General features: G+C 37.1%; 50 protein-coding genes, 1 tRNA gene and 1 pseudogene (2 of these 52 running past the window's edge). 16 read left to right on the top strand and 36 right to left on the bottom strand.

Translation table 11 applies throughout. From position 1 onward, the window contains the following. From ACFS6I_RS21695 to ACFS6I_RS21670, 6 genes are all read right to left on the bottom strand, one after another. Window positions 1-621, bottom strand: the 5' portion of a protein-coding gene (locus tag ACFS6I_RS21695; protein WP_380923688.1) for a hypothetical protein. Its footprint begins 591 nt before the window's first position; only the first 621 of its 1212 coding nucleotides appear in the window; it begins with the start codon at window positions 619-621; the stop codon falls past the left edge of the window. 23 nt (window positions 622-644) lie between these two features. Next, window positions 645-1709 (bottom strand): aldose 1-epimerase family protein, encoded by a 1065-nt coding sequence (locus ACFS6I_RS21690; RefSeq protein ID WP_380923686.1) that lies wholly within the window; start codon window positions 1707-1709, stop codon window positions 645-647. Between the two features lie 2 nt (window positions 1710-1711). Then, window positions 1712-4393, bottom strand: a complete 2682-nt coding sequence (locus tag ACFS6I_RS21685; RefSeq protein ID WP_380923684.1) for a c-type cytochrome — start codon at window positions 4391-4393, stop codon at window positions 1712-1714. A 44-nt stretch (window positions 4394-4437) separates the two neighbouring features. Continuing rightward, on the bottom strand, window positions 4438-5919 hold the full coding sequence (locus ACFS6I_RS21680) for a RagB/SusD family nutrient uptake outer membrane protein (RefSeq protein ID WP_380923682.1): 1482 nt from the start codon (window positions 5917-5919) through the stop codon (window positions 4438-4440). Between the two features lie 10 nt (window positions 5920-5929). Further along, window positions 5930-9217, bottom strand: coding sequence for a SusC/RagA family TonB-linked outer membrane protein (locus tag ACFS6I_RS21675; RefSeq protein ID WP_380923680.1), 3288 nt, complete (start codon window positions 9215-9217; stop codon window positions 5930-5932). Between the two features lie 562 nt (window positions 9218-9779). Then, on the bottom strand, window positions 9780-10187 hold the full coding sequence (locus tag ACFS6I_RS21670) for an alpha/beta hydrolase (protein ID WP_380923678.1): 408 nt from the start codon (window positions 10185-10187) through the stop codon (window positions 9780-9782). A gap of 541 nt (window positions 10188-10728) precedes the next feature. Here ACFS6I_RS21670 and ACFS6I_RS21665 point away from each other — a divergent pair. Beyond that, window positions 10729-10875 (top strand): hypothetical protein, encoded by a 147-nt coding sequence (locus tag ACFS6I_RS21665; protein ID WP_380923676.1) that lies wholly within the window; start codon window positions 10729-10731, stop codon window positions 10873-10875. Here ACFS6I_RS21665 and ACFS6I_RS24475 read toward each other — a convergent pair. The 3 genes and pseudogenes from ACFS6I_RS24475 to ACFS6I_RS21655 form a co-directional block, all read right to left on the bottom strand. Continuing rightward, window positions 10872-11029, bottom strand: a pseudogene (locus ACFS6I_RS24475) (IS982 family transposase); the annotation flags it as partial. The gene ACFS6I_RS21665 and the pseudogene ACFS6I_RS24475 sit on opposite strands and share 4 nt — an antisense overlap. Window positions 11030-11422: 393 nt before the next feature. After that, complete coding sequence (locus ACFS6I_RS21660) at window positions 11423-13729, bottom strand: tetratricopeptide repeat protein (protein ID WP_380923817.1); 2307 nt, start codon at window positions 13727-13729, stop codon at window positions 11423-11425. Between the two features lie 687 nt (window positions 13730-14416). Beyond that, window positions 14417-14493 (bottom strand) — tRNA-Pro (locus ACFS6I_RS21655). Window positions 14494-14835: 342 nt separating this feature from the next. Between ACFS6I_RS21655 and rplS the strand changes: the two genes are divergently transcribed. The 7 genes from rplS to ACFS6I_RS21620 all read left to right on the top strand — a co-directional run bounded on the left by rplS (window position 14836) and on the right by ACFS6I_RS21620 (window position 23337). Further along, on the top strand, window positions 14836-15183 hold the full coding sequence (gene rplS / locus ACFS6I_RS21650; protein WP_021189535.1) for a 50S ribosomal protein L19: 348 nt from the start codon (window positions 14836-14838) through the stop codon (window positions 15181-15183). Between the two features lie 156 nt (window positions 15184-15339). After that, window positions 15340-16440 carry a carbohydrate-binding family 9-like protein gene (locus ACFS6I_RS21645; protein WP_132770915.1) on the top strand — a complete coding sequence of 367 codons (1101 nt, stop codon included), beginning with the start codon at window positions 15340-15342 and terminating at the stop codon, window positions 16438-16440. 137 nt (window positions 16441-16577) lie between these two features. After that, window positions 16578-17702, top strand: coding sequence for an acyltransferase family protein (locus ACFS6I_RS21640; RefSeq protein WP_380923673.1), 1125 nt, complete (start codon window positions 16578-16580; stop codon window positions 17700-17702). 163 nt (window positions 17703-17865) lie between these two features. After that, window positions 17866-19500, top strand: coding sequence for a CTP synthase (locus ACFS6I_RS21635; RefSeq protein ID WP_380923671.1), 1635 nt, complete (start codon window positions 17866-17868; stop codon window positions 19498-19500). A gap of 15 nt (window positions 19501-19515) precedes the next feature. Then, entirely contained in the window at window positions 19516-21327 is a 1812-nt protein-coding gene (gene yidC / locus ACFS6I_RS21630; protein ID WP_380923669.1) for a membrane protein insertase YidC, read from the top strand. 131 nt (window positions 21328-21458) lie between these two features. Then, complete coding sequence (locus tag ACFS6I_RS21625; protein WP_221197911.1) at window positions 21459-22247, top strand: META domain-containing protein; 789 nt, start codon at window positions 21459-21461, stop codon at window positions 22245-22247. A gap of 202 nt (window positions 22248-22449) precedes the next feature. Further along, window positions 22450-23337 carry a helix-turn-helix domain-containing protein gene (locus ACFS6I_RS21620; protein WP_183917091.1) on the top strand — a complete coding sequence of 296 codons (888 nt, stop codon included), beginning with the start codon at window positions 22450-22452 and terminating at the stop codon, window positions 23335-23337. Here ACFS6I_RS21620 and ACFS6I_RS21615 read toward each other — a convergent pair. From ACFS6I_RS21615 to ACFS6I_RS21515, 21 genes are all read right to left on the bottom strand, one after another. After that, entirely contained in the window at window positions 23334-24137 is an 804-nt protein-coding gene (locus ACFS6I_RS21615) for a DUF2490 domain-containing protein (protein WP_183917093.1), read from the bottom strand. The genes ACFS6I_RS21620 and ACFS6I_RS21615 overlap by 4 nt on opposite strands. 110 nt (window positions 24138-24247) lie before the next feature. Then, entirely contained in the window at window positions 24248-25144 is an 897-nt protein-coding gene (locus tag ACFS6I_RS21610) for an urea transporter (protein WP_380923666.1), read from the bottom strand. Between the two features lie 50 nt (window positions 25145-25194). Next, a complete protein-coding gene (locus ACFS6I_RS21605) occupies window positions 25195-25986 on the bottom strand; it encodes an urease accessory protein UreD (protein ID WP_183917095.1) in 792 nt (263 codons plus the stop codon). Between the two features lies 1 nt (window position 25987). After that, window positions 25988-26626, bottom strand: a complete 639-nt coding sequence (gene ureG, locus ACFS6I_RS21600; RefSeq protein WP_045755017.1) for an urease accessory protein UreG — start codon at window positions 26624-26626, stop codon at window positions 25988-25990. A 14-nt stretch (window positions 26627-26640) separates the two neighbouring features. Beyond that, window positions 26641-27330 carry an urease accessory protein UreF gene (locus tag ACFS6I_RS21595; RefSeq protein WP_183917097.1) on the bottom strand — a complete coding sequence of 230 codons (690 nt, stop codon included), beginning with the start codon at window positions 27328-27330 and terminating at the stop codon, window positions 26641-26643. Between the two features lie 5 nt (window positions 27331-27335). Beyond that, on the bottom strand, window positions 27336-27833 hold the full coding sequence (locus ACFS6I_RS21590; RefSeq protein ID WP_380923664.1) for an urease accessory protein UreE: 498 nt from the start codon (window positions 27831-27833) through the stop codon (window positions 27336-27338). A 2-nt stretch (window positions 27834-27835) separates the two neighbouring features. Beyond that, window positions 27836-28426 carry a hypothetical protein gene (locus ACFS6I_RS21585; RefSeq protein WP_380923662.1) on the bottom strand — a complete coding sequence of 197 codons (591 nt, stop codon included), beginning with the start codon at window positions 28424-28426 and terminating at the stop codon, window positions 27836-27838. 61 nt (window positions 28427-28487) lie between these two features. Beyond that, a complete protein-coding gene (gene ureC / locus ACFS6I_RS21580) occupies window positions 28488-30209 on the bottom strand; it encodes an urease subunit alpha (RefSeq protein ID WP_380923660.1) in 1722 nt (573 codons plus the stop codon). Next, window positions 30206-30580 (bottom strand): urease subunit beta, encoded by a 375-nt coding sequence (locus ACFS6I_RS21575; RefSeq protein WP_021192449.1) that lies wholly within the window; start codon window positions 30578-30580, stop codon window positions 30206-30208. The genes ureC and ACFS6I_RS21575 overlap by 4 nt, the downstream gene beginning before the upstream one ends. 21 nt (window positions 30581-30601) lie before the next feature. After that, the gene (ureA, locus tag ACFS6I_RS21570; protein WP_021192450.1) at window positions 30602-30904 is read right to left on the bottom strand and encodes an urease subunit gamma; all 303 of its coding nucleotides are present in this window, start codon (window positions 30902-30904) and stop codon (window positions 30602-30604) included. 176 nt (window positions 30905-31080) lie between these two features. Then, entirely contained in the window at window positions 31081-31467 is a 387-nt protein-coding gene (locus ACFS6I_RS21565; RefSeq protein WP_183917103.1) for a hypothetical protein, read from the bottom strand. Between the two features lie 123 nt (window positions 31468-31590). Next, window positions 31591-34029 carry a TonB-dependent siderophore receptor gene (locus ACFS6I_RS21560; RefSeq protein WP_380923658.1) on the bottom strand — a complete coding sequence of 813 codons (2439 nt, stop codon included), beginning with the start codon at window positions 34027-34029 and terminating at the stop codon, window positions 31591-31593. Window positions 34030-34108: 79 nt separating this feature from the next. Continuing rightward, window positions 34109-34672 (bottom strand): GNAT family N-acetyltransferase, encoded by a 564-nt coding sequence (locus ACFS6I_RS21555; RefSeq protein ID WP_183917106.1) that lies wholly within the window; start codon window positions 34670-34672, stop codon window positions 34109-34111. Further along, complete coding sequence (locus ACFS6I_RS21550) at window positions 34672-35451, bottom strand: ABC transporter ATP-binding protein (RefSeq protein WP_380923656.1); 780 nt, start codon at window positions 35449-35451, stop codon at window positions 34672-34674. The genes ACFS6I_RS21555 and ACFS6I_RS21550 overlap by 1 nt, the downstream gene beginning before the upstream one ends. Beyond that, window positions 35448-36458 (bottom strand): FecCD family ABC transporter permease, encoded by a 1011-nt coding sequence (locus tag ACFS6I_RS21545; RefSeq protein ID WP_132770929.1) that lies wholly within the window; start codon window positions 36456-36458, stop codon window positions 35448-35450. The genes ACFS6I_RS21550 and ACFS6I_RS21545 overlap by 4 nt, the downstream gene beginning before the upstream one ends. Before the next feature lie 2 nt (window positions 36459-36460). Next, window positions 36461-37456, bottom strand: coding sequence for an ABC transporter substrate-binding protein (locus ACFS6I_RS21540; RefSeq protein ID WP_380923654.1), 996 nt, complete (start codon window positions 37454-37456; stop codon window positions 36461-36463). Beyond that, window positions 37446-37928, bottom strand: coding sequence for a hypothetical protein (locus ACFS6I_RS21535; protein WP_380923652.1), 483 nt, complete (start codon window positions 37926-37928; stop codon window positions 37446-37448). Before ACFS6I_RS21535 ends, ACFS6I_RS21540 begins: the two co-directional genes overlap by 11 nt. Before the next feature lie 5 nt (window positions 37929-37933). Next, window positions 37934-38662 carry a hydrogenase nickel incorporation protein HypB gene (gene hypB, locus ACFS6I_RS21530; RefSeq protein ID WP_380923650.1) on the bottom strand — a complete coding sequence of 243 codons (729 nt, stop codon included), beginning with the start codon at window positions 38660-38662 and terminating at the stop codon, window positions 37934-37936. A gap of 6 nt (window positions 38663-38668) precedes the next feature. Continuing rightward, window positions 38669-39016 carry a hydrogenase maturation nickel metallochaperone HypA/HybF gene (locus ACFS6I_RS21525; RefSeq protein WP_021192458.1) on the bottom strand — a complete coding sequence of 116 codons (348 nt, stop codon included), beginning with the start codon at window positions 39014-39016 and terminating at the stop codon, window positions 38669-38671. Window positions 39017-39116: 100 nt separating this feature from the next. Next, a complete protein-coding gene (locus ACFS6I_RS21520) occupies window positions 39117-39506 on the bottom strand; it encodes a hypothetical protein (RefSeq protein ID WP_380923648.1) in 390 nt (129 codons plus the stop codon). Window positions 39507-39786: 280 nt separating this feature from the next. Then, window positions 39787-40209, bottom strand: a complete 423-nt coding sequence (locus ACFS6I_RS21515; protein WP_380923646.1) for a lipocalin-like domain-containing protein — start codon at window positions 40207-40209, stop codon at window positions 39787-39789. A gap of 309 nt (window positions 40210-40518) precedes the next feature. Between ACFS6I_RS21515 and ACFS6I_RS21510 the strand changes: the two genes are divergently transcribed. The 3 genes from ACFS6I_RS21510 (at window position 40519) to ACFS6I_RS21500 (ending at window position 44389) form a co-directional block, all read left to right on the top strand. Next, window positions 40519-40812: an SDR family NAD(P)-dependent oxidoreductase gene (locus ACFS6I_RS21510; protein WP_380923815.1), complete on the top strand. Its 294-nt coding sequence runs from the start codon at window positions 40519-40521 to the stop codon at window positions 40810-40812. A 180-nt stretch (window positions 40813-40992) separates the two neighbouring features. Beyond that, entirely contained in the window at window positions 40993-41526 is a 534-nt protein-coding gene (locus ACFS6I_RS21505; protein ID WP_380923644.1) for a dihydrofolate reductase family protein, read from the top strand. Between the two features lie 451 nt (window positions 41527-41977). Beyond that, window positions 41978-44389 (top strand): TonB-dependent siderophore receptor, encoded by a 2412-nt coding sequence (locus tag ACFS6I_RS21500; RefSeq protein WP_380923642.1) that lies wholly within the window; start codon window positions 41978-41980, stop codon window positions 44387-44389. A gap of 96 nt (window positions 44390-44485) precedes the next feature. On the opposite strand, the gene ACFS6I_RS21495 is transcribed toward ACFS6I_RS21500, so the two are convergent. The 6 genes from ACFS6I_RS21495 to ACFS6I_RS21470 form a co-directional block, all read right to left on the bottom strand. Next, window positions 44486-45325, bottom strand: coding sequence for a glycine betaine ABC transporter substrate-binding protein (locus ACFS6I_RS21495; protein WP_380923640.1), 840 nt, complete (start codon window positions 45323-45325; stop codon window positions 44486-44488). Window position 45326: 1 nt separating this feature from the next. Then, entirely contained in the window at window positions 45327-46154 is an 828-nt protein-coding gene (locus ACFS6I_RS21490; RefSeq protein ID WP_132770939.1) for an ABC transporter permease, read from the bottom strand. Window positions 46155-46156: 2 nt separating this feature from the next. After that, a complete protein-coding gene (locus ACFS6I_RS21485; RefSeq protein WP_132770940.1) occupies window positions 46157-47398 on the bottom strand; it encodes a quaternary amine ABC transporter ATP-binding protein in 1242 nt (413 codons plus the stop codon). A gap of 614 nt (window positions 47399-48012) precedes the next feature. Beyond that, entirely contained in the window at window positions 48013-48768 is a 756-nt protein-coding gene (locus ACFS6I_RS21480) for a LytR/AlgR family response regulator transcription factor (protein WP_380923637.1), read from the bottom strand. After that, window positions 48743-49891 (bottom strand): sensor histidine kinase, encoded by a 1149-nt coding sequence (locus tag ACFS6I_RS21475; RefSeq protein ID WP_380923635.1) that lies wholly within the window; start codon window positions 49889-49891, stop codon window positions 48743-48745. Before ACFS6I_RS21475 ends, ACFS6I_RS21480 begins: the two co-directional genes overlap by 26 nt. Window positions 49892-50446: 555 nt before the next feature. Next, a complete protein-coding gene (locus tag ACFS6I_RS21470; RefSeq protein WP_380923633.1) occupies window positions 50447-51751 on the bottom strand; it encodes an ammonium transporter in 1305 nt (434 codons plus the stop codon). A gap of 327 nt (window positions 51752-52078) precedes the next feature. On the opposite strand from ACFS6I_RS21470, the gene ACFS6I_RS21465 reads away from it, so the two are divergent. From ACFS6I_RS21465 to ACFS6I_RS21445, 5 genes are all read left to right on the top strand, one after another. Continuing rightward, window positions 52079-53134, top strand: a complete 1056-nt coding sequence (locus ACFS6I_RS21465) for an outer membrane beta-barrel protein (RefSeq protein WP_021192470.1) — start codon at window positions 52079-52081, stop codon at window positions 53132-53134. Window positions 53135-53832: 698 nt separating this feature from the next. Further along, the gene (gene ybaK, locus ACFS6I_RS21460; protein WP_380923631.1) at window positions 53833-54318 is read left to right on the top strand and encodes a Cys-tRNA(Pro) deacylase; all 486 of its coding nucleotides are present in this window, start codon (window positions 53833-53835) and stop codon (window positions 54316-54318) included. A gap of 179 nt (window positions 54319-54497) precedes the next feature. Beyond that, the gene (gene arr, locus ACFS6I_RS21455) at window positions 54498-54908 is read left to right on the top strand and encodes an NAD(+)--rifampin ADP-ribosyltransferase (RefSeq protein WP_346597687.1); all 411 of its coding nucleotides are present in this window, start codon (window positions 54498-54500) and stop codon (window positions 54906-54908) included. Between the two features lie 646 nt (window positions 54909-55554). Next, window positions 55555-56748, top strand: coding sequence for a dicarboxylate/amino acid:cation symporter (locus tag ACFS6I_RS21450; protein WP_132770947.1), 1194 nt, complete (start codon window positions 55555-55557; stop codon window positions 56746-56748). Window positions 56749-57219: 471 nt separating this feature from the next. Continuing rightward, window positions 57220-57671, top strand: the 5' portion of a protein-coding gene (locus tag ACFS6I_RS21445; protein WP_380923628.1) for a ZIP family metal transporter. Its footprint extends 367 nt past the window's final position; 452 of the gene's 819 nt are visible here — the first part of the coding sequence; its start codon is at window positions 57220-57222; the stop codon falls past the right edge of the window.

Raw genomic sequence — 57671 nt, 5'->3', positions numbered from 1 at the left:
ATCCCAGCCGGTTCCCGGTTCTAAACGGTAGGCTTGCGAGTAATTTGTGATCTTATTATCTCCTTTACTGAAATTTTCCAGGCATTCTTTGATCTGTGCTTTTGAGGTTCCGGGCGCTATACCCATAAAAGTATAAGGAAAATCGCCTCCATGGTTATTTAGCTGTGGAGGAAAATAGTACGCTTCAGGTTTGCCCGCTTGCCCAATCAAAGCCGCTTTCTCATCGTTATGGTGAATATGGTGAGGTAGTGGCCCCATGTTATCAAAGAATTTGGAATACATAGGCCAGCTTTGGTAATCAGACCAGATACGATTTCCAATCAATCTTTCTTTGAGATAAGAAACGCAATCCGACAACAAAAGTTGTTTAATCTCACCATCATGTTCATACACCACGAAACTAAGACCTTCAAATTCACCCGTCAAAGGACCATTTTTCGCAGGAGTAGTAGAAGACAGCCACCGCTCATCGATACCGCCACGTTCACCACCCAATACATAATAATCGTCTGGATGAAGTTTTATCCTTCTTCCAGGTACACAAAATGACCTAGGCACCCAGTTTGGCGCCAATCTAAAAATCCCTTTACCTTGTTCAAAAGCTTTTTCTATATTTTCCATTCCATCGTATTTATGTTTATAATCTACATGTTATCTTTAAAGACCTGAATTTCTTCAAGTGTATCTAATATGCTCAAAGAAAGCTGGTATACTTTTTTTTCCTGAGGTTTAAGAAAAATCAGTTCTTTACGTTCACGCATCATCTTTTGCCCCAACGGTGGATTTGTACCCGGTTCTAATCCAGTCACATATTCCCCAGGGCCCCAGTGTTGCCAATTGGTCAACCAAGGAAGCTGTTCTTTCTTAAAAGTTAGCGCAACCGCAAAACCCAGCTTTTCATTAAACAGCCCACAATGGCTATTTCCTTTCTGATCGCTTTTAGGAGATATAAACACCGCTTCTTCTCCTGCTCCCCGATGATCTTCACGTGGTTCTTGACAGGTTTTAAAATCATAGCCTGCTTTAAATATTTTATTGGATTCACCTGATTCCCGTGGCAGCCATTTTCCATTCCAAAGTAATTCAGTACCCGCATCCACAAGAGGCCAACCAAAGTTAAAGTGGTAGAGCAACAGGTGTGGTGCATCCATATTACCAACATTTTGGACCACATCTTCAATATGTATTGTAGGATCCCCGAGGTAACATCGGATTGTCCGAATCAACTCAATATAATGTCCAAGAGGATGTCCCTGTAGTATCCTCCCAGTGATCGATATTTCAAGATCTCCATTTAACAAATCCGGTTGTTTTATATGAATAATTTCTGCGGGAATATTACTAATCTGATCATGTAGTCCTCGACTTCCAAAAACATCCGCTTCAGGACCACCAACATGAGTAAGTCCACAAGTAACCAACAATCCACCACCAAAAGTGCGTAACCAATCTGCTCCCTTATCCGAAAAAGGTTGCGGTGCAGTTACCCCCAACTTACTGATCCAGCTCAAATTAAATTGGTTGAAATAAGCATCCGCAATATCCATAGCTCGATCTATAACAACTTTAAAACGCAATCCCGTACCTGTATTTATCCAGGCAATACGGGTACCACGTCCCCTTCCATTATCCAAAACCGAAGTCTCGATACCACCGACCTGTGCCACGTGCGACACTTTTTCCAACCAATCTTTCTTTGAAAAATCCACTTTTATTTATTTTTCTTTTTATAAACGTCATTATTCTCATTTCCTCCCGACATGAGGTATGCCATTAGATCCCGTAGTTCCTCAGGATTCAAGACATTTAAAGTCCCTGGAGGCATAATGGATACTTCGGAGACTTTGATGTCCTGAACATCTTTTTTTGCAATTTCCTTCGTTAACTGCGGTGCATAAGGATTTTGCGAAATGGTATAACTCTTTTCACTTTCACCCATCAGTCGTCCCATTTGCTTAGTTCCATCTTTCAGATGAAAAACTTTAGATTCATATTGATCAGAAATCACTTTGCTAGGTTCAATCATCGCTTCCAACATATCTTTAGGAGAGAAACGTGTTCCCAGTTGAGTAAGATCAGGTCCAACCGAACCACCCGAACCTTTCATAGTATGGCAAGAAGCACAGCGCAAGGCAACAAAAAGCTCACCCCCTCGTTTGAAATCACGTATCTCAGTATGACCATTAATATATTTGAGCGCTGTATCGATCTTCCAATCTCTTCCTGGCCCTTTGGCATTCTGAACTTTTTCGGCTAGTCTATTACCCGATTGATTAACCAATGAATCACCAGAAATCTTACTGTAATAGGCCAATTTATCCTTATTTACATGACTCAGTGCAATTTTTCGGGCTTTATCAATAAATCCGATGTAGCTATTGCCTCCTTTGTAACCAAAACCTTTATAGAACCACTTGAAATATTCATCATGCAATTCTGGGGTCCAACCCGTATGTGCAGAACTCAACATCGTTGCTAAAAATATCTGTTGCGCAGGAGGAATATTGGCCAACATGTCAGCGATATCCAGACCATACTGTGGATTACGCAAAATAAGATTGGAAGAACTCATAAAACTGGTATTGGTCGAATCATCCTTTGCTGAGTATAGTAATGGTACAGTCTTAGGTACAACACTCGCATCGCCAATAGCTACCAATACTTTTCCCAGTTCACGATTAACAAGGTTTATCTTCGAAGGATATAAACCCGCTAATCGCTCCGAAAGTAGAATACGTTGCGATTCAACAGGTGTCCCCATTCGAGCTATACTGACCTCATAAACACGCAAGAGATTTAAAAGCATCTGTTGCGGAAGCTTCCTAATGTCAATAGTTGCCAGCTTATTAAACATTTCTGCTTGTAAAGATTGATCTCCATTTCTGGCCAGAGCCAACATCGCTTCGGTGAGACGGAGTACATTTTTTTCCTGAAAAACAAGATGCTTCCATGTATCCACGGGTTGATGCTCCACTGCAATGCGTGCTGCATAACGAATAAAACGATCTGGATCACCAAGGTATTTCCACACTTTCTCAGCAGTGCCTGGTGCAGATGGTTTATGAAATTGTTCAATCTCGCGACGCAAGGCAATCCCCTTAGGAATTTCATTTTTCGTTTTCTTAGGCTCAATATCAGCATGTCCCTTATAATACACGCGATAAAGATCAGACTCCAACTTTCTCCCCCCTGTCAAAAAGTATAAAGCACCATCAGGCCCAATCTCTCCAGATGTCAATGCAAGTGGAGATCCCGATATAAATTCTTCCGCTTTTGCCTCATAAGTCGCTCCTTTTGGTGTTAACTGAACAGAATAGATAATACCAAAGCTCCAGTCAAATGCCAGAAGACTATTTCTATACTTATCCGGAAATTTCGCTTTGCTTGCATAGAGAAGATTCGTTGGCGAGCCCTGTCCGATATTCAGCGTACCAGGTAGGTTATCGGGGTAACTCGGATCCCACTTGGCATTACCAGTCCTCCATCCGTACTCAGCACCACTTGTTACATGACAGATCCTTGTTGGGCGATACCAAGGCATCCCAAAATCCCATTCCATATCCGAATCGTAGGTAAACATTTCGCCATCATCATTAAAAGTAATATCAAACGGATTTCGATACCCACCACTAATCATCTCCCAGTGTTTACCTTCAGGATCAGTTTTAGCAATCCAGCCCCCCGGTTCTTTACGATCGGTGGCATGACCCTGTGGATCTACGATATGAGGTAACAAATTATCGTGATGCCAGTTTGAGGGTAAACGATAGGCATCCATCTTGGGCAAATCAGTATGATTACCCGCAATTAAATATATCGCCGAATCAGGTCCAAGCACAACACTATGCGGTCCATGTTCACCCTCACCATTTAAGGCCAATAATTGTGTAATCTTATCCAGCTTATCATCCTGATTTGTATCCTGTAAACGGTACAAACCACTACCTTTCGAAAGCTGCTCATCCGGATTATGGTTCACCACCACATATAGACTGTTATGGGCCCATAACAAACCTTGAGCAAATCCAATTCCTACTTTCGTCGAACTAGTATCAGCCGGATTATCTAATGGAAAATCTAACTTTTCAATCTTAGGTTTCATCGTACTATCTGAACCTATAGGTGGCAATTCGATACGGAACAATGCTCCATACTGATCCGAGGTAATCATCCTCCCTTTATCATCAAAGGTCATCGCGACCCATGATCCCTGTTTATTATCCGACGGGCTATAGATATGATCTACTGCAAAACCCTCAGGTAAAACAATTTTCTTAGTCTTCGGATTCTCATCCTTAGTACCTTCATCTTTAATTTGTTCACGACATGCCCCCGCCAAAATGAGCAGGAAAATGGCAAACAACACGAGCTGCATGTTATTAATTTTTCTCATTGTTATTTGTTAAGCTGATATATTGTTTTGATTTAGATCATGGATTAATACCCCGTGTTTTGTGAAATCCCATTGGTTAGCACTTCACGCTGTGGAATAGGAAACAATAACTTAAAGGGCTGCACATTATAGGAAGCCGAACTTAAGCGCGAAAGACGTTTTTTCTCTTCCACTCCGTGAGCATTTAAGACTTCTTCCGCTTTTCCCATACGTAACAACTGGTACCATCTATGGCTCTCAAAAGCAACCTCGACACGCTGTTCCTTTGCAATAGCATCCCGTAAACCTTCCTTGGTCAAACCTGATAAAGGTTCCAATCCTGCTCGTTTACGTACCAAGTTTAAGTTTAGATAAGGATTTCCAACCCCAGACTCATTTTGCGCCTCTGCCAACATCAATAAGACATACCCATATCGGTATACTGGCCAATTCTCATTGGACCGTCCATCTTCAATATAAGGTGCATGATAAAATTTCTTGATGAAGGGCATTTTTCCACCAAAAGCGATTGCCTCTTGATAGGACGCATTTGAAGGATCATCGAACAAGGCTATTGATTTATCCTTCCGCAAATCCCCCGCTTCATATAGGTTATATATACTTGGCGTTGGAATATTAGATCCACCAAGATTTCCAGAATACCCCACTAACTTCAACTTGCCATTTCGGGGTCCGAACATATAAATAAAATTACTATTCTCACCTTCAACAGATTGATCATATTGCACTTCAAAGACAGACTCCTCATTATTTTTATTATTCGGGTTGAAACAGTTGGCATAATCAGGCAATAAAGCATAGCCCAATTGCGTAACCTCCTGAAAAGTAGAAGCTGCTTCAGCAAATTGCTTTCTTGTTAAGTATACCTCACCCAACAGCGTCAAAGCAGCCCCTTTAGTAATCCGTCCGGCATTATTCTTATCATAGCTATTTGGTAGATTTGCAACTGCATCCTTAGCATGTTGTATAATTACACCGTATACTTCTTCGACCGATGCCTTACCTTTGGTAAAAGCATCCGTTGGATTCGCAACTTCCTTCGTGTGTAATGGAATTTCTCCGAATAAGCGTACCAAATGAAAGTAGGTGAAAGCCTGTAAAAACTTCACTTCACCTATATATCGCTTTTTCAAACCTTCGTCGGCAAAAGAAACCTGATCAATTCGGCTAAGGATAACATTAGACTCTTGTATAACACTGTATAATGTTGCCCATACAGTATTGATATAATTATTTGAAGAGGTTATCAAAAATTCATCGATCTCTTCCCTTTGTTGCGCCCCTCTATCGGTTTCATCATATTGATAGTTGGTATTATCAGCAACCATTTCAGTCATCGCCCAAAAATCACTGGTATACAAACCTTGTAAGCGGCCATAGACCCCGTTCACAGCGCGAAGGACTTGTCCTTCATTTTCATAATAATTATCACCGCTGGAAAATGTATATGGTTTAACATCTAATAGGTGATTACATGAGGAAAGGATAAGTAGTCCCAAACTCAATAAAATATATTTTATGTTCATAACAGTAGACTTAAAAATTGAAATTTAATCCGAGTGTATAGATTCTTGGAACTGGATAAGCAGAGTAGTCAAGTCCTTGCACCAATGGACTAATATCACCTCTATTAATGTTGGTCCCTTCTGGATTACCATCATACCCCGTAATCAAGAAAGGATTTTGAATATTTCCATAGACTCGAATGTCCTTGATCACTCCCTTTATACTTTTAGGAAATGTATAACCGAAATTGATATTACGGATCCATACATAATCCGTTTTCTCTATAAACAAGGAATGCGTATCGCGATACATAACACGTCCTCTACCTGTACCATTTGTCGTCGGAACTAATCCACTACCAGGATTTGCTTCAGACCTCCAACGATCTGCGACCTCTTTACGTACATTAAAAACCCCATCAATATTATCCGTGTAAAAACGCGTGGCATGCAACATCTCTTGTCCCATTGATCCGACCATCAGCACACGCAGGTCGAAATTTTTATAAGAAAATGTATTGGTCATACCCCACGTAAAATCAGGATACGGATTGCCTATGACGTCAAAATCATCGTTCGGTGTAATCTCTCCATCGCCATTCACATCCCGCATCCGTAGATTTCCTGGAATAGCCCCTGGAAATGAAGCATATTTCTCTAGGTCAGCTTGATTTTGATAAATTCCATCAACCACATAGCCGATGATCATACCAACAGGCTGTCCGATTCGGGTAACATTAGTAAAGTTTCCTTCCGAACTTGCCCCAGAGAAAATCGGATCAGTGCTTCTTCCTAAAGCAATCACTTTATTCCTATTGAAGGAAATGTTGAAATCAGTATTCCATTTAAAGTTATCATTGGTAATATTGATGGAACTAACAGAAAATTCAAAGCCGGTATTTTCAACATCCCCTCGGTTTTCTGTTACAGAAGAAAAACCAGAGGACTGGGGAATCGGCGTATTTAACAATAAGTCTAAGGTATTACGCTTGTAATAGTTTGCTGCAATTGTCAGACGGTTATTTAAAGTCGCAAAATCTAAACCTATATTTAACTCTTTCATCTTTTCCCAACCTAAGAAACTATTACCTAAGCTGTTCATAATACGACCTGGTGCCAAACTACCACCAAAGACATAATTACCCGTTCCAATACTACTTAATGGCGCATAATTAGAAATATTGAAATTACCACTTCTACCGTATGATGCTCTAAGTTTCAATTCATCAACCCAAGTCGCATCTTTTAAGAATTTTTCTTCTGACAGCCGCCAGCCTAGTGCAACAGACGGAAACGACCCCCATCGATTATCTTTACCAAATCTCGAAGAACCATCCGAACGGAAAGATGCGGTCAGGATGTATCTATCTTTAAAAGTGTAATTTACACGGGCCAAGTAAGAGATTAATGCCCAATCTTCAATGCCCGTACCACCTGTGATCCTAGCCGCTGCATTTAAGGTCTGAATATCATCATCCGGGAATTGCGACCCATTGAACCCTGCCGACTTATCTTTTTGGGACTGAATGGAGTAACCCGCCAGCGCACTTATTGCATGACCATTATCCGAACTGTAATCATAGGTTAATGTATTCTCATTTGCCCAATTGATATATTGACCACGTGTATAATTTCCACTGGGAATCGACGGTCCTGGAGCATTTTGGTTTGCTAGAGTTGAAGGTCGAAAGTATTCACCACTTTCATCCTGATAATCAACGTTAAAAGTTGTCTTAAATTTTAGTTTAGGAAGAATGCTATACTCCGCATAGGCACTCATCAACACCTTCATTTTACTACTTTTATCGACACGTTCATTCAAGAACATAACCGGATTTGGGTTTCCAAAAGTACCCGGCGAAACGATATATGGATTATAAGTACCATCTGCATTATAGATCGTAGAAACGGGGGTGGAAATTTCGAAAAACTCATCCCTACCCTGCCCACTAACACCTCCTTTGAGATAAGATAGTGTAGGTGCAATATTCATCCCCAATTTTAATTTATTAGAGATATTGGCATCCACATTGCCTCGGACAGAAAACCTTTCAAAACCAGTATTCAACATCACCCCAGATTGATTCAGATAACCTGCGGAAACAAAAGAGCGCACCTGTTCATTTCCACCACTAAAACTCACATTAATATCAGACATTGGCGCAATTCGGGTCACTGCATCATACCAATCTACACCAGCCCCTAAAGCTTCAGGATTACGATATTCCTCTGGAATATCATTTAATGTAGGCTCTCTACCTTCCTCATATCGGATTTTATCTTCGATTGCCTCTTTACGAAACTGAGCAAATTCCATAGCATTCATCATATTGGGACGACCTTTTTTTGGTACTTCCTGAATACCTGAACTCGCCGCAACATTGATCTTCAATTTTCCAACTGTACCCTTTTTCGTATTGATCAAGATAACACCATTAGAACCTCTCGATCCATAAATCGCTGTTGCAGATGCATCTTTTAATACAGTCATAGATTCGATATCACTGGGGTTTATTGCCGTCAAAGGATTTGAGCGTTCGCTTGAAGAAGACGGAACCGGAAATCCATCAATAACATATAATGGCGATCCTCCTGCTCCGATAGCACCAATTCCACGTATACGAATCCTGGGACCACCTCCTGGTGTTCCATTGGAGGTACTTACCTGAACACCTGAAATCTGGCCCGTTAAGGCTTGATCAGGACTAGCAATAGCTTGCCCCCGAACATTATTCATCGATACCGATGCGATAGATCCAGTAACATCCTTTTTCTGTTGACTACCATATCCCACCACCACAACTTCATCGATGTCTTGTGACATACTGATTAGTGTAACGTGCTGCTCACCTGCTTTTGTAATCACAATTTCTTGGCTAGAATAACCTATATTCCGAAAAGACAAACTTTGGCCTTTCTTTAAAGTTATGACATAGCGCCCGTCCTCAGCAGTAGATGTGGCAACATCTGTACCTTTGACCTGTATAGTAACACCCGAGATAGGAAGTCCCTTTGCATCACGTACGATACCGCTAACAGTAATTTGCTCTTGGATATTGCTACGGGTAATTCTAGCTGAATTACTATTAAAAAGCATTCCATGATTTTCCTCCAAATCAAAGACAGGAGCCGAAGAACTCACCACTGAAGCTTGAATCTGAGACAGTTGAATATAAAATATTCCAGACAATAATAATGATGCTTTCAAAAGACTAGAACGTCCTAGTAGCGGATTTGAAAATTTTTCAGTCTGTGTTCTACATAAATTTTGGACTGTAAAATTCTCAGTTATTTTTTTGTTAAATTGATCATATTGCATAACTTTGCAAGGTTTGATGGTTTTAAGATTAAGAGTTTAGACGCTCTCTATTAATTTAAAATAAGGCCTTAAATGCATACCGATGGTGCTAGAACACTATCGGTTTTTTATTCAAGCTCGTTCTTAGTACGATTCTTCTCCCATACCTAAACCTCCTTTTTTATTAAAGTTTTTCATTCTATATTCTATTAAAGATATTAGGAACCAGGACAAAAGGCACCTATAAGTTGTTTATAATCAAAAGTATAAGGGTTGCTTTTTTTAGCTACCTCAAATATAAAAATCCGATATAGCTTAAGCATCCTGCACTATCCTGACTGACAATAAAAAATTAAAAGCAATTTGTTAAAAAGGGCTAATCAACGAAAGTAGAAGCATGTTTTTATAGAGAATCACCCATTTTCATTTCACAACAGGTAGATTGATGACATACTAAATATGGTTCTTTTAATGTCACAAATAGCCACATAAGATTTCTGTAGGGCTACATTAATCTTTTTGATGGATTCCATATTGTTACTTTAAGCTTATGGGGAGAAAAGATGGATAATCTATCGAATAGTTACTTGAGCAGTCTCTTTATCCACGTCAAATATGTTTCATTTTTGGTAAAATCATTATGTCCTTCGCCAGGAAGGGTGATAAACCGATCTGTTGGTTTTATAAATCTTGATAATTTCTTTGAAAAACCATAATATACAGCATCATCAGCATCTCCGTGTATCAGAACTAACTGGTAGGTTATTTTCTTCAAATAGCTATAAATTTCCAACTTAAATGAGTTATTTACAATTTTAAGAACTGGTACCAACTGATGTATCCAATCCGCTATTGAATAATAAGGAGCTTGTAAAATTACCATTTTCGGCTGGTTGTGAGCACTAAGGAATGATGCCGCTCCAGACCCAATGGATTGCCCTATTACCACTATTCTGTTTTCACTATATTTGGCTTTTAAAGTGTCATACATCAATTATACATCGTCGTATAATTGTTCCTGATTGGTCACTGTTCCCCCACTCTTACCATAACCCCGATAGTCCAGCAAGCAGAAATCATAACCTATTTTGGTATTTACACAAACGTAGGTCCTCTCTTTAATTTTTAGGTGCAGCAAACGAAGATCAGATGATTAACAAATTATACTTTTTAACATTATTTGTTCAGTGTTTGTTCAGTGCTTGCTCAGTGATTACTCAGTGTAGACTGTATCAATATTGACTGATTACTGTCTAAAAATTGATTAAAAATTGCTATTAGCTAAAATTTGGTATTAGGATGTTCCCCTTTTAATGTTTATCTTGATTATCTGTAAACTAATCAGGTAATTATGGCAATCATCAAAAATGGCGTTAAGAAGACTGTTTCCGGGAAAGCAGGTTCTGTTGTGTTTGTCTTAACGAAAACAGGAAATTATTTGCGTTCTCTTCGTCGCGTTAAAAAATGAGCACCTACACCTGAGTAACTGCTGAGTAGAACACGCTTCAAAATTGTTAGGTCGCATACTTAGTATGTTAAATCCCATTATCAATATTGGTTATAAGGCATACAGCTATCCTAAGCGGGCATATGATGTGGCGATGTCTTATGACTTGAACGAAACACTTCATACTTTTACTTGGTATAGAAATTTAGTAATAACCCGTTGTGCATTTTAAATAATACTGATTTTTAAATTATTGATATTTCTGATGAATATATTTTTGCCTATGTATTAAATGATGTTATAGCTATAATCTTGGTCAAGATTCTGGTTTTGAATCCATCGAAAGATTTAACATAATTAAGCCTTATCATGAACTGATCACACATTTAATGAAGGTAAGCGTAATTGGATAGCAATGTTATAAAAATAGGCTAACTTAGCTATATGAAAAAGATAACTTTAATACCTTGTTTATTTTTGTTTCTATTTTTGTTTTCTTGCCAAAATGAAGCTAAAAAAACAGTGATGTTGCTATACAGTGGCATTTGTAAACCTACTGTTCACTTGCTATTCACTTTATAAGTCCTCATCGCACTTTCAATTTGACTCTCTTCTGTTATGTCAGGATATAAAAATAACTCGGCACCTGAATGCTATTCACACCGGACACTATTTTCAGTCCTACTGCTATTGGTCCTTTGGGAAACATAACTATACTTGTTACGTCTACCTTTAAAAATGAAATGAAATGAATTTTTCTTTAGTTTCACAAGTGATGGTTACTTATTGTTCAATTTCTGTAAACGTTCTTTTGCTGACGGGATGATATCATCTTTTTCTTCATAATTTTCAATTACACTTTCCAACGTACTCTTCGCCTGCAAAGTATTGCCTTTACGCGCATAGCTATCAGCAAGCAATAGGAAACTCTTGGCTTCCCAGTATGCATTTTCTTCCTCACTATTAATCACCTCAAAGGCAGTTTCAATGGCTTTGTCGTATTCCTTGTTATCATACTGCAGTTGCCCAACACGGTATCGCGCTTCTGCTCCAACCGACTTTTGGCTCTTCAGAGCAGCCAGATTGAGTTCCTTCATGGCAGACACGATGTTCTTCTGTTGTAGCAATACCCTTCCACTGTATAAATGAGCTTTAGCAATTTCCTCCTGCGATGCGCCATCGTAATCTTTTATCAACTTCGCATACTTGGCCACCTGCTCCATGTCGCCGAGTTCGAAATAACACATCATCAGGTTACTTATTGCGTAACCATAGTTCTTTTTATACTCTGAATTGAGTTCTAATTTTTTGAGGTGCACAATCGCCTCGTTGTATTCTTTTAGATCAAGATATAGGGCAGCCACTGTCAGCAAGGTGTTTTCCGTATACTTGCTTGTCCAGTCGTTAAGGATGATATTCAGATCGTGCAGTGCTTCCTTTGGATGCCCAGTGCGGTACGAACTCACCCCGCGGATGTAACGGGCATATTTTTCTTGTTTGGGTTTAGGAAATTTATCAAAATACGCATTGATGGCTTCCACCGAAGCTGCGTATTGCTGCTTGGCAAACAGAGATTGGGCTGCTTGAAAAGCCATATTATCTTGCTCCGCAGGGCTCAGGTTACTGACATTGGTGCCGATTGCGTAATGAATATAGCTCGTAGCATCCCCTTGGTCTAGGTAGATGTTTTCAATAAAACGCATCGCTTGCTGTGCCTCATTGGTTTTGGAATATTTCTCCACAACACTTTTGAAAGTGGCTTTCGCCGCTTCTGAATCATCTTTATTATACTGCACGAGCCCTATGGTCATCAATGCGCGGGGCACATAGCTGCTGCGCGGGTACTTTTCGATCATCCGTTGCAGACCATCGATAGCGCGATCATAATCTCCCGTAGTGAAATAGGTATAGGGGATCTCAAAGGCGGCGTCATCTGCATAATTCGAAGCCGGAAATTGTTTCAAAACAGACTGCAGGATCTTTAGCTTGGTTTCATGGTCTCCCTGCAATCCAAAGATAACACCTCGTTGGAACAACGCATAGTCCTGATTGGAAGTTTTACTGTTGATAAGCTGATCATAATATTGGTTGGCACGGTCGTAATTGCGCATAGACAAATACGAATCGCCCAAACGTGCGATTACGTCATGACGTATATTTTCATCTAACGAACTTCCCTCGACAGCCAAAAAGCGCTCAAAATAATCGGCCGACATACTAAAACTGTTATTTCTGAACGCCGCATAAGCCAGCCCATAATTTGCATAATTATATACGTCGGTATTTTTTGCAACAGGCAACCGTAAGAACCGGGAGAAGTTTTCTACCGCCTCCCCATATTTGCGCACTTCATACATCGCTTCCGCTTTCCAATAAGTAGCCAGCGCGGCCATTTTTGCATCGATCGGAAATTTTTCAGATCTCATGAATGTCGATATGCTATTTTCGAAAGCGCGCTCGTTATAAAACTCCAATCCGCGATAGTAAGTTGCTTTTTGATAAGTAGCATCGACTTCCCGCCCTCTATCTTTCAACGACTCCAACAGACTTACTCCAGTATGGAAGTTACTCGTCCCCAACAGGATTTGAGCCGATAATATTTCCGCACTTTCCTGTGCTTGAGCGCCTAGTTCACGCCCCCCATATTCTTGAGCAATATATTTTTCCAGAACTTGCTGAGCGGCTTGGGTGGAGTCCATTGCATACAAGATTTTGGCATAGTTAAATTGCGCATCTGCTTTCAATTGGGGGTCGAAATCTAGTCTCATCGCTTTGACAAATGCATTTCGTGCGCGTTGCTTATCGCCGGTTTCCAGTGCAATATGACCCAAAGTTATGATCGAACCCTGATAAAAGGCATCCGAAGCTTCCAGCGACTCCAAAATAGAGGCCGCTCTTGGATATTCACGTGCCTGGTAAGCCAGATAGCTGATACGGTAACTATCAATATTGCTGCGTGAAGCGTTTGGATGCTGTTTAAGCAATATAGTGTAATAAGCTTGTTTGAACGTCTTATTTGCAAAATAGGTAGCTGTGGCTATTTGACGTAGCTCCGTCTCAATGGCCTCCCGATTGATATGACTCATATCTGGGCTCCTGCGAACCTTTACGGCATCGGCCAGAACAGGTCGGTAGTCGCGTACGACATCAATGGAATCCATCGTTTGCACTTGCTCTGCATTTAGTTGCTTCTCTACTTCCTGCCCATAACCCGTAACCACCAGAGCGGAAATCATCCCGGTAAACAGGTATTTGAAGCCAATTATTTTTTTCAATATCATTATTCGTCCGTATTTCTGAGTTTTTCCAAACGTTCCTTTGCCGAGGAGGCAATAGTGTAATCTTCCTTAGCTAACAAGCCAAAACTAAATAATTCCAACCATATTGAGTAAATCGTCATGGAAAAAATTGAATCCTAAAAGTCAATTTATAGATCATCACCATCTCGTTTCCGCGATTTCCAATTTCTTTGATTGCTATCGGCAACTGAATTGACACAATAATGGAGCCAAGAAGACAGATCGAGGGAAAGAGATCACTTTGTGACAAACAGCACAAAAACGAATGTTAATTGTTGAGCATATTTCAAAAATCAAAGATTAGTATAGAAAATGAGTAACCGAAGTGGTCATTTTCTTAAGGTTTGAAGTATATTGATCGGGAGGCTAGAATACTTTAAGCCTGTTGGTCATAAGCTTATTCCAAAAGATCCTGCGATTTGAATGTGCATGTAAACAAAAAAGCCCTAACTTTCGTTAGAGCTTTTATTTTCTTGGTCGGGGTGGCAGGATTCGAACCTACGACCTCCACATCCCAAATGTGGCGCGATACCGGGCTACGCTACACCCCGAAAAGGTATCCCCTTTTGTTTACTGTGATGCAAATATACAGCGTTTTTTCAATCTGTCAAATATAATTTTAACATTATTAAATAAAAGCCTGATTTATTGAGAAATAAAATATCAGCATTCAATTCGATAGCATTTAAATTCACATCCTAACCTCGATGTGTAAAACTTTTTAAAATATATCGTGACCAAGGGTCTAAATATTAAAAGTGTTTTTCTATCTTTGCAACAAACTAAGGCAGCTCAATATTTTTTGAAAAAAGTATTTCTTAAAGTAAAAAAAAAGCTGTAATATTGCATTCCGATTTTTACAGGCTAATAATCGTATTTAATTACTCATAATCATGGATTTAGTAAAATTTGTAGAAGAACAAGCGGTAATCAGAAATGAAGTTCCCGCATTTAAAGCAGGAGACACCATAAGCGTTCATTATAAAATTCGCGAGGGAAATAAAGAGCGTATCCAAATTTACCAAGGTGTGGTTATCCAATTGAACAGCGAAGGTGTTAATTCAACTTTCACTGTACGCAAAATTTCAAATGGCATTGGTGTGGAACGTATCTTCCCTATAAATTCGCCAAACATTGAAAAAATTGTAGTAAACAGCTACGGTAAAGTACGTCGCGCTAAATTATTTTATTTACGTGGTCTTACTGGTAAAGCTGCTCGTATTAAGTCTAAAAGAATCTAATTACGACTACACAAGTATAAAAAAAGGCATTGAATTCAGTTTCGATGCCTTTTTTTATTGCCATAAATCCCCAATATAGCAACATTTTCTTTACAAGTCAAAAACTTCTTCCATGCTAAATCTTTTTAGTTTATCTTATGACCTGAAAAGTATTATATGAACAAGTCTATTTTTACCCTCGTATTCCTGTGCTGTTTCCTGAACAGCTATGCCCAAAATTCAATTCAAGATTTTTTAGCACTACAGTCCATTCCAAAAACATATCCGGTACTTAAAATCAGTGAACCGTTAATAATTGACGGTAAGGACGATGAAATTAGCTGGACAAAAGCAAAAACAATTAATAATTTTGAAGATATTCAAGGTGGCGAGCACAAAAAACCTTTGTATAAAACCGAAGTAAAAATGCTTTGGGATTCCACCTACCTATATGTGTACGCAAAACTGTATGAACCTCATATTTGGGCAGATATCTACAAGCACGATGAAATTGTTTATCTAAACAATGACTTTGAAATATTTTTAAAACCCAATTTATATCAAGCAGAATATTACGAAATAGAGGTCAATCCATTACATACCATTTTCGATCTTATGTTACCAAAACCATATCGATTCGGGGGTCAGGCCATTACACATTGGGATGTTAAAAATCTAAAATCTGCAGTACATATCAATGGCACCCTTAATAATCCCCAGGATATAGATACATACTGGTCTGTTGAATTTGCAATTCCACATCAATCATTATATGCTTTCGGTAAATCATCAATGCCTAAAGCAAATGATTACTGGTTATGTAATTTTTCACGTGTACAATGGCAACATGATATCACAAATAATCATTACAGTAGAAAAAAAGAAAATAATAAGCCCTTAGCTGAAGACAATTGGGTATGGTCACCGATCGGTTTAATTAATATGCATTATCCAGAAAGATGGGGATATATACAATTTGTAGAACAAGCACAAAAGCAGGAAGCAACACTTCCAAATAGTTATGCCGTCACTAAATTAGCTTGGAATATTCATTATTTACAACAATTGTTTAAAAAGGAAAATCGTCGATATAGCGATCAATTAACGAAACTTTCATTATATAATCAATACCTACTACCCGCTTTGAAAGATTATGAGGTCACTTTGGATCTAAATAAAGACAAACAAAGTTATAGTATGAAGATCAAGGAAAAACAGTCAAAAAAAATTCAAGTATCCTTAGATAATAGAGGTAATTTTGATCTTTATAACCAGTAACTCTACCATAGCTTATCTGAACGTCTGCATCAATTCAAAAAATGCTATTCACACAACTGGTATAACGCTATAACAATAATTTGTAGAAACAAAATAACGCAGAAACATAAACTAATATTGCTATTTTTACAGCAACAATGTATAAGAACATATCTTTTTTTCCAAATCTAAATGCGTTCCGTTTTTTTGCCGCACTCCTCGTTCTATTTCACCATGGAGAAGTCATTCGGACAAAAAATGATTTCATCACCTATGAACATTTTAGTTTTTTTCAAAATGGAACTACTTCTGTCAAATTTTTCTTTGTCTTAAGTGGTTTCCTCATCAGTTATTTGTTACTGAAAGAACAAGATCAGAAAAAGACAATATCCATTAAAAATTTCTATCTGAAAAGAGTCATTCGCATCTGGCCTTTATATTTCTTATTAGTCGCCATAGGCATAGTTATCTTCCCTTTTCTATTTCAGGTCTTACATATTAACTATTCATTCCCCTATACCATGGGACAGGTCTGGTTGTTATTTGTTTTATTTTTACCCAGTATCGTCACCTTTACCTATGGCTCACATCTACTCGAACCCCTATGGTCTATCGGCGTTGAAGAATGGTTTTACATCATTTGGGCACCCCTATTTAAATGGATAGACAACAAGTTTGCTCTTATTATAGGTATACTTCTACTCAAAATTCTTTTACTGATACTATGTTTTAACAACATCATTACAGACGTACTTGTTGTGCATCTTATCAAAACTTTTGCTTTCGAATCAATGGCAATTGGTGCACTTGGAGCTTATTTCCTATACCACACCAATATAAACTTACAGGCTTGGTACAAAAAATATGCAGTGGTCAATTGCTTTTTATTAGCCTTATTATTTTCATTCTTATTCTTCCGAAATACATGTATAGCATTTATTGGATCAAATATTTTTGATCATTGGATCTTTTCATACATCATCCTAAATGCACTCTTTCTCAATCTCATTCTGTTTATCGGTATCAGATTAAATTCTAAATCATTTTTCAACAATACTTTTTTAGACTACGGAGGCAAAATCTCCTATGGAATTTACATGTATCATATGATCGTGATCTTTGCCGTTATTCATTTAGGGAAAAAACATTTACTAACACTTGATCCCTACCTAAGTTTTCTGATTTTCTACAGTTTAGTTATAGCAGGTACATTTATAACAGCACATTTATCAAAAAAATACTTTGAAGATTTTTTCATGAAGTTTAGATCTAAATTGAATTAGCAAAGATTAAACCTCATGCAACCGTCATGTCAAAAAATTAGCGTTTTAAAATTAAAGACAAAAAAAAACGTCGTCTTCCACAAATATTCTTATCTTTGTATCCCGTACATAAAGCAGATATTTAGGCCATTTTAGGCCTTATATTTTGAAATCCATTATTGATATGACTAAATATATTTTTGTTACGGGCGGCGTTACTTCGTCGTTAGGGAAGGGTATTATTGCATCCTCTCTTGCTAAACTTCTCCAAGCACGTGGCTACAAGGTTACGATTCAAAAATTTGACCCTTACATTAACATTGATCCAGGAACATTAAATCCATATGAGCATGGTGAGTGTTACGTAACGGAAGATGGTGCTGAAACAGACCTTGATTTAGGCTATTACGAACGTTTCTTAAACGTACCTACTTCACAAGCTAATAACGTGACGACAGGTCGTATTTATCAATCTGTTATTCAAAAAGAACGCGCAGGTGAATATTTAGGAAAAACAGTTCAAGTTATTCCTCATATCACAGATGAGATCAAAAACCGTATGCGTTTATTAGGTGAAACAGGAAAATATGATATTGTCATCACAGAATTAGGTGGTACAGTAGGTGATATCGAATCTTTACCTTTCATCGAAGCAGTTCGTCAGTTAAGATGGGAATTAGGCACTCATGACTCTGTCGTAATTCACTTAACATTAGTACCTTACTTAGCAGCAGCTGGTGAATTAAAAACAAAACCAACACAACATTCTGTTAAAACATTGTTAGAATACGGTATCCAACCTGATATTTTAGTTTGTCGTACAGAACATAAATTGACGCAAGAAATTCGCAAAAAATTAGCATTATTTTGTAATGTCAATATTAATGCTGTTGTAGAATCGATTGATGCTCCTACTATTTATGACGTTCCTTTAAATATGTTGAAAGAACAATTGGACAAGACTGTTCTTGCTAAATTGAAACTTTCAAATAAGAATGAACCAGATTTAGATAGCTGGAAAGCATTTTTAGGAAAATTAAAAAATCCTACTAATGAAGTAAATATCGGATTAGTGGGTAAATATGTTGAATTACCAGATGCATATAAATCTATAGTCGAAAGTTTTATCCACGCCGGTGCTGCCAACGAATGTAAAGTAAAATTACAATATATTGCCGCGGAAAGTGTAAATGATCAAAATGTCCAAGACAAGTTGAGCGAAATGGATGGCGTACTTGTTGCTCCTGGTTTTGGTGAACGTGGATTAGACGGTAAGCTAGCCGCTATTAAATATATACGTGAAAACAATATTCCTTTCTTTGGAATTTGTTTAGGCATGCAGTGTTCAGTAATTGAATTTGGCCGTAATGTATTGGGATTAAAAGATGCAAATAGCACGGAAATGAATCCAGATACACCACATCCAGTGATCAACTTAATGGAAGATCAAAAAAACATCACTAACATGGGCGGTACAATGCGATTAGGTGCATACGATTGTGATATCAAAAAAGGTACAAAAGCATTCAATATATACGGAAAAACGAGAATCTCCGAACGTCACCGTCACCGTTATGAGTTCAATAATGCTTATTTAGAGCAATATGAAGCAGCTGGAATGATTACTTCAGGGATCAACCCAACTTCAGGATTAGTAGAAATTGTAGAGTTGAAAAACCATCCTTTTTTCGTAGCAGGACAATTTCATCCAGAATTAAAGTCAACTGTTGCAAATCCTCACCCACTTTTTGTTAGCTTTGTAGCCGCTGCTTTGTCGAATAAGAAAAATAAGATACAAAAGCAGGAAACAATTAAGTAAGTTTAATTTAAAAAAATGGATAGAAATACCCTTATTGGTTTACTTCTGATGTTCGGAATTATAGCCGGTTCATTTTACTTAATGAAACCGTCCGACGTAGAAATAAAAAAAGAACAAGTTCTACAAGATTCGTTAGCACGTGTTAAAAAAGGTTTAGCACCTTTAACAGACTCGACAAAAGCGAATACACAACTAGGAGCAACACAAGAGGCCAAGCCTCTTGATTCTGCAGCATTAAAACTTCCTTTTGGATCCGCAAAATTTGGAACAGAAAAAATCATTACAGTAGAAAATGATAAAATCATTGCTAAAATAAGCTCTAAAGGCGGTCGTGTAAAATCTGTACAACTAAAAGGTGAAACAAATTTTAATGGAAAACCATTAGTATTGTTTGAAGGTGACCACAATAGATTTGGATTGAAATTTAATGTCGCTGGTGAAAATATCAATACCAACGATTTGTTCTTTACTTCTGAAGATGCTGATGTAAAGATAACAGGCGAAGATTCAAAATCAATTAAATTACAATTAGCTTATGGAGCTGATCAGTATATTGAATACGTATATACCATCAAAGGTAATGGTTTCAATCTAGGTCTTGATATCAACACAAAAGGTATTCAAAACAAGATCGATCAAAAAACAATTGCTTTAGATTGGGAAACGATTTTACTACAGAAAGAACAAAACATTGATTCTGAACGTCAAAAATCTACCATCTATTATAAAGAAGCAGGTAATGTAGACCATTTGTCAGAAGCAAAAGATGAAGAAAAAGAGCTAAAAGAAAAAGTAGAATGGATTGCATTCAAGCAACACTATTTCTCAAACATTCTTTCAAGCAAAACAGGATTCACTACAGCAGATGTAAATGTAAAAACAACAATCGAATCCGATGTTGTTAAACTTTATGCAGCTACAGCACGTCTTGATTATGCAACTCAAAAAGACAACAGTTATTCATTAAACTTCTTTTTTGGACCTAATCAATACAAAACCCTTAAAGCAGAAGGTCATGATTTTCATAAAATCATTAATATGGGATGGGGACCAATGCGTTGGATTAACCAATTTATTACAGTACCTGTATTTGATTTCTTAGACAATTTCCATTTGAGTTATGGTATAGTTATCCTTGTTCTGACATTATTGTTAAAACTGGTATTATCACCATTGACATACAAATCTTACCTATCAATGGCTAAAATGCGTGTTTTGAAACCGCAATTAGATGAAATCAAAGCTAAAGTAGGTGAAGACAATGCAGTATTGTTACAGCAAGAACAGATGAAATTGTATAAAACAGCTGGAGTAAACCCATTGGGAGGTTGTCTTCCATTGGTATTACAAATGCCATTTACAATTGCTTTCTTCTACTTCTTCCCGAATTTATTCGAGCTGAGAGGTGAAAGCTTCTTGTTTATGAAAGATATGTCAACATACGATACCTTATTCTCATTCGCACCGATTTTCGGAGTGAATCACGTATCATTGATGTGCGTATTAATGACTTTAACAACATTATTGACCACTTGGTACAACAATGCGACTTCAGGAGCTACAGGACAAATGAAATACATTGGTTACATTATGCCTTTAATTTTCTTTTTCGTCTTGAATAGTTTCCCTGCAGGATTAAACTATTATTACTTCTTAAGTGCAATCCTAACATTCTTAACACAGTTGATCATCCGTTCAATGGTTAATGATGATAAGATCTTAGCGAAATTAGAAGACAATAAAAAGAATCCAAAGGTGCAAAAGAAATCGTCATTCCAATCAAGAATGGAAGAAGCGATGCGTCAAGCACAACAAAATAAAAAATAACAGCAATTCTATAGTGCTGATTAAAAGAGGAAACCCGAATAGGTTTCCTCTTTTTTTGTATAAAATGTAGCATTCACTCAAACCAAACGTTCTAATTATTGTTAAACAATCATATCAAAAAAAGATAAAAGATGAAATTTAATCAGATTTTAATCATGGCAACGCTGATCGTAGGATTAAGCAGTTGTTCAGTTTTCAAAAAAAATACGAACAAAGAGCATTCGACTACCGAAACTATGCAACTAAAAGGAAACAAGTGGCAACTGATCGAAGTTGATGGAAAAACAGTACCAGCGCAAGTAAACGGCCGTGTCCCCTTCTTACAATTTGAAGACGATAGATATGCTGCGAATGCAGGTTGTAATACTTTAGGTGGAGCAGTAAATATCACAGGAAAAAACAAAATTAAATTTGAACAAGGTATTTCCACGATGATGGCTTGTCCTGAGTTCGAGATAGAACAGGCGCTGTCAAAAAACATTATAGCAGTAGATACCTACACAATAGAAGGAGAAGTATTGAGTTTAAAAAAAGGTGGAAAAACATTAGCTAAATTTACGCTTATCAAAGCAGAAAAAGGTGAGCAAGCACTAGCAGGTACATGGGAATTAGATTATGTATCTGGACCACGTATTGCATTTGAAGGTCTATATCCAAATAAAAAGCCTACGATCAGCTTTGATTTGACAGCAAAAAAAGTATCTGGAAATAGTAGTTGCAATAATTACAATGGAACTTTCAAAACCGAAAACAACCACATTAGTTTTGGTCCACTAGCATCTACTAAAATGGCCTGCGAAGGTTCAGGAGAAAGTGTATACTTCAGCACGCTGGAGAAAATCACTTCCTTCGACGTCAATGGAAATACATTGACTCTGATTATGGGCGATATTGCGATGATGCGCTTCCAAAAAAAATAATAACAATAAAAGATTAAAACTAAACATAGAAAAGCTCCAAATCGGAGCTTTTTTTATGTGATATTATGACGAAAAATTCCAGTTAAAAACAAATTTTATCGATAGGATTACACTGTAAATTAGGTCGCTAAATCGTATATTTGTACATACACAATCTCTTTCATCAACATCACATGAAAAGGTTTTTTAGAGAAATAGCACTATGAAATCGTCGATTAAGATTATCAACAATTACGAATACAAAAAGCTTTTTTTGCCTGATGTAACAGATCATAATCTATTCAATGAAAGCAAAATACAGGTATACCGAATCGAAAATTACCTACGAAGTATTCTCATGCCTGTCATTCCTTACCGTACTACCTTCAATTTCCTAATCTTTGTTACCAAAGGAACTTTAACACAACATCTGGAATCAGGAGCATACACTCTAGCTGAAAATCAAGTGATTAATGTCAAGCAGGGAAATATTACAGCTACATTGGCGATTTCAGATGATGCCGAAGGTTTTTTTGTCGTTTATGAAAACGAAATTGTTACCGACATTGAATTAGGTATCAATGATATCCGATTTTTCAATTCACATCCCTTTACCCCCCTGTCAGAGCATGTCTCGGTATGGATTCAAAAAATGCTTGAACTCTTGGAAGAAGAGCTTTTTACCGAAGGAAAGGTTATGGAGATCTGTGTATCGATGCTACAATGTGTACTTTTAAAAATAATTAAAACAGATTACGAAGTAAAAGCACCGATGAGTAGACAATTGGATATTGCATTTCGATTTAGAGAATTCGTACAAAAATTTCACACTGATCACAAGAATGTTTTATTCTATGCCAACTTATTGCATATATCCGAAAACTACCTCAACAAATGTGTGAAGGAAGCAACCAATAAGCCTCCTAAACAGTGGATCAATGAAATCAGTATACTACATAGTCAAATTTTATTACAGGACGCTACAAGAGATATTGCGGGAATTGCATTCGAAATGAAATATAAGTCCCCATCCTACTTTACACGTTTATTCAAGAAAGTCACCGGTTATTCACCCAGTGATTATCGCAAACACAAATTTCTTTCCGATTAATGCTTCTTTTTATAAGGCAGATTCCAAATCAGATCAACAGCAAGATAATGAACACCAAAGTCCGCTTGACTATAGCCTTTAATTAAATCGCTCATATAGCCTACATCAAGGTGCAAGGGAGTATTCGGAATATCCGTCATGTAATATAAAGCCAAACGCGCTTCCTTATAAGCAAATTTTGACCATTCATCTTTCGGCTCATACATTTTACTTACTGCAAACAGGCCTTCAGCACTGAACGCAAGTTCCTGTTTATTTTTATTAGAGAGTTTCAGATTCATCTGTGTTTTGAGCCTTGTCCGCAATTGAAAATTCTCCTCTGCTTTATTAAAATCCGCAGTAAAAAATTTACGAAATTCCTGTCTGACTGTATTTTTCCATTTCCAGCGCTCACCGAATCTGAAAGTATAAGCATAGCGGCCATACAAGCGAAACTCCTGCTCTACCCCTTCACCATGATAAGGAGCATCTGCATCATATACATTTTGACGACGATAGCTCAAAGCATAACTATATTGCTGGTTCTTAGCAAACTTGTGATATACCTCGTGATTGAGGACAAAAATAGCTTGTTTATGAAAAGGGTTTGAATCATCAGGTGTACTTTTGGTTCCTAGGCCGAGGTAAGTCAAAGCTTCTTTCGTACCAGTACTATCCAGTTGCCTCTTAAGACCAATGGCAGACCAGGAGGCCGTTTTTGCTTTTCCCAATCCAGGAGGACTAATCTGAGCATGAAGTAATAAAAATGGACTGATAACAAGGAAGAGTAAGGATAATATTTTATAAAGAGTATTTTTCATTGATTATATAGTTTTTTTATGACCACTGTTCTATTATATACCTGTACAAACTGATCAATGGCCACTTGACCATTGATCAGTAGTTTGTATAGCAGATCAGTTTTAGTGTTTTAAGACAATCTGCTTTTAAAAGTTTCTTCAAACCGCCCCACAATCCATTTATCCAGACGTTTAACAGGTTCCATAGCCCACATAGCCACTACAAACGGAAAAGTCAATGTCGTCCAACCATAGTGCACAAGCACATGATCACAATAAGTAGCAATCACGACAGCAATAAGAACATATAATCCATCCCGTACACGAGTACCACTTAAAGCAATGCCACAGAGTACAGCATTGAAACTAAACGTTCCGTTGCTGATCATAGTTTCCGATTCATGACCATAATGAGATAGGTAAATGCTGATGATCACCGCGGCGAAAGCATAAAGTGCAGCCATCGGATTGCTCATAAATACTCCAAGGAAAAAGATCAATCCCGCAATCAGGCTTCCTTGAAAGATCACTTGCCCGAAAGCATGTCCCTCGATCAAGAAATCATCCATTTCTTGGATATCCACAAAATGTTGCGATACAGTAGGCATTGCAAGCTGTGGGATACTCAGGATATACAGTGAAATCCAGGTAACAGCTATGAAAGGAAAAGTAAAAGCAGGTAAATTTCTTTTGAGCGCAAAGCCCATCATAAGTGTGGTCAACATGGAACCAAGAATCAATGTCAACCAGATCCAGATGTTCGCCTCAAAATAAAAAACCAGGGCAACACCAAACAAAGAAGCATTAAAACCAAATAAACCATTACTGATATGCTCTTCATCGTATTTCAGTATTTTAGCCGTTGCAACCCCTACAACATTAGCCAATATACCCGCAAAGCCCATTAATGTCGAGTCATATAAAATAGCACCAATAAATAATATGCCTGTCCAAGCATTACCTTGCAACATGATCTGTCCGAAACCTCTAAAAAAAGCTTTTATATAAGCTAAAACTTGATCCCTCATTTTGAGATAAATTGATAAGATAAGACTAAAATATAGTCCCATTAAAATGATTAAATAAGGAGTTCAGCATCCCACAGTTCCTGCTGGATCTCCTGAAAAATAGTAAACAACTGCTCGGCACCATAACCCAATATTCGGATCATAAACCCATCATGCTGAAGCGCACTGATTCCAAATTCGATATCCGTGACATGTTCATACTGTTGATGGAATTTTTCAATCCAGTCCCCAACAGCTTTCCCAGCAGTATTGAGATAAATAAATGTTCCCTGATGGGTAAAACCCTCCAATATCCCGATATCCTGTATCGGCATTTTGTCGGGTTGCAGCAGCACATTATCTTTCAATATCAATCGACCATCCACATAACATTGAGTCAGATTCTGAAAATGATTATACTCAAAAACCTCTCCCGACAGTTTCCGTCCACAAGTCACAATATCACTCAAGATGAGGTGACAGTTCTTTTGCATGTGGATAATATTATGGCTGAGAAAATGAGAAGAATTTTGAGGAACAATAGGGTGCGGAACAAAAGAAAACACCGCACCTTCGCCGAGCGTCACTTCCGTTTTTTGTACCGATTTACCTTTCATATGAAAAAGACGCTGATACGCTTGAGTCTGCAATTGCAATTTAGCACCAGGATCTATCGTAATTTGGATACGATGATCATCACCATCCAATAACCCCGGTGATGAGCTCATAATCATCAAGTATGCCCCTTTATCCCTCCTGTATTGTCCTACTGGAACAATACGAAAAGGCTGTGTGACATAAGCATCCTTGAGATAAGACTTTCCTTCACGATGGGCAACGTTGATATTTAAAGAACAGATCATATTAACGCAATAAATTAGGTTCAGCTACATCATGCAGCAATGCATATTTTTTGATCCATCCAATGATTTCATCCAATCCCGTTCCTGTCTTCAAATTCGAAAATAAAAACGGTGCCCCTTTTCGCATTTTCCGAGCATCATGCTCCATCACCTCCAGACTAGCACCAACATAAGGAGCTAGATCCATTTTATTGATCAACAATAAATCTGATCGGGTAATCGCCGGTCCACCTTTACGGGGCATCTTTTCCCCCTCACCCACATCGATCACAAAAATGGTAATATCCGCGAGATCAGGACTATAAGTTGAAGTCAAATTATCACCGCCACTCTCAATCAAGATCAATTCAAGATCTGGAAAGCGTTCAGCAAGTTCTTCCACAGCCTCTAGATTCATGCTCGCATCCTCACGGATAGCCGTATGCGGACAGCCACCTGTCTCTACTCCAATAATACGATCAGGAGACAACGTACTGTTTTTAGCCATGTATTCCGCATCCTCCTTCGTATAAATATCATTGGTAATAACCGCTAGATTCAATTCATGTTTCAAACGTTTACATAAACACTCCAACAGTGCAGTTTTTCCAGATCCAACCGGACCACCCACACCAATCTTAACATATTTTCTATTTTCCATTTGTTCGTATTTAATTAAGAAATGTAAACCCGTGTGTACAACCGTTCATGCTGCATACAGCGGATATCAAATCCAACATTACATAGACCGATCAGATCACGATCCACCTCCAGAGTCTCATCACATAAAGTCATCAGATCATCGTGCAGATAAAATAAGATATCCTGCCCATCCAACTGCCCAAGAGGCACCAATTTTACCGCATTGGTCACCATCGTGATTGCAGCATTATAATAGTAACCATGCAGAGCCTCACGAATTGGAATATCCAAAAGTGCTGCCAACATACCGTACACCAAACAATAATGACTATCCACCTTTTTCTGTTTAATCAATTCACCCCAGGAAATCAATATCGGTTGCTCTTGATACCGTGAAAAAATCTTATACAAGCGCACACCCAGTTTCTTACTTGCTTCACGGATTTCCTTCGGACTCTTCAATGCCGTACATTCCTCATCCAAAGACCGCAACAGATCGATATCAAGATTTCGGGTAGCATCATAAGCAAGGCGCATCAAAGCTGCATCATTATACTTCAAGTTATACCACAAATTGTGTCTCACGTACGACTCAGCAGTAGCTTTATTATGCACGATCTCCTTTTGAACATATGTTTCCAATCCATTCGAATGAGTAAATCCACCAATCGGTAAGGTCGGATCTGACAAATGAAGAAGCTTGCCTAGAAATTTATTTTCCATATTTTTTATGCATTAATAATTAATGGGATACCCTTTGTTGAAAATTTGAGCTGACGATGATAATTTGCATCGACATTAGCATTCAACTGACTAAGCAACTGACGAGAAGCAAGCGTGTAGGGAATCCCCTGCTTATCCAGCCAGGTTTGCATCGTTCGCTCAAAAGGAATCAGCAATTCGTTCCCCTCAATAAATAGAGGCAAATGCTTATTTCCTATTTCACAACTAATAAAAGCAATCTCCAAAAAATTCAATGGTTCAATACAGATCACATCACAACTACGAATAGCTATCACAACAATTTTGTCAGCATCCTCATACAAAATATCCCCATTATGCAATTGAGAAGTTTTTCCCAATAATTTTAGAGCGATATCCATTCCTTCTTCCGTACGTAATCGTTGAATACGCTTGGTAGATTCGTACCACTCAATAAAAAGCAAATCACACCGTTTATTAACCTGCTCTCTTTTGATATTCCTTGTGATTTCTGTAATAATCATTATTACCCCTTAATAAATAGATTTTTTGATATCCCTAGGCCTACCGTAGAACCATTGATTCCAGTGATAATTTCATGATCATTTGCGATAGAAGCATCTTTACTGTGTTTTTTCTTATAAGAAAGCTCTGCAACCTTTGCTTTTAATGCCCAACCTTTACCCAAGCTAATACCCACCAAAGGATAAGCTCTTAGCAAATAGCCGTTATAGCTACCGTCAGTCATCACATCTGCAGCATTGACAACATGCTCATTTCCCCATATATAATGAGCCTCAACCTGACCAATTAAATTAAAATGTTTACCTAAAGGCCAAGTATTGCTGTAAAATGGTCCGACCTCATGAAAATGATCAGTAAAATCCAATGCCTTATTTTTCGAAGTATTGAAACCATAGTTCAGCCCCACATTCATATTATCATTAAAAAAATAACCGACCCCCAGTGGTGCCGCACTTAGCTGATGACCTGCTTCAGTTTCATGGTAATTAAATGAACCATAAAGCATAACACCACCTTTTTGTGCGTAGGAAGATTGTATCGAAAAGCATGCTATTGCTAAACAGCTTGCTAAAAATAGTTTCAAATTTTTCATTATTATTTATTCACAATTTATGGTGTGACCTAGTGCCACACCATAAAAATTAGCGATCATGTTAAAACAAGAAATACAATTGTCCCAAAGCAACCTTATCAATTGGTTCACATTTAATCACTTCACCATCTACACTCACTTCATAGTTTTCTGGATTCACGATGATTTCTGGAGTAGCATCATTGTGAATCATATCCTTTTTGGATATATTACGACAGTTTTCCACAGGTAGTAATGTTTTATTCAGTCCATATTCCTCTTTGATTCCTTTTTCAATTGAAATTTTAGAAACAAAGTTGAAGCAAGTTTCAGTCAGTGCTTTACCATAACCTCCATACATCGTACGCAAGATAATTGGTTGAGGCGTAGGGATAGACGCATTTGCATCTCCCATTTTTGAAGCGATGATCATTCCACCTTTAATGATCATTTCAGGCTTCGCTCCAAATAAAGCAGGACGCCAGATCACCATATCCGCTATTTTACCTTGTTCAATTGAACCAACGTATTTAGAAATACCATGCGCGATAGCAGGATTGATCGTATATTTAGCGACATAACGTCTAGCTCTGAAATTATCATTTCCTGTACCCTCATCTTCCGGAAGTGCACCAGTCTGTTTCTTCATCTTATCCGCAGTTTGCCATGTTCTGAGAATCACCTCACCCACACGGCCCATTGCTTGAGAATCAGAACTCATGATACTGAAAACACCTCGATCTTGTAGAATATCTTCCGCAGCAATCGTTTCAGGACGAATACGAGAATCCGCAAAAGCAACATCTTCAGGAATATCTTTACTTAAATGGTGACAGACCATCAACATATCCAAATGTTCGTCAATCGTATTTTTCGTAAACGGACGAGTAGGGTTTGTAGACGCAGGCAATACGTTCGGGTACATCGCCGATTTAATGATATCCGGTGCGTGACCACCACCAGCACCTTCAGTATGGAAGGTATGAATGACGCGACCATTGATCGCAGCCATAGTATCTTCTAAAAATCCAGCTTCATTCAGCGTATCTGTATGAATAGCGACCTGTACATCGTACTTGTCAGCTACGGAAAGCGCGCGGTCAATTGTCGCAGGAGTAGCTCCCCAATCCTCATGAATTTTGACTCCCAGTACACCCGCTTCGATCTGCTCCACGATGGGTTGTTCTGTCCCCACATTACCTTTACCGAAAAAACCAAAGTTCATAGGCAAAGCTTCAACAGCCTGCATCATTTTACGGATATTCCATTTCCCTGGTGTTACTGTTGTCGCATTCGTACCATCAGCAGGACCAGTACCACCACCGATCATAGTCGTAATACCACTGTATAAAGCAGTTTCCGTCTGTGTAGGGCTGATGTAGTGAATATGCGTATCAATACCTCCTGGAGTAACAATAAATCCAGCTCCACCATGAACTTCGGTCGAAGCACCAATAATCATATTTGGTGTGATATTATCCATCGTATCGGGATTACCCGCACGACCTACACCAACAATTTTTCCATCTTTGATCCCGATATCACCTTTTACAATACCCCAGTGATCAATGATAATCGCATCTGTGATCACTAAATCCAATGTACCTTCATCACGCGTATGCACCGAAGACTGACACATACCATCACGAATAGTTTTACCGCCTCCAAACTTTGCCTCATCACCATAGTATGCATAATCTTTTTCAACTTCAATGATGATTTCTGTATCTCCTAAGCGAACTTTATCTCCCCCTGTAGGTCCAAATATCGCCGCGTAATTTAATCTACTAACCTTTAAGCTCATGATTTTTTATTTTTAAAGCCATTTGCATCTGCTTTTTTCAAAGCGTTCATTTTTCCTACCTCTGTTTCAGTATCGCCATTCACCAGATCGTTGTGACCATATACTCTTCTCGCTCCAGCATAAGGAACCAATTCTACAATCTTGGACTCCCCAGGTTCAAAACGAACAGCAGTACTCGCGATAATATTTAAGCGCTTCCCAAAGGCTAATGCGCGATCAAATTCCATCATTTTATTGACCTCAAAAAAATGATAATGAGAGCCCACCTGAATCGGTCTATCTCCCGTATTGACAACTGTCAATGTTGTTACTTCTCTACCTTCATTACAGATGATATCGCCATCTTGAATGAAATATTCTCCAGGAATCATATTTTCAATGTTCTTATTAAATTAACGAATAGGATTATGTACGGTTACCAATTTGGTACCGTCAGGAAAAGTTGCCTCGATCTGTATATCGTGAATCATCTCAGGCACACCCTGCATCACATCTTCACGGGTCAACAAAGTCGCCCCATACTGCATCAGTTCTGCAACAGTCCGACCATCTCGTGCACCTTCCATAAGTTCACTGCTGATATACGCAATAGACTCCGGATAATTTAATTTGACACCTCTGGCCATACGCTTTTTTGCGAGTTCACCAGCTACATGAAGCAACAGCTTCTCAGTCTCTCTAGGTAATAAATGCATCTAATTACTATTTTATATTAACTTATATGTAAGAATTATATTACTATTGTTTGATCCACAACGAAATCTTTTGATGTTTATAACAAACAAAAAAACATGCAGATAACGTCCGAAAGTTTATGGCACAACCTTACCGGCCTGCATAACTTTTGGCAGAAGAAGAAATTATATTAAAATTAAATTGGAATTTTGATACACTTGAATAGTATGTATCGCGGATTGAGGATTACTCCTATGTGTTCAGTTGGGAAACTAAAATCCTGCTTCCTATCATACATTACCCCCATTGCCGATAGCCAAACCGGAATAATAGTAAAATAAAGCAATTGATCCGGCTCATTGAGTTCTTGCGGATCGTTACACTCCCATGCATCGAGCATACCTGAAAACAGCGTCAAATGATGGACATTGGAACTGATTTCAGGTAACTCAAATGATGAATAATCTGTTGATAAAAACTTTACCTGTTTCGAAACACTAACCTTCTGATGTAAATGCGTATTCCCTTTGGCCGTAACCAAAGCAAACAGCATTACAAAAAGTGTCAATATATTCCGAAACATTACTTTCATTTTCATCTAAATTTCCAAGACAAAAGTACCAACTAAAACAAGTTTTAAATAGCACAAATCTTGAATAAAATAGTCTATATTATATCTTAAACTAAGATTTAGCTCTTTTTTTCATTAAAAAGCATAACCTAATGAAACCATCACGTTGCGCGGTGCTCCAGGAAATGCACGTGTATAATCAAAGCCACCCAAAAAGTAATACTTATCAAACACATTATTGACATTAACAGCCATCTTCAATGCACCGATATGGTAATATACCGCAGCATTCACGGTAGTATAAGAAGGCCAGTAACCCCACATCGCTTGACCATCACTATCTTTACCAATACTATTATCCATACGACGGCTATCCACATAATAAGCCCCTGCACCAAAACCAAGGCCTTTCAAAGCATGTTGTGAAAACACATATTTTAACCAAGCACTTGCCATATTTTTAGGAGCTCCCGGTAATGATTGTCCAACCTCAGAAGCGATCGATGATGCCTTCACATCAGTATGATTATAAGTGTAGTTTGCCATAATCTGAAATTCTTTGGTCAACTGCCCACGAAGATCCAGTTCAATACCCTCAGAAATGGCTTTTCCAGATTGACGATATTCAGAAAATCCAGAATCTAATATCACACCAGTTGCGATCATCATATTTTGACGTTCTATACGGAATAAGGAAAGGTCCATCTGCAACTGATCTTTAAAAAAACCAGTTTTAAAGCCAGTTTCCAATTGAAAACTGCGTTCCGGAATAAAAGGTTTATCTGCACCATAATCTTGGTAATTCTGAATAAAACTTGCACCTACCGGGACGAAACCCTGAGAATAGCTCGCAAAATAGTTGATCTGCTTATTCAATTCGTACGTTAATCCCGCTCTAGGTAGCCAGGCATTTTGTGTAGCATGATAACGCTTCTGCCCGTCGATAGTCTCGGAAGCATAATGCTCGTGACGTAATCCTACGATAACTTTAAGTTTATCAGCAATCGACATCTGATCTTGTATGTATTTTCCTGTAGTTTTATAAGGACTTAAAAATGGATAAGCTACATGCTCTCGCCATACGTAAGAAGTTAGATCATGTGTCGTATAAGTTGGATTGTTCAAATCAAATGTCAGAGGTACAACCTGTCCGTTCACCGTCTTTTGTCTAGCTTCCCGCAACTGATTTTCCTTATCACCTCTGTACTCCGCAAAATCAACTCCCGCTACGATGTGATGATCTACCACAGCACCATAATGGTCCCATTTAAAATAACCAACGACATTATCCGTATAATCTTTACCATGACGATCAAAAAAACGCATATTCATGATCGTATTTTTAGGAGCATCAGCAAATGTATTCAACGTCCGATGTTCATTGACATCTTCTTCATACACAGATTTCATATAGCTCAAGTGAAAGCTTAAATTCTCCGTAAGCTGTTGGGACAACCTACCGCTCAGTGAAAATGTCTTCGAATTATAAAAATCGGAAGGTTGGCTTAACGTAAATGATCGAGGTAAAGCATAAAAATCATTTGCTTTAATTCCCATCCCACGATCGAGATAACCATTAAATTGGTTATAAACCACATCAACATCCACCTGCGTACCGACTGCTGGTTTAAAAGTAAAAGATGGTGCAACAAGAATTCTTTTTTGACGATTGACATCACGGAAAGTTTTCGTATCCTCATAACCCGCATTGAAACGGTACAAAACACGCTTAGCGCTATCCAAAGGCCCTCCCAGATCCAGTGTTGTACGCATAGTCTGAAAACTTCCAGATGCAAAACCGATATTCCCCTTAAAAGTGTCCAAAGGTTTCTTTGTGGTCATATTAACCGTACCACCTGGCACCACATCACCAAACAAAGAAGCTCCTGGACCTTTCAAGACTTCAAGACTTTCCAGGTTCAATGTCAATGGTGTATTGTAGTAACTATTACCATAACCATAGCCCGAACGTAAACCATTGACCAAACGCACACCGGTTTCATATCCACTTTTAAAACCACGGATAACCACATCATCATAAGAAGATGCTTCCGTTACTCCTGCCAGATCCTGAAACAATGCACCTGTCGTAAAAGCTTGCTTATCTTCGATAAACTCCCGGCTTAAAACAGAAACAGATTGTGGTAGATTCTTTAATTTCCCAGAAAACTTACCCCCCAATTCCAGATCATTGGTGAGATAAGATTTGTTACGTCTCCCTGTGATCAATACCTCATCCAAAGTTCTATTATCTTTAATCAAGACAAGAGATAATCCTTTTTTCACATTCCAGTTACTCGCCGAAAGTGTTATTTTTTGATCAATATAACCAATTGCAGAAGCATGGATGACAATTGGAAAATTAATTGCTTCAGAAAAAGTAAATTCCCCTGACTCGTTGGAAGTTGTCACCTGCTTTGAACTGTTTATTGTCAATGTTACGCCAGAGACGATATCTCCAACCTCATCATAAGTTTTTCCAAAAATTGGTGTACTATTCTGCGCATGTACAGCCACTGGGGAAACAGTACCTAAGGCTATTGCAAAAGCCAAGGTCTTTATATTATATTTCATTGGAATACAATTATCTATTGTTTGTTCAATTATCTGTTATGCATAAATGCATAGTCTTTATTTTATAGAGCTTGCAAGCTCATATTGTGGAGTGTTTTTCCTGCTCCAAAATGTCCTCCAATACCACAACACTTTTCGATTCATTAACCATCAGTTCCATGTGTATAGTGAGAAATCCAGATTCATCACGGTATTCTATCAATTGAAACCCCTGCTGCAACCAAAATTCATATGCACCCTCCAAAAATGGATGAGTATGTAAATAAAGTCTTTCAATCTGTTTTTCCTGCGCCACCACGAGTAAACTTTGAAACAGCTCTGTCCCCAGTCCAGTCCTACGATATTTGGGATCCACAAATAAGCGGGCTACTTCAACGGTCTTCTTAGCATCAATGTCCAAGTGAGGAAACCGGTAATCATAATTAAGCATACCGATCACCCCGATTAATATGCCATCCGCGGTTCTTGCCTGTAGAAAAGTACCAGCACGGTTCTGTAAATAAACCTGTTCAAACGCTTTTAGATCTTTAGGCACCTGATTCGGATCCAACATCGGAAATAGTTTTCTTCTGAAATCCAGAACGTAAGGCAGAACTTCTACCACATCTTCTGATCCAACATGATATATCGAAATATTTTTCATTATTGATTTTCATTAAGCATTGGAATAAACATCCATTTTCCTTGCTTCTCTATACTCAACAAAGGCAATTCATATGTTTCTTCCAACAAATTTCTCACTTCTTCGCGCTCCAGACCATTAATATCAAGAACACTTTGATCACGCATTAGATAAAATTGGTCACCAAACATATAAGCCAGATTAGGATCGTGCATAACACATAAAACTGTCGTCCCCTCCTTAACCAGCTCTTTCGCTGTTCGCAAAACAGCCATTTGATAATTTAGATCCAAGTGATTAGTAGGTTCATCCAACATGAGTACATCAGGCTGCTGCACCAGTACACGGCATAATAAGATCAACTGTCTTTCTCCTCCAGACAATTCGGTATAAGGCTTATCACTAAGATGTTCCAGATCAAACTTTTTTAAAATCGCCTGTACAGCTTCATGATCTTCTTTACTTGGTGAGAATCGTGAAAAAGAAGCCCTTCCAGTCAAAACCACATCAAACACTTTATAGGGAAAAGTCATCTGATGAAATTGATTGAGAAAACCCAAACGTAACTGACTACTACTACCGATCTTAATCTTTCTACGTTCTACATCGCCAATAGTCACTTGACCATCGTAGCGTTTTTCTAAGCCTGCGATCACATTAAACAACGTTGATTTCCCACTGCCATTACGGCCTAGGATGATCGACAATTTTCCTTTTGGAAAAGAGACGTTCACATCACGCAATACGATATCATTTCCATAAGAGAAAGATAATTGTTTTGTTGAAATCGTAGCTATCATGAGTTCCAGTTCATCGCGTTTCGACGCATCAAGTAAATAAATAAGGGCGCTCCCACAATCATAGTAAACACACCGATCGGAATTTCGAAAGGCATCACAGCACGAGAAAAATCATCGATTAAAAGTAGAAAACTACCGCCGATGCTGATATTAGCCCACACCGAAATATTATTATTAGGTCCAAATATCATTCGGCTAATATGTGGAATAATCAACCCAAACAGACTGATCACCCCTACCGCAGCTACTGCAGATGCCGTAATCATCGTCGCAACTCCAATTAGAATCAATTTAATGATCCTGGGATTGACACCGATGGCTAAAGCTTCCTGATCACCGAGAGACAGTAGATTCAGCTTCCATCGATAGAGCACGATCACAAATAAACCAACTGAAATTGGTCCCATAGCGCTATACACCTTAGACCAAGAAGCAGTATGTAGGTTGCCCATTGTCCATTGAACAATAGCTTGAAGTTTATAAGGATCACTTAAATACTGCAATAAAGTTAAAAGAGCAGTAAAAACCCCAGAAATCACCATCCCAGCCAATACCATCCCTACAATAGAAGTCCTTGCACCAGAGTAAGAAACCAAATAAGTCAGCCCCACTGCACAAACTCCAAAAATAAAAGCAGAGAGATTAACAGACATAATCGGAAACAACATAGCCAGTGCTGCTCCAAAAGCAGATCCCGAAGAGATACCTAATGTAAACGGATCTACAATTGGATTACGAAAAATAGCTTGTAGAACTCCTCCTGACGAAGCCAAAGCTGCACCGACCATAAAAGTTAACAGTACCCGGGGCAATCTCACCTGCCATAAGATGGTATTTAAACTTGCATCCGAAAGCAGATGTTGATCTTGTATCAACCCTAATTGCAAACACATCCGCTGAAACAATTCAACCAGACCGACATGTTGTGTAGAACCAATAGTAAGCGACAACACAAAAAGCGACAGTGGAAATAAGATCAACAGGACGATGATTTTTATATTTTTCATGATTATAGTAAACCCTTTTTACCGTACATGACCTCAAAAGCTTCCTGCATTTCTTTTTTCAATTGCTCTTCCGAATAGCTTGGAAAGCTCCAATGACGAACTTGTTTGGCAAACAATAAAAACTTAACGGTATGTGGATCAAAAGGGAACGATGGTGACATGACAAAAACCTGTTTGTTTTTCACAGCAGGAAGATCTGCTAACTCTTTCAAATCATAAACATCCGACAACTTAGAGTTCCACAAGATTATTAAATCCGGATTCCACTTATACATCGTTTCTGCACTGATATTTGGAGCTTCCATAGGTAGAGGACATGCATTTTCAGCTCCAGAAAGACGAATCGCCATATCAATAAGACTTCCTTTTCCAGAAGTAGACATGATACGGCCTTTTGACCAAGCATAATAAACAGACTTCGCATTTTCAATCGATGGAACTTGCATACGATCGAGCTCCCCATCAACATAATCAACAATTTCCTGTGCTCTTTCTTGTTTTCCAACAAGCGTTCCCATCCCCAGCAATTCCGCCATTATACTTTTGTCATCTGCCGAGGAACAGGTAAAAACAGGGATATCAAGACCTTCTAATTGTTCTATATTATCTTGATCGGTATTGAAGGTAATCACCAAATCAGGTTGTAAAGCAATAATACTCTCGACATTACTGGACTGCCCTCCATAAGTTGGTGTTGGCAATGTTTTGGCAGCAATCCTCGAATCAAGTTTTGATAAAAAAGCATAAGTATCTTCCATTTGATATACCTGTTGTGGAATACCAACAACCTGATCACCGGCTTGAAGCATATACACCTCATCAAGCAGCGAAGGAAATAAAACGACAACCCGTTTGGCAACATCTTTCAACTTGATCACTTTCCCACGGCTATCGGTTGCGCTAATGGATTTCGACAGATCATTCTTAGCAGCATGACTACACCCACTAAAAGTGGCTATAGATAAAAAAGCTACTAAGCAAAATAATTTATAACTCATTTTCATTTCTTGATTTTTTCACCAACCGCTTTACTAGATTTTCTGACAGTAATATCCCATCTTCCAACTGTACCTGAGATTGAAATTTTGCAAGCAGCTGTTCATATAAACGACCATCATAAGGAACACGATACATTGCGCGATCGGTCTCCATAAACAATGGTAAATGCCTATTCCCCAAATAATAAGAGAAGTCAGCTGCCTGCACTGTATTAACGGGACTAAAACAAATAGTCAATGTCGGTTTAATTGCAATAGTAGCAATCAATTTTCCTTCATGGAACAGACCATCTCCAGAGCACCATTCACGACCTTTTTCCAGCTCCATCACTAAAGTTTGCCCAGTCGTTGTAGCCCTTGTCAATCTCTTTTTATTCACTTCAAACCATTCGAGTTGAAGTCGCGCTACAGTATCCTGAGCAAACTCCCCCTGTGGAAGTACAGCATCAATATATACAGACTCTGCTTGCATAGTTCTTATTTTACTTCAGTTTGAAGTCTAGACTCTTTTTTTTGCTTAACCTTTTCTTTCAACCAGGTGCACCACTCTTCAATACCCTCATTTTTCAATGTACTGATAGTAATCACTTCAATATTCGGATTTACTTCACGGGCATCTTTAGTTACAGCATCTACTGAAAATGGCACATACGGCAATAAATCAGATTTTGAAACTAGCATCAGCTCACTCGTTAAGAACATACGCGGATACTTTTTAGGTTTATCATCACCCTCAGTGGTTGCTAATAATGTAACACGATAATCTTCACCTAAATCAAAAGCAGAAGGACATAGTAAATTTCCCACATTCTCAATAAATAAAAGATCTGTACCTGTAATATCAATATGATCAAGTGCCTGCAAAATCATCTGCGCTTCGATATGACACATACCACCAGTTACGATCTGCAGCGCGTTGATACCTACATCACGCATTCTAATCGCGTCGCGCTCCGTTTCAGGATCACCCACTAATACAGAAATATTAAGATCATTTGCAAGTAGCTTACCTGTTTCTTGCATTAAAGTTGTTTTACCTGAACCAGGAGATGAACAAACATTGATCACACAAACGTCTTTTAAACGTTCACGGATAGCATTTGCAACATAATCATTGGCTTTTAATAAATGTAATGTGGTGTTATCACACTGTACAGAACCGACGCGGTTTCCAGCACTTTTTGGACTAGATGTGTTAGTTGACATAGTTTCTTATTTTTCTTGTTTAAAAATTACTTTTGATATATATAATTCATTTCCCTGAACGATTGTGGACGAAGGTTGACCACAGGTGCATACAAAACGATGATAAAGCACCGGAAAATTTTTTTGACAATGTTCACAGTAAGCCATGATCTCGTTGACGACAACCTCAAGTTCCATATCCATATAGCCATTATTATCTAAAATAAAAGCATCAAAGGCATTTTGAATTAAGACAGGCTGCACATTTGAAAGCAGACCCGCAGTTACTTGAATCTTTTGAATATCTTCAACCTTGGCACCATAATGGCCCTCCAGAGTATCGAAGATATCTTTTACAATACTAAGCTCGTGCATAATAGTGTTTAATCTTAGATAATATAGAATTGTTTCATGTGAGTAGCAGACAGGATATACCTGACTCTAACACTTACAATGTAAGTGAGTGAAAGGGAGATTAAAGAGGAATCTTTATCTGCTCGAAAAGGAGAAATTTACGAGATTGAACCGGTAGATCAGCATAGGATGTATAGGAATCCAGATATGCTGTTTGATTAGGATATAACAAATGAACCGTTAAATCGTAAATTGCGAATAATGTGTCCAATTTGAAATCTTTATCAAGATCTAAATCGATATCCCAAAAATACATCTGTTGAAAAAGTGAACTTCTTTTATCCGACAAATGGGAATCGCCGTTTTCGACAACCTGATCAGCAGGATCAAATCTTCTTTGAAATGTAGATGAATTAGCACGATTCCGTACTGTAGCAAGTGAGGTAGATCCTAATGATTGAAAAGGAAAAAACCAGATTGACAGTACAAAAATAACCAGTCTCAACATCATAAATAGCGAATTTAAAAACTTATTGTTTTTAACCCAACAAATTTACTGTAAAAAAGCACTAGTAAAATAGCACAAATCTTGAATTTTATTTCACGAAATAGGGTAATTTCTTGTTTATCTTTTATAAGCTTGTATATGTGAAGGTTCTTTATACAGGTATCAACAGCACGTAGCTAAAGCTTTTCGTAGAGAAAGGAGTAGGAGCATTATTAGATTTAAAGTCAAACGCCCCCTCCTTTTAATAAAAGAGGGGGCATTTAATTAAGAAATTTCGAATTATCTATTTTTTACTAAACGTAGACTCAACCTGAAAGTTTTGAAATTTACCTCTCAGTATCATCTTTTTTGAGCTAAGATCATAAATATCAAATACCAGTGTCTGCCCCCCATTCTGCCTTATTGTTATTTTCTGACCATTATCAGAAAGCACATATGTACCAGAAATCGCAATCTTTTTAGTAACAACATCACTACCATCAAAATCAATATCTACACTAATACCTGTAAACGTTTCGTCTGCTTTAAATGTATATTCAATACCATCTGTATAAGGAACTTCCTTCATCGTATTTAATTCGATCATCTCTTGGAGAACCCAGCGCCCAGTTACACTGTTAGACTCTCCCATATTGTTATCTTCCTTTGAACAGGACACAACAAACACAGTAACAAAAAGGAAAATAATGGCTACTATTTTTTTCATCTATAATTTATATTTAAAATTTTACAAAAAGCTAATTGAAGATCCAATAATACAAATTTCCATCATCAAGAAACAATAAAGTTTATCTTGTACAAAGATATCATGTAAAGCGATAAAGTCACAAAATTAAATAAACCATGTTCCTGTACAAATTAAACCCTGGAAATTGTGGCTTATAAGCCACCTAATATTAACTTATAACTATTCGTTCGCTTTCAGAAAATTATTAACCTACAGTATTTTCAGTATCCATCTACAGTCCTATCCCATAGTGCAAGATGATCATAATCTTTCTCTACAGAGAATAATATCAAAAAAAAAAGATTAGGTACCTATTGTGCCTCCAAAGCTGCAGCTCATATTTTGACAGAAACAATACGTGAAGAACTCGAAGCTTTAGGAATCAAAGTTATCGGTGCCTATATGGGGTATGTCAATACGCAAATGACAAAAGAAGAAACGAAATCGCATAAATCAGAACCTGAAGAAATAGCTTATGAGATTTGCAATGGCATTGAAAATGAAGAAGAACGTATATTTCCCGATGCTACAACGTTAAACTTTATAAAGAAAAACCCAATCAAAACGGTCTTTTTTGATTAAATTAGGCACAATTAATAATGAATATTCTTTTACAGGTCGGTACTGTCGAAGCTAATAGTCACCTAGCTGTCCCCGGTGACCGATAAAAACTGATACAGGATCATCTACAACTTGAATTACCATCTGTTTCTTTTATAAAGGAGAATATAATCTTACAAAAAATAATCACTAAAAATAAATATGGATAGAAAAGTAATCTTATATATTGCAACAAGCTTGGATGGTTATATTGCCAAACCAAATGATAACCTTGATTTTTTATCAATAGTAGAAAAAGAAGGAGAAGACTATGGTTATGCTTCATTTATAAAATCAGTAGATACAGTAGTTCTTGGCAGAAAAACATATGACTGGATCATTGCCCATGTTCCAGAATTTCATCATGCTGATAAAAAGACATATATTATAACCAGAACTGCTAGACCAGATGCAGGTAATATCACATTCTACACCGAAGATTTAAAAGACCTTATTTTAAAATTGAAAAGTGAAACCGGCAAAAATATTTTCATTGATGGTGGTGCAGAAATTGTTAATGAGCTTTTAAAAGAAAATTTAATTGACGAATTTGTCATTTCAATTTTACCAATACTAGTAGGTGACGGAGTAAAACTTTTTAAAGATGGAAGACCGGAGCAAAAATTAACACTTATTTCAACAAAACAGTTTGAGACTGGACTGACACAACTTCATTACAAGCGAATTGATAACTGATTGACATTTCAATTCTTCTAATGCCGTATTTAACTAAAAAATAGAGTCTGATCTGTGTCTACAAATTAAAGTAGCACGATAGCGATGGACCATTAGTAAATTCTATTTTTTAGTTAAAGCGCCATCAAATGTAATTCTAAATTGCAGTACAACCTAATATCATTTTTAGGTTAGTCAATAACATCCTATTTTTTATTTTCTTGAAAAAAAACCCTTTTTCCAAGGAGATAAACCACAAAAATAGAATAATTGGTCTATTTGAAATTGTTCAAGAATAGTAAAAACAATCTATTACCAGTACAAGAGCATTTATCCCCGAAGCGACACAGATAGTGTTCAAAATCAACATCAAACTTCTTTTTAAAGGATTGAAAATATAGTTTTGAAAAGTGTAACATGAATAATATATTTGCACTGTTTATAATTAATCTAAATAAAATCAATAAACACTATGAATAAATTTATCATCTACCTTATGTTGTTGCTTCCATGCTCTCTCCAAGCTCAAGCACAACAAAAAACGGAAATATATGGGAAAATATTCTCCGCCGATGGAAAGCCTGTAGAAGGTATCACGGTCAAACTGCTTCCTCAGGACATCAGTGTTTCAACGAAAGCCAATGGTTCTTATCTCCTCAAATCCTTGAAACCAGGTCCTGCACAAATCCACATCTCAGCTATAGGAGTCCAATATCAAATCCGCGACATCCAGATAGAAGAAAAAAGAAATATCATTTCCAATATCTATCTCACCGAAGACCAGTCCACTTTAGACGAAATTGTAATAAACGGAGCAAGCAAGAATAAGTATACTCGAAAACAGAGTTTATACGTTTCCAAAATGCCACTTCGTAATATGGAAAACTCACAATCTTATGCTGTCGTTACCAAAGAGTTACTTAAAAGCCAGGTAAATACAAATTATGATGACGCATTGGCAAACGTCTCTGGCATAGACAAATTATGGTCATCCACTGGACGTCCTGGAGATGGAGTCTCTTATTACACATTACGAGGATTCACCACACAAGCCGCGATGGTCAATGGCGTAGTGAGTATTGCTAGCACAAGTCCAGATCCGGCCAACTTAGAAACCATTGAGGTTATCAAAGGACCTTCTGGCTCCTTATATGGTGGCGCTGCTGTTGGTTTTGGTGGATTGATAAATAATGTCACTAAAAAACCGCTGGATACCATAGGTGGACGGGTCAATTATATCTTTGGCAGTTATGCACAGCACCGTGTAACAGCAGATGTCTACGGACCTCTAACAGCTAATAAAAAACTTTTAGGCCGTGTCAACACAGCATATTCGCATACAGGAACTTTTCAGGATGCAGGATTTAACAAATCAATTTTTGTTGCTCCTTCATTATTATACAGACCGAATGACAAATTAGACATCCAATTGGATGCTGAAATTTATCAGAGCAAAGCGACCAATCCAATGATGGTATTTCTCAATCGTTCCCGTCAATTGTTTGCAAGAACTCCTGATGAATTGCAATTTGACTTTAACAAGTCGTATACCAACAATGATGTTACTTTTAAAAACCCAAGTACCAACTTACGTGGAAATGTAAATTACCGCATCAACGAGCAATGGACATCCAATACAACTGTTAGTTATAATAGACGTAAATCTGATGGTTACTTCCAGTATATCATGTACTTGCAAAATGCAAATGACACATTGATCAACCGATATGCGGCACTGCAAAATTATGTAGCCAATAGCATCAATGCACAACAGAATTTTATTGGAGATTTCCACATCGGCGGTATGCGCAATAGATTACTTATAGGACTGGATCTCCTTTCCCAAAAATCGGAAACGCACAACTCTCCTTATGTACAGACAGATCAAATCAATACGTCATACGATGATCCAGATTACTATAAATTTAACGCAGCTTTCATCGATGCGGCAATTGCTGCTTCCAACGGCGCACAGACCAACAACCGTAGCCGCACACAGGTATTTGGAGCATATGTTTCCAATGTCTTAGATGTAACTTCACAATTACATTTAAACCTTGCCCTGCGCATGGATTACTTTAATAATAAAGGAACGTACAACATTGATAAAGATACCACTACTGGAAAATTCAACCAAACAGCCTTCTCACCACGCGTAGGTCTCGTGTATGAAGCCATAAAAGATCAAGTTTCATTCTTTGCTAACTATCAGAATGGCTTTAAAAATGTTTCACCAGTAGTACAGCCTCACCCCAGTGTATCCGGCGATTTCAAACCGCAACAAGCATCACAGTGGGAAGCAGGAGTAAAATTTAATCTACTTGAAGATAAAATTGGCCTTACTGCCAGCTACTACGATATCAGTGTTGATAATATGATCCGTCCTGAAACAGTAGAAATTGATGGTAAAAGCTACAATATCAGTGTACAGGATGGTACACGCCTAAGCCGTGGTCTTGATTTCGACTTAACTGCCGCCCCTATTCAAGGATTAAATATGATCTTAAGCTATAGCTTCAATGATAGTAAAACAACAAAAGCGGCCGCTAATGTGAACAACCTTCGCCCAACCGAAGCTGGACCAAAACACCTAGCCAATATCTGGGCCAATTACACTTTGCAACAAGGAACGTTAAAAGGTGTAGGTGTTGGTCTTGGAATCAATCATGCTAGTGAAAATATCATTACAAATAGTATCCCGACAGGAACTTTTGTACTTCCTTCGTATACTTTACTTAATGGTAGTCTTTCTTACAGTTACAAACATATGGAGTTTGCTATTAAGGCAAATAATCTGACTAACCAAACTTACTTTAAAGGTTGGACAACGGTTAATCCGCAAATGCCGAGAAATATCTTAGGTAGTATTGCTTACCACTTTTAAAATAAAAAAAGGAAGAATCTATAAATAGATTCTTCCTTTTTTCTAATTGGTTACAACAGATGCTGTAACTGAATACAGAAAATTAAACAAAACCAATTATTTCAACCACGAAGCTACTAAAGATCTATTATCTGCTACCCATTGTTTCGCTGTAGCTTCTTTATCCTTACTTTCCTGCATTTTCATCAGCAAGTTAGACATGGTGGCTACATCAAAATGAATCTGAGAAAAGAAGCGGGTCAATTCGGGTTGGTCAGCAGGAAATTCCTTTCGAGTAAAAATCTTGATCTGCTCTGCAGTTCCTAAAGATTCTCGAGGATCTTCCAGAAATTTTAATTTCATCTTACCAAACATCCAGTGTGGTTGCCAAGCTGCGACAACGATCCAGCGTTTTTCCTTAATCGCATTTTGCAATTCAGTAATCATCGCCACTGTAGATGAATTTATCTGACGATAATTTAAATCATAGTCTTTTATCGTTTGATCTACCGCAGCTGTTATACCAGCTCCTTTTTCAATCCCCATAATCTGATGCTTAAATTGATCTTCGTGCACTTTTAACTCTTCAATAGAATTAATTGGAACATAATCGGGTACAACTAAACCATTTTTCGCGTGCGCATAACTCGTACCGATATCAACAAGATTGGGAAATTTTGCAATTTTAGAACCATGAGTTAAAGGAAGCCAAACATCCATATAGAGATCCGTATCACCATTATTCATAGAAGCTAAGATCATATCTGGTGTAGCACGTTGGATGACCAGATGATAATCCATCTCCTCCAAAACTGCTTTAGCAACATAGGTCATAGCGACCCCTTCGGCCCAACCATCGACCATACCTACATTGATATATTTTTTATTACCATCTGGTTGACAAGCGCTAAGAAATATGATAACGCAACAGATTAAAGCTATTTTAATGTTCTTCATATTATTTTTTATTCTGTACAAAACCCTGCGTTATCCTATCCAAGATAATAGCTAAGATCACAACAGATAAGCCACTTTCAAATCCAAGTCCTATATCTAGGTTATTAATTCCTTCAAGCACTTTCTCTCCTAAACCACCCGCAGCAATCATTCCGGCAATCACGACCATAGAAAGTGACAATAATATGGTCTGATTTATACCCGCAAGAATAGTTTTCATAGCCAGTGGTAGCTCAACCTTAAACAAAATCTGTCGATTAGTCGCTCCAAAGGCACGTGCAGCCTCTACAATATCTTTTGGAACTGCATCGATACCCAGAGTCGTCAAACGGACAGCTGGTGGCATCGCAAAAATAATAGTCGCAAATGCGCCAGGAACCTTACCGATACTAAAAAACAACACTGCCGGTATCAGATAAACAAAAGCAGGCATCGTCTGCATCAAGTCTAACATAGGGCGAATAATCTTCGCAGCTAGTTTATTTTTTGCCGCCCAAATACCCAAGGGGACAGAAAGTATCAAAGCTGTCGCCGTTGCAACTAAAACCAATGATAAAGTCTCCATCGTCTCCTTCCAAAAACCCATCATGTAAATAAGTGTCAAGCCTAACAAGGTTATTAGCGCAACGCCTTTACCTGACTTCCACCATGCCAGACCTGTAAAAAGTCCGATCACCACAAAAAAAGGGACTGCTAAAAATATCCACTCTAATCCAATAATGGATGAATTACCCGTATGTTTTATAAAATCAAATAAAGGCTTAAAATTTTCTGTAAGCCAATTAATTGCAACTTCAATGTATTGACCTATATCTATTATTTTACTCATTGTTACTGATTATTTGCTTTTTCTTTTAATTCGTTAATTTCCTCTTCGTTAAACTTTGTTGCTTCGATAATAAGTGAAGTTTGCGTCACAATACCTAACAATCTATTTTGATCATTGACCACTGCAATTGGCGATCTTGTTTCCGAAATCAACGGTAACATTTCTTCAACAGTAACATCCTTAGATACCGAAGGAACATTCATATGAATAATAGATTCTACAGTAGGATCTTTCCGCTTGGCAGCTTGAATAACTTCATTGATATTGACAAACCCCAAGAAGGTATCATGAATATCCACTACAGGGAGTATTTCAAGTCCCGTTGTTCTCATTTTCCGAAGTGCCCCTTCAGGACCATCTTTTTTGAACCTAACCAATGTCGGTTTCTCGGTCATCAATGATCCTGCTGTGATAATCGATTTTCTATCCACCTTGTCCACAAAAGCTTTTACATAATCACTCGCTGGATTCGTTAGAATATCTTCAGCTGTACCAATCTGCTCAATAATTCCATCTTTCATAATCACGATACGATCTCCAAGCTTAATAGCTTCATCCAAATCATGAGTAATGAAAACAATCGTTTTTTGCAAGGTATCCTGAAGCTCCAATAGCTGATCCTGCATCTCGGTTTTGATCAAGGGATCTAATGCTGAAAAAGCCTCATCCATCAACATGACTTCCGGATCATTGGCCAAAGCACGCGCCAACCCAACTCGCTGCTGCATACCCCCTGACAGCTGAATTGGGAACTGCTGTTCAAAACCATTAAGACCAACTATGTCAAGCGCTTTTTGAGCTTTCGCCTCGCGAGATGCTTTATCTTCGCCTCTAATTTCTAAACCAAAAGCGGCATTAGTCAAAACAGTATGATGTGGTAATAATCCAAATTTCTGAAACACCATACTCATTTCAGTTCTACGTACTTCCAGAAGCTCTTTATTATTTTTACTTGTGATATCATCATTATTGATAAAGACTTTACCCATTGTAGGTTCATTCAATCGGTTCAGGCAACGTAGTAAAGTAGATTTACCACTTCCAGAAAGTCCCATAATGACAAAAAACTCTCCTTCGTAAATTTCAAAATTAGCTTTATTGATACCGATTGTACAGCCGGTCTTTTCTAGTATTTCTTTCTTTGGGTAACCTTCATTCAGTAATTTCAGTGCCAATTTCTTTTGTTTACCGAACACAATTGTTAAGTCCTCGACTTTTATTTTAACTTTTCTGTTTTTATCCATTTTTAATTTTTTGGTATGAAACGAATTGTCATGGCACAGATGGTATATTCAATAGAAAGCACCTTCATGTTATTTTTAATAACATAAAAAACAATTTCTAAAGTTGAGTTAGTTCGACCGAAGAACTCCTTCTTGTTCAATCAACTTGATATTTAACACACTTTACTCTTAGTTCGATGAAGAGCAATCATGAAAAAGAAATGAATCTTTTAAAAGACGAGACATTAATAAACACCTCTAAAATACTATAACAAGTATATCGCGAACAACTCAGAAACAGCTCAAAAAAGAGCTATAAAATAACGGAACAAACCGATGCATCCGTGTCATATGACGGTACAAAGGTACGAAAAATAAAATAAACAACATTTATTAGCGTTAACACACTGTACGACAGAGCCATCAAAACAAACCTAATAACCAATCATTTAAAAATAAAATCAGGCCGTCGACTCGGTTTTTATGCCACTAAGTTTGCCTCCTGTATTAACAATAAAAGTTAATATAGGATGACCGTTATGAAAAGTATTGATCACGGTCAACACATATTTCTCTAACAAAAAAAGTTAGGATATGCTTTATAATTTTAACACCATGCAAACATGCCTAAAAAATCAAGAATCTAACCATTCTTTTAATAAAACCGATTTTTCTCTACTGACAATAATATCAAATTCGGAATTAAACAGAACAACTTTCAATTTACGATTGAAATAATGAACCAATTGACTTACAGCATCAATCTGAATAATGAACTGACGATTTGCCCTAAAAAAAATTCTTGGGTCTAATTGCTTCTCTAGATCATCCATACTTTGATTAAGAACAACATCTTTTCCACTCTTAAGGCGTGCTTTTGTCAATTTCAAATCGACATAAATACAATTCACTTCATTAACTAATATAGTTTGATAACCATCACGAAAGGGAACTAAGAAGCGGGACCGATAATCTTTAGGTTTTACATAATGAAGTAATTTATCAATAGATATTTGGTTATTCACCATTGATCCTAAACCCTCAACCTTTCGCAATGCAGTTGATAATTCCTCTTTTTCAACAGGCTTCAAGATATAGTCGACACTATTATATTTAAATGCCTGTACAGCATACTCATCATACGCCGTAGTGAAAATAATAGGACAATCGATCGTCACTTTTTCAAAAATATCAAAACTGATTCCATCAGAAAGTCGGATATCCATTAAAACTACATCTGGAATTTCTTGATTTCGAAACCAGTCTACCGTATCAGTAACACTATCCAAAACAGCTACGATCTGAGCATTTGGATAAATATCCCCAATTAAACGTTTAAGACGATCGGCATTTAATTTTTCATCTTCAACTATTACTATTTTCTCTATCATATGCTACTAATTGAATACAAACCCTAAAAATATGCTGATCCTTTATAACTTCTGGCACCTTCTCTCCTAAGAGCTGAAAACGACTGATTATATTATTAAGCCCAATACCCGTCGAGACAATCTCAGGATTGTCCATGGGTGATAACGTATTTTCAATCACAACTCGACCTACTTCATCATTGGAAATAGTAATCATTAAAGGTCGCTTCTTTCTTGTGGTATTATGTTTAATTGCATTTTCAATAAGCAACTGCAAAGTTAGTGATGGGATATACATACCACGACTATGGTCGTTAATGTTAATTGTAAAATTAACGCCGCTGCCAACACGGTGTTCAATTAAAAATATATAAGCATTTAAAAATTTAATCTCCTCATCAAGCGTGATCATATTTTTTTTACTATTGACCAATAAAAAACGATATACCTTAGCAAAATTTTCAGAATACTCAAAACCAAGCTGCTGATCTTCAAGAATTAACTCAGAAAGCACACTCAAATTATTAAAAATAAAGTGAGGATCCAATTGCATCTTCAATGCATTTAGCTCTGCTTCTACTGATGCGTGCCTCAATTCCGCTGCCTTTATCTTATGTTCGGACATTTCCGTAGCTGTTTCAATCCAATTATTAATCAGATAACTCATGGTATTGATAGAAATAATCATAAAAGAAATGACCAAACTAACCACAATCCACTGTAACATACCTTTTATTTCTTCAATAGATGGAACGGATTCTACCTTCGCAGATTGAGGATCTAAAATCGCGAAACAGACCATATTCATCAAAATAAGAATCATAACAGCCGAAAAATTAAGCGTAATCTCAAGAAAAAGTCTTTTAGACTTATTTTGTGGCCAAGGAACCCGCAGATTTAATTTCCTATGTATAAGTATACTTGCTTCAGAAATTAAAAAGCAAAATAAAAATGATATCCCCCATTCCGTTAAAAGTTCAGAAAAGCTCCTTCCAAAATAATCTTGCCAAAATTCAGAATAAGGATCTAAGATATATGAAACCAAATAATGCAAAACAAATGCAAAAATCACCAAGAACATTCGTTTAAAACGAGTCGGTAATAATCGCTTTGTTTTATCAGAAATATATTTGATTCTTTCCATCTTTAAATAAAATCTAATTCAATATTTGCCATCACGATTCTGGCCATCTTTATATAGTTCAACAAGCTTTTTTCTATCAGATATAAATTTGCAATATGACAAATAGTAATCAAATAGATTTTTTTTATCTATCCGGGTATCAAACTCATTAATAGTTTCTTCAAGAATAAAAAAATAAAAACCACATAGTTTAAAAATCTCTTTGTCCTTACAAAGATGCCCATTTCTTTCTTCTTTTAACAAAGATCGTTTTTATGAAATACTATAAACAAGATATTCAGTCCCAACCATCATATTTTGTAACTGAATATGACTAAATGCTTACTGAAGCGAATAAAAGAATAATTTCTTTATTTAAATTACAAAAACGGGTTAAGACCGAGATAATAATAGCAAAAGAACCAATAAAAGAAGTTGAGGACAAGTACCCTAATAAACTGGACTTTACGAATCATATATTTATAAAAACTAGTGCAAGAAGTACCATAAAACAAGTAAGGTGCAGCAAAAGCCACACCTTATCAAGGGTTAATATTGGTAGTATGAATATCAATTCTACAATTCCTCGTCGTGTTGAGTAATATCTAAACCAAGCTCCTCCTCGACCTCATGAACACGAAGTGGTGTAATTAAATCCGTCAATTTGATCAAAAGGAAAGATCCAAAGAATGCAAAAACAGAAACTGCAATCAAAGCAACAATATGTGCTACAAATAGACCTGTCTCACCAAAATATAAACCATTCGTCGTAACAACACTGTTGACACTACTATTTGCAAAAACCCCAGTAAGCACCATACCGACCATACCGCCTACACCGTGACAAGGAAATACATCTAACGTATCGTCAATACTGGTTTTACTACGTAAGAATACAACTAAATTACTAACTAAAGCCGCTACAAGCCCAATAACAATAGAATGTGATATCGTCACAAATCCTGCTGCCGGTGTTATAGCAACTAATCCAACAACAGCTCCAATACAAGCTCCCATAGCAGATGGTTTTTTACCTCGGATTAGGTCAACAAATATCCAGGCAATTGAAGCTACAGCTGATGCAGTAGTTGTGGTTGCAAAAGCATAAGCGGCAAGACTATTAGCTCCACCTGCAGAACCTGCATTAAATCCAAACCATCCGAACCATAAAAGAGCAGTTCCTAAAATCACGTAACTAATCCGAGCTGGCGAATGCGTAGGCTTTTTACGGCCTTTTAGATAGATAGCTGATGCCAAAGCAGCCCATCCTGCCGACATATGAACAACTGTACCACCTGCAAAATCTAAAACACCGAATTTGGCCAAGATACCTTCAGGATGCCAAGTGGCATGAGCCAGTGGCATATAGATAAAAATACTGAACAAGATAATAAATACCATAAATGAATTAAAGCGAACACGCTCTGCAAAAGCTCCTGTTATAAGAGCAGGAGTAATAATTGCAAATTTGAGCTGAAACATGGCGAATAATACCAGTGGAATAGTAGGAAGAGCTGACCAACTCACATTCCCCAACATCCCTTTCATCATATAGAACGTGCGAGGATCTCCAATAATACCCCCAATATCATCGCCAAAAGCTAAGCTGAAACCGAAAATAACCCAAAGGACAGAAATAATACACATACAGATGAAACTTTGCATCATCGTGGAGATAACATTCTTCTTGCTCACCATTCCACCATAAAAGAATGCCAAACCTGGAGTCATAATCAAAACCAATGCCGAGGAAGCGAGTAACCAAGCCGTATCTCCGGTGTTGATCTCCACACCTGCAACATTACTGACTTCTAATGAGGGTGTAACTAAGCCAATAATCGCTAAACAAACCAAAATAATAAGCGGAATGAATTTTTTCATAATATTTCTAGATTTAAGTTTAATAATTTCATAACAAAATGTGTTTATCAGTAAAAAACAATCAAAAATAACTATTATAAATTTGATTTCAATCAAATATAAGCTCAATTAATTAAAAAATCAATAAAATATTAAATAAAATCATATATTTACATCAGGATCCTAAATAAATCAACCTAAAAACACAAAAACAACTAGATTAAATGCTAACAAAACAATAAAACAAGAGGAAAAACAACAATATTTACATCAAATCTTAAAAAAACTAGATGTTTAAGTGCTTTTGAATGCTAAAAAATAAAAACAAACATTTAAAAACATGAAAAAATGAAAAAAATCATCTTAACAACACTAATTTTAATAATAGTAAGCAGCAAAATATATGCACAAACAAAAAAGTATGATTTATTAGATCTAGAAATATCTGGATCAGTGGATACATATTGGAAATATGATTTCCAAAAACAACCGAATATAAACACCTATTTTACTGAAGACAATAATTCAGTATCCATTGGAATGGTTGATCTTGCTCTGAAGAAAAAAACTGGAAAAGCATCTTTTGTAGGTGAATTATCATTTGGGCCGAGAGGACAGTACCGCTCCATAATTAATGGAGACGGTCAAAATGGGGACGACAAAAATAGCTTCCACATTCAAAACCTCTACATCTCCTATGCACTGACAGAAAAATTAAGTTTAACAGCAGGTTTTATGGGGACTTTTGTAGGCTATGAAGTCATCTGTCCATCATTCAATTTCCACTACTCAACCTCATATCTTTTTGGCGCAGGACCTTTCCAGGATGCAGGACTAAAAGCACAATATGCTTTTTCTGAAAAAGTAGGGCTTATGGTCGGAATCTTTAATGATTGGAATGTCTACCAAGATTTAAACGGTGTATCACACTTTGGATCACAATTATCAGTTGCACCAAATGACAAATCAAGCTTTTTCCTTAATTTTCTGACAGGATCTTCACAAGGCGGCGCCAGCAATTATAGCTCAGGAACTTTAATCGATTTTGTAGGAAATTATTCATTCTCTCCATTATTTTCATTAGGTGCAAATGCGACCGACTACAGCAGAAAAGGAGAAGGTGGCTATTCGGGAGTAGCATTATACCCAAAAGTGAATATAAATGAAAATATTGGTATAGGAATCCGTGGTGAATATTATAAAACTAAAAATATGCCCGTAGCTGAAGTTACCAGTAATGAAATCTTTTCCACTACGTTAACAGCAAACTTCAAACATCATGGCTTTACTTTTATCCCTGAAGTTAGATTTGATAACAGTGAAGCACAGATGTTTGTAAAACAAGATCTATCTCCAACAAAAAATGCCGGACAATTTTCACTTGCCTTAGTATATGCCTTTTAAAAAACAACAACTAAATTAAAATCTAATAAAATCGATTATAAATTACAGATATTATTCTTTATAAAAGTAATTGGATCACAGCATAAGGAAACTATCTGCAATACTCACAAAAGGAATTATTCAATAAAAATGAATAATTCCTTTTGTTAATATTGAAGCATCACCATCTCAACGAAACTACTATATATTATTTACAATTTTTATATAGAAAATAGCCATAAATAATAAAACAAGCAAAGACATTAATTCTTCTTATGAAATCCCATCCGAGCCCAGCATCACACAATGATAAACCTAAGCAAAACCTGCAAACACACAACAACGACTATACAATCACCCTACAAGCACACAAGAAATAACCTAGCTTCGCACAAGAACAAAACAAGAACGAGACTAGAAACCCACAATCTGAATTATAGGCCGACCCTTAGCACACACAACAAACAACCTGTCCATGCACCTTCTATACACAGGACAGACACATTAAAACCCTTACCAGCCCTATAGGTTGTCCTATAGGTAAGAACATCGTTCTTGCAATTATTAGAAACACACTTCATATAGAACAAAATCCTGAAGTAACATATTTAATTAAACATCATAGAATTTCATATTGCTTTTTAATAAAATCATCATTACATTCATCTACACCAAATCATTCATCAGCGTACTGAAGAGATTATTAAGAATACAGATTTATGAAAGAAATAACAAAAACTAATGCTGCCCGCATCCTGGACAACTTAAGCTTTACTTATAATTTAAGAACTTACGAAGTAGTGGGTGAACACCAGAGCGCTACCGATGTTGCTGAGGCGTTGGGAATTCGCGAAGAAATAATCTACAAAACCCTCGTGCTCACCGGACAAAAAGATCCTTACATTGTTGCTGTCATACCAGGAAATGCACAGGTAGATTTGAAAAAACTAGCAATTATATCAGGTAATAAAAAATGTGAAATGCTTCCTATGAAAGATTTGCAGCAAATAACCGGATATATTCGAGGGGGATGCTCTCCTATAGGAATGAAAAAAATATTTCCAACATACATAGAAGAACTCGCTTCCTTGGAAAACAAAATTGTCATTAGTGCCGGTAAAAAAGGACTACAGATTGAAATGAATCCTCAGGATCTTATCAAAGCTACAGATGCAATCTTTGCCGATATTATCATTGGCGCATAAAGATGCATAAGCATCTTTAAACCTCAACATTAAAAAGCATCTCAACAAATAGAATAGGCAAAAAAAAGAACTGAATATCTGGCTATAATTAGATATTTATCAATGAAAAGCAATTGATATACACAAAAAAAACACGATCTTGTATAAACATAAATATTTTGGATAACTATCAGTAAATCATGGACAAGAATAAACCCTTAGAACAGTTTTATCATGGCACTAAAACTGATCTTAAACTAGGAGACCTGATTGAGCCTGGCCATCCTTCTAATTATGGCAAACGAAAACATGCTAAATATGTATATTTAACTGGAACTTTAGATGCCGCAATATGGGGAGCTGAATTAGCACAGGGCGATGCACCTGAAAGGATTTATTTAGTAGATCCGTCTGGTCCTATCGAAGATGACCCCAATCTCACGAATAAAAAATTCCCCGGCAATCCGACGAAATCCTACCGAACAGCATATTTTTTACGTGTTGTCGGAGAAATAAAAGATTGGCAAGCTCACTCCTCAGAGCAACTAGAAGCAATGAAATCACATCTCAAAAAACTCGAACAAGAGGGCATTGAAGCAATTGAAGACTAATCAAAGAATGAGAAACCCAACCTCATTATAAACATCAAGTAGCACAACATCACAGTCCATTAGTGTGATCACAGCTTTGTTTTCAAAAAAATCACACTATGACAGACAATGTTGATTTCATTAAAAACCTATATTCACATTACCGAAACATTACATTATAAAAAAATAGTCCCTGAACAATAAAATATGATAAGCAATCCATTTTAATTTAATAACAAACAACACCATTAAAAAGACATTAACAAGCTACACCACAAAACAATACCCCAAACAAAGCAACTGGAGACTGTACCATACAAATGCTTCAATACGAGGACTCTTCAAAATAAATCGGTTATTAATTCCTATTTTCGTAATATATTTTTTTATCGGGTCGAAATTTTTTAGAACAGATTAATGGAGCAATAACGTATCAAAATCAACTTTATTGATGACAATTTCGTTTCTCAACAGATTAAACTCCACACATACAGATGTCAAGAATATGAATCATTCCAGATAATTAAATATATACTTTCTTCAATGCAAAGAACAAAATGGATTATCTATTGACTTCTTTTTTAATTAATGGAGATGATAAATTATTTTATAAATGAAATAAACGTATTATCATAAGGATAACACATCATATAATAAAACAAATCTAATGAAAAAAATTACTGAGAATCTTCTCTTTAAAGTAATCGTCGCCATCATATCTGGTATTTTACTCGGCCTCTATCTCCCTGAGTCATTAGGAAGAATCTTAACCACATATAATTTTCTTTTTGATCAATTCTTAAAATTTTTGATTCCACTAATTATCGTTGGATTAATCATTCCATCAATTGCTCAACTAGGAAAGACTGCAGGAAAATTATTATTGACAACTGTATTGATCGCCTACGGTTCTACCTTATTTGCTGGACTTTTTTCGTACACGGTCAGCATGAGTATATTTCCAGCTTTACTTCAAAACCAGATCAACACAGACCTAATTACCGAAACAACCAAAACACTGAGTCCCTATTTCAAAATTGAGTTCCCACCCCTCTTCGACGTCATGTCCGCCTTAGTGCTTGCATTCTGTATCGGTATTGGCTTGTCAAAATTAGAAAATTCCACATTAGAAAAGGTATTTATCGATTTTGAAAAGGTAATTAGTTTTATCATCGAAAAAATGATCATCCCATTATTGCCCTTTTTCATTTTAGGTATCTTCTACGATATGACGTACACAGGTAAAGTATTCACCATACTGCATGTCTTCATCAAAATCATAGGAATTATTTTCGTCATCCATATTCTTTTGCTTGTAATTCAATTTATCATTGCAGGGATAGCCTCTAAACAAAATCCATTCAAATTATTAATGGGTATGTTGCCCGCTTATTTCACCGCCTTAGGGACACAGTCTTCTGCGGCAACGATTCCTGTAACACTAAAACAAGCAAAAAAACTTGGTGTTGATGAAGACATCGCTAATTTCAGCATCCCATTATGTGCAACAATACATCTTGCAGGAAGTACGCTGAAAATCGTTGCATGTGTACTTGCACTTATGATGATGCAAGGTATACCAATAGACTTTGTACAAATGATGGGATTTATCTGCATGTTAGGGGTAACAATGATAGCAGCACCAGGAGTACCTGGCGGAGCAATTATGGCAGCAATAGGTATAATCGGTAGTATGCTCGGTTTCAACGTCGAGAATCAAGCTTTAATGATTGCTTTATACATCGCAATGGATAGCTTCGGAACAGCCTGTAATGTAACAGGTGATGGTGCTATAGCAATTCTATTAAATGCTATTTTTAAAAAACAAGAAGCGAGTAAAGAAGAAAAAGCAAATGCTTAAGGAAAATTAATCGTAACAAACAATTTAGAATGAGAATTTCCACCCATTCTTTAACCCTTAATAGAAAGCTGTATAAGATGGGCTGGTTAAATTTTCCAGCCCATCCTGTAAATAATAAAGCATAAAACCAAGTTATCGCACAAGACTGACTATTTCCCACTCAATTCTTAAATACAGATCAGCACTAAAGATAACAGACGACTATTCAAACAGAAACAGACAAACTAAAAATTATTAGCATACACTAACAAAAATGTTAGAAATATATTTGTTAGTTCAATCTAACTTATTACTTTTGTTGCACACCATCTAAGATTAGACTTGCTTAACTTCTAACGAATCATATATAAAAACACACTGGCCCATTACATGGTCGATGATCCATGCAATCCTGAAATATTAAGTGTGGATACCGTAAAAAATATGAGCATATTTCAAAGATGAATAAATTAATGAAATAATATCACAATTATGATTAAATCAGTTATCACATACCTAGAAAGCATCGACCCTATTTTAGCCGCTCTGTACGCAACATTATTCACATGGCTAGTCACTGCTTTGGGCGCTTCATTTGTATTCCTATTTAAAAAAATGAATAAAAATGTCATGGACGGCATGTTAGGTTTCACGGGTGGGGTAATGGTAGCCGCAAGTGTCTGGAGTCTCCTCATACCCGCCATCGACATGAGCGAAGGCACTGGTTTTGCACAAGTCATCCCAGCTGTAGTCGGATTTTTAATTGGCGCGGCATTCTTATTTAGTATAGACAAAGTTTTACCTCACCTACATATCAATTTTAAAAAAGTGGAAGGAGTAAAGACTCCATGGCAAAAAACAACTTTAATGATTTTAGCCATTACACTTCATAATATCCCCGAAGGACTTGCCGTAGGTGTTCTTTTCGGGAGTGTTGCTGCAGG

Source organism: Sphingobacterium anhuiense (assembly GCF_042686355.1).
GTDB classification, from domain to species: Bacteria; Bacteroidota; Bacteroidia; order Sphingobacteriales; family Sphingobacteriaceae; genus Sphingobacterium; species Sphingobacterium anhuiense.
Note: the sequence above shows the minus strand (reverse complement) of the source record. Positions and strands in the feature narration are given on the sequence as shown.

Coding starts and splice junctions, on each gene's coding strand:
- ACFS6I_RS21640 (WP_380923673.1), top strand. CDS start 16,578: ATGTATAAGAACATATCTTTTTTTCCAAATCTAAATGCGTTCCGTTTT.
- ACFS6I_RS21480 (WP_380923637.1), bottom strand. CDS start 48,768: ATGATAGAGAAAATAGTAATAGTTGAAGATGAAAAATTAAATGCCGAT.
- yidC (WP_380923669.1), top strand. CDS start 19,516: ATGGATAGAAATACCCTTATTGGTTTACTTCTGATGTTCGGAATTATA.
- ACFS6I_RS21680 (WP_380923682.1), bottom strand. CDS start 5,919: ATGAACATAAAATATATTTTATTGAGTTTGGGACTACTTATCCTTTCC.
- hypB (WP_380923650.1), bottom strand. CDS start 38,662: ATGTCAACTAACACATCTAGTCCAAAAAGTGCTGGAAACCGCGTCGGT.
- ACFS6I_RS21550 (WP_380923656.1), bottom strand. CDS start 35,451: ATGATAGCTACGATTTCAACAAAACAATTATCTTTCTCTTATGGAAAT.
- ACFS6I_RS21575 (WP_021192449.1), bottom strand. CDS start 30,580: ATGATTCCTGGAGAATATTTCATTCAAGATGGCGATATCATCTGTAAT.
- ACFS6I_RS21545 (WP_132770929.1), bottom strand. CDS start 36,458: ATGAAAAATATAAAAATCATCGTCCTGTTGATCTTATTTCCACTGTCG.
- ACFS6I_RS21645 (WP_132770915.1), top strand. CDS start 15,340: ATGAACAAGTCTATTTTTACCCTCGTATTCCTGTGCTGTTTCCTGAAC.
- ACFS6I_RS21665 (WP_380923676.1), top strand. CDS start 10,729: ATGTTAAATCCCATTATCAATATTGGTTATAAGGCATACAGCTATCCT.
- ACFS6I_RS21685 (WP_380923684.1), bottom strand. CDS start 4,393: ATGAGAAAAATTAATAACATGCAGCTCGTGTTGTTTGCCATTTTCCTG.
- ACFS6I_RS21590 (WP_380923664.1), bottom strand. CDS start 27,833: ATGATTATTACAGAAATCACAAGGAATATCAAAAGAGAGCAGGTTAAT.
- ACFS6I_RS21485 (WP_132770940.1), bottom strand. CDS start 47,398: ATGGATAAAAACAGAAAAGTTAAAATAAAAGTCGAGGACTTAACAATT.
- ACFS6I_RS21515 (WP_380923646.1), bottom strand. CDS start 40,209: ATGAAAAAAATAGTAGCCATTATTTTCCTTTTTGTTACTGTGTTTGTT.
- ACFS6I_RS21465 (WP_021192470.1), top strand. CDS start 52,079: ATGAAAAAAATCATCTTAACAACACTAATTTTAATAATAGTAAGCAGC.
- ACFS6I_RS21495 (WP_380923640.1), bottom strand. CDS start 45,325: ATGAAGAACATTAAAATAGCTTTAATCTGTTGCGTTATCATATTTCTT.
- rplS (WP_021189535.1), top strand. CDS start 14,836: ATGGATTTAGTAAAATTTGTAGAAGAACAAGCGGTAATCAGAAATGAA.
- ACFS6I_RS21555 (WP_183917106.1), bottom strand. CDS start 34,672: ATGAAAAATATTTCGATATATCATGTTGGATCAGAAGATGTGGTAGAA.
- ureA (WP_021192450.1), bottom strand. CDS start 30,904: ATGCATTTATTACCTAGAGAGACTGAGAAGCTGTTGCTTCATGTAGCT.
- ACFS6I_RS21675 (WP_380923680.1), bottom strand. CDS start 9,217: ATGCAATATGATCAATTTAACAAAAAAATAACTGAGAATTTTACAGTC.
- ACFS6I_RS21560 (WP_380923658.1), bottom strand. CDS start 34,029: ATGAAATATAATATAAAGACCTTGGCTTTTGCAATAGCCTTAGGTACT.
- ACFS6I_RS21470 (WP_380923633.1), bottom strand. CDS start 51,751: ATGAAAAAATTCATTCCGCTTATTATTTTGGTTTGTTTAGCGATTATT.
- ACFS6I_RS21450 (WP_132770947.1), top strand. CDS start 55,555: ATGAAAAAAATTACTGAGAATCTTCTCTTTAAAGTAATCGTCGCCATC.
- ACFS6I_RS21520 (WP_380923648.1), bottom strand. CDS start 39,506: ATGATGTTGAGACTGGTTATTTTTGTACTGTCAATCTGGTTTTTTCCT.
- ACFS6I_RS21615 (WP_183917093.1), bottom strand. CDS start 24,137: ATGAAAAATACTCTTTATAAAATATTATCCTTACTCTTCCTTGTTATC.
- ACFS6I_RS21635 (WP_380923671.1), top strand. CDS start 17,866: ATGACTAAATATATTTTTGTTACGGGCGGCGTTACTTCGTCGTTAGGG.
- ACFS6I_RS21535 (WP_380923652.1), bottom strand. CDS start 37,928: ATGCAAGCAGAGTCTGTATATATTGATGCTGTACTTCCACAGGGGGAG.
- ACFS6I_RS21620 (WP_183917091.1), top strand. CDS start 22,450: ATGAAATCGTCGATTAAGATTATCAACAATTACGAATACAAAAAGCTT.
- ACFS6I_RS21490 (WP_132770939.1), bottom strand. CDS start 46,154: ATGAGTAAAATAATAGATATAGGTCAATACATTGAAGTTGCAATTAAT.
- ybaK (WP_380923631.1), top strand. CDS start 53,833: ATGAAAGAAATAACAAAAACTAATGCTGCCCGCATCCTGGACAACTTA.
- ACFS6I_RS21625 (WP_221197911.1), top strand. CDS start 21,459: ATGAAATTTAATCAGATTTTAATCATGGCAACGCTGATCGTAGGATTA.
- ACFS6I_RS21525 (WP_021192458.1), bottom strand. CDS start 39,016: ATGCACGAGCTTAGTATTGTAAAAGATATCTTCGATACTCTGGAGGGC.
- ACFS6I_RS21565 (WP_183917103.1), bottom strand. CDS start 31,467: ATGTTTCGGAATATATTGACACTTTTTGTAATGCTGTTTGCTTTGGTT.
- ACFS6I_RS21505 (WP_380923644.1), top strand. CDS start 40,993: ATGGATAGAAAAGTAATCTTATATATTGCAACAAGCTTGGATGGTTAT.
- ACFS6I_RS21670 (WP_380923678.1), bottom strand. CDS start 10,187: ATGTATGACACTTTAAAAGCCAAATATAGTGAAAACAGAATAGTGGTA.
- ACFS6I_RS21610 (WP_380923666.1), bottom strand. CDS start 25,144: ATGAGGGATCAAGTTTTAGCTTATATAAAAGCTTTTTTTAGAGGTTTC.
- ureC (WP_380923660.1), bottom strand. CDS start 30,209: ATGAGCTTAAAGGTTAGTAGATTAAATTACGCGGCGATATTTGGACCT.
- arr (WP_346597687.1), top strand. CDS start 54,498: ATGGACAAGAATAAACCCTTAGAACAGTTTTATCATGGCACTAAAACT.
- ACFS6I_RS21595 (WP_183917097.1), bottom strand. CDS start 27,330: ATGGAAAATAAATTTCTAGGCAAGCTTCTTCATTTGTCAGATCCGACC.
- ureG (WP_045755017.1), bottom strand. CDS start 26,626: ATGGAAAATAGAAAATATGTTAAGATTGGTGTGGGTGGTCCGGTTGGA.
- ACFS6I_RS21660 (WP_380923817.1), bottom strand. CDS start 13,729: ATGAGTCATATCAATCGGGAGGCCATTGAGACGGAGCTACGTCAAATA.
- ACFS6I_RS21500 (WP_380923642.1), top strand. CDS start 41,978: ATGAATAAATTTATCATCTACCTTATGTTGTTGCTTCCATGCTCTCTC.
- ACFS6I_RS21605 (WP_183917095.1), bottom strand. CDS start 25,986: ATGATCTGTTCTTTAAATATCAACGTTGCCCATCGTGAAGGAAAGTCT.
- ACFS6I_RS21585 (WP_380923662.1), bottom strand. CDS start 28,426: ATGAAAAATTTGAAACTATTTTTAGCAAGCTGTTTAGCAATAGCATGC.
- ACFS6I_RS21540 (WP_380923654.1), bottom strand. CDS start 37,456: ATGAGTTATAAATTATTTTGCTTAGTAGCTTTTTTATCTATAGCCACT.
- ACFS6I_RS21475 (WP_380923635.1), bottom strand. CDS start 49,891: ATGGAAAGAATCAAATATATTTCTGATAAAACAAAGCGATTATTACCG.